At 41.7% G+C, this 57,671-nt stretch carries 46 protein-coding genes and 1 tRNA gene (2 of these 47 cut by a window edge); 21 read left to right on the forward strand and 26 right to left on the reverse strand.

The genetic code is table 11. The features are described 5' to 3' along the window. From FSC11_RS10565 to sdhC, 5 genes are all read right to left on the reverse strand, one after another. A protein-coding gene (locus tag FSC11_RS10565) for a 2-oxoglutarate dehydrogenase E1 component (protein WP_205681839.1) crosses the window boundary here: on the reverse strand, positions 1-502 show its 5' portion. The gene continues 2,321 nt to the left of window position 1, outside the view; the window shows 502 of its 2,823 coding nt (coding positions 1-502); its start codon is at positions 500-502; the stop codon falls past the left edge of the window. 838 nt (positions 503-1,340) lie between these two features. Continuing rightward, on the reverse strand, positions 1,341-2,051 hold the full coding sequence (locus FSC11_RS10570; protein ID WP_004810837.1) for a succinate dehydrogenase iron-sulfur subunit: 711 nt from the start codon (positions 2,049-2,051) through the stop codon (positions 1,341-1,343). A 14-nt stretch (positions 2,052-2,065) separates the two neighbouring features. Continuing rightward, on the reverse strand, positions 2,066-3,964 hold the full coding sequence (locus FSC11_RS10575) for an FAD-binding protein (RefSeq protein WP_004810838.1): 1,899 nt from the start codon (positions 3,962-3,964) through the stop codon (positions 2,066-2,068). A 12-nt stretch (positions 3,965-3,976) separates the two neighbouring features. Next, entirely contained in the window at positions 3,977-4,339 is a 363-nt protein-coding gene (gene sdhD, locus FSC11_RS10580; RefSeq protein WP_163166787.1) for a succinate dehydrogenase, hydrophobic membrane anchor protein, read from the reverse strand. Next, complete coding sequence (gene sdhC / locus FSC11_RS10585; protein WP_008301879.1) at positions 4,339-4,737, reverse strand: succinate dehydrogenase, cytochrome b556 subunit; 399 nt, start codon at positions 4,735-4,737, stop codon at positions 4,339-4,341. Before sdhC ends, sdhD begins: the two co-directional genes overlap by 1 nt. Before the next feature lie 1,002 nt (positions 4,738-5,739). On the opposite strand from sdhC, the gene gltA reads away from it, so the two are divergent. The 3 genes from gltA (at position 5,740) to FSC11_RS10600 (ending at position 9,662) form a co-directional block, all read left to right on the forward strand. Then, positions 5,740-7,014, forward strand: a complete 1,275-nt coding sequence (gltA, locus tag FSC11_RS10590) for a citrate synthase (RefSeq protein WP_008301877.1) — start codon at positions 5,740-5,742, stop codon at positions 7,012-7,014. Positions 7,015-7,200: 186 nt separating this feature from the next. After that, on the forward strand, positions 7,201-7,695 hold the full coding sequence (locus FSC11_RS10595) for a hypothetical protein (protein ID WP_171521717.1): 495 nt from the start codon (positions 7,201-7,203) through the stop codon (positions 7,693-7,695). Positions 7,696-8,036: 341 nt separating this feature from the next. Continuing rightward, positions 8,037-9,662, forward strand: coding sequence for an NAD+ synthase (locus FSC11_RS10600; RefSeq protein ID WP_048882296.1), 1,626 nt, complete (start codon positions 8,037-8,039; stop codon positions 9,660-9,662). A 208-nt stretch (positions 9,663-9,870) separates the two neighbouring features. Here FSC11_RS10600 and FSC11_RS10605 read toward each other — a convergent pair. Next, positions 9,871-9,947: transfer RNA gene (locus FSC11_RS10605), tRNA-Met, on the reverse strand. Positions 9,948-10,122: 175 nt separating this feature from the next. Between FSC11_RS10605 and FSC11_RS10610 the strand changes: the two genes are divergently transcribed. Both FSC11_RS10610 and FSC11_RS10615 read left to right on the forward strand, forming a co-directional pair. Further along, on the forward strand, positions 10,123-10,527 hold the full coding sequence (locus tag FSC11_RS10610; RefSeq protein WP_420867673.1) for a hypothetical protein: 405 nt from the start codon (positions 10,123-10,125) through the stop codon (positions 10,525-10,527). 259 nt (positions 10,528-10,786) lie between these two features. After that, complete coding sequence (locus tag FSC11_RS10615) at positions 10,787-11,233, forward strand: universal stress protein (RefSeq protein WP_004810852.1); 447 nt, start codon at positions 10,787-10,789, stop codon at positions 11,231-11,233. A 49-nt stretch (positions 11,234-11,282) separates the two neighbouring features. Here FSC11_RS10615 and FSC11_RS10620 read toward each other — a convergent pair whose 3' ends face one another. After that, positions 11,283-11,615 (reverse strand): MGMT family protein, encoded by a 333-nt coding sequence (locus FSC11_RS10620; protein ID WP_163167778.1) that lies wholly within the window; start codon positions 11,613-11,615, stop codon positions 11,283-11,285. A gap of 118 nt (positions 11,616-11,733) precedes the next feature. Beyond that, positions 11,734-13,233, reverse strand: a complete 1,500-nt coding sequence (locus tag FSC11_RS10625; RefSeq protein ID WP_004810855.1) for a cation:proton antiporter — start codon at positions 13,231-13,233, stop codon at positions 11,734-11,736. A gap of 222 nt (positions 13,234-13,455) precedes the next feature. Here FSC11_RS10625 and FSC11_RS10630 point away from each other — a divergent pair, with 222 nt between their 5' ends. Further along, on the forward strand, positions 13,456-14,010 hold the full coding sequence (locus FSC11_RS10630) for a hypothetical protein (RefSeq protein ID WP_163166791.1): 555 nt from the start codon (positions 13,456-13,458) through the stop codon (positions 14,008-14,010). Positions 14,011-14,095: 85 nt separating this feature from the next. On the opposite strand, the gene ypfJ is transcribed toward FSC11_RS10630, so the two are convergent. Together ypfJ and FSC11_RS10640 are read right to left on the reverse strand one after the other, a co-directional pair. Then, a complete protein-coding gene (ypfJ, locus tag FSC11_RS10635; RefSeq protein ID WP_163166793.1) occupies positions 14,096-14,998 on the reverse strand; it encodes a KPN_02809 family neutral zinc metallopeptidase in 903 nt (300 codons plus the stop codon). Positions 14,999-15,047: 49 nt separating this feature from the next. Then, positions 15,048-15,974 carry a DUF808 domain-containing protein gene (locus tag FSC11_RS10640; RefSeq protein ID WP_004893479.1) on the reverse strand — a complete coding sequence of 309 codons (927 nt, stop codon included), beginning with the start codon at positions 15,972-15,974 and terminating at the stop codon, positions 15,048-15,050. Positions 15,975-16,163: 189 nt separating this feature from the next. Here FSC11_RS10640 and trpS point away from each other — a divergent pair, with 189 nt between their 5' ends. Continuing rightward, positions 16,164-17,177 (forward strand): tryptophan--tRNA ligase, encoded by a 1,014-nt coding sequence (gene trpS / locus FSC11_RS10645; protein WP_071319960.1) that lies wholly within the window; start codon positions 16,164-16,166, stop codon positions 17,175-17,177. 395 nt (positions 17,178-17,572) lie between these two features. Here the strand turns inward: trpS and lysS are convergent, their stop codons facing one another. Further along, positions 17,573-19,102 (reverse strand): lysine--tRNA ligase, encoded by a 1,530-nt coding sequence (gene lysS / locus FSC11_RS10650; protein WP_163166795.1) that lies wholly within the window; start codon positions 19,100-19,102, stop codon positions 17,573-17,575. A 376-nt stretch (positions 19,103-19,478) separates the two neighbouring features. Between lysS and FSC11_RS10655 the strand changes: the two genes are divergently transcribed. Continuing rightward, positions 19,479-19,985, forward strand: a complete 507-nt coding sequence (locus FSC11_RS10655) for a YqiA/YcfP family alpha/beta fold hydrolase (RefSeq protein ID WP_004810867.1) — start codon at positions 19,479-19,481, stop codon at positions 19,983-19,985. Between the two features lie 68 nt (positions 19,986-20,053). Here the strand turns inward: FSC11_RS10655 and FSC11_RS10660 are convergent, their stop codons facing one another. Beyond that, positions 20,054-20,596 (reverse strand): adenine phosphoribosyltransferase, encoded by a 543-nt coding sequence (locus tag FSC11_RS10660; RefSeq protein ID WP_004810869.1) that lies wholly within the window; start codon positions 20,594-20,596, stop codon positions 20,054-20,056. Between the two features lie 496 nt (positions 20,597-21,092). Between FSC11_RS10660 and rubA the strand changes: the two genes are divergently transcribed. From rubA to oxyR, 4 genes are all read left to right on the forward strand, one after another. Further along, the gene (rubA, locus tag FSC11_RS10665; protein ID WP_163166797.1) at positions 21,093-21,257 is read left to right on the forward strand and encodes a rubredoxin RubA; all 165 of its coding nucleotides are present in this window, start codon (positions 21,093-21,095) and stop codon (positions 21,255-21,257) included. Between the two features lie 78 nt (positions 21,258-21,335). Further along, positions 21,336-22,514 (forward strand): NAD(P)/FAD-dependent oxidoreductase, encoded by a 1,179-nt coding sequence (locus tag FSC11_RS10670; protein ID WP_004810871.1) that lies wholly within the window; start codon positions 21,336-21,338, stop codon positions 22,512-22,514. Positions 22,515-22,570: 56 nt separating this feature from the next. Then, positions 22,571-23,515, forward strand: a complete 945-nt coding sequence (gene estB / locus FSC11_RS10675) for an esterase EstB (protein WP_004810873.1) — start codon at positions 22,571-22,573, stop codon at positions 23,513-23,515. 12 nt (positions 23,516-23,527) lie between these two features. Next, positions 23,528-24,427, forward strand: coding sequence for a LysR family transcriptional regulator OxyR (gene oxyR, locus FSC11_RS10680; RefSeq protein ID WP_004893466.1), 900 nt, complete (start codon positions 23,528-23,530; stop codon positions 24,425-24,427). Between the two features lie 114 nt (positions 24,428-24,541). Here the strand turns inward: oxyR and ppk1 are convergent, their stop codons facing one another. Beyond that, entirely contained in the window at positions 24,542-26,623 is a 2,082-nt protein-coding gene (ppk1, locus tag FSC11_RS10685; RefSeq protein ID WP_005221220.1) for a polyphosphate kinase 1, read from the reverse strand. 127 nt (positions 26,624-26,750) lie between these two features. Continuing rightward, on the reverse strand, positions 26,751-27,425 hold the full coding sequence (mtgA, locus tag FSC11_RS10690) for a monofunctional biosynthetic peptidoglycan transglycosylase (RefSeq protein ID WP_004810883.1): 675 nt from the start codon (positions 27,423-27,425) through the stop codon (positions 26,751-26,753). Between the two features lie 77 nt (positions 27,426-27,502). On the opposite strand from mtgA, the gene FSC11_RS10695 reads away from it, so the two are divergent. Beyond that, a complete protein-coding gene (locus tag FSC11_RS10695) occupies positions 27,503-28,321 on the forward strand; it encodes a rhomboid family intramembrane serine protease (protein WP_163166799.1) in 819 nt (272 codons plus the stop codon). Positions 28,322-28,339: 18 nt separating this feature from the next. Here the strand turns inward: FSC11_RS10695 and FSC11_RS10700 are convergent, their stop codons facing one another. After that, the gene (locus FSC11_RS10700) at positions 28,340-30,814 is read right to left on the reverse strand and encodes an ABC transporter permease (RefSeq protein WP_163166801.1); all 2,475 of its coding nucleotides are present in this window, start codon (positions 30,812-30,814) and stop codon (positions 28,340-28,342) included. 1 nt (position 30,815) lies between these two features. Continuing rightward, the gene (locus FSC11_RS10705; RefSeq protein WP_034592562.1) at positions 30,816-31,541 is read right to left on the reverse strand and encodes an ABC transporter ATP-binding protein; all 726 of its coding nucleotides are present in this window, start codon (positions 31,539-31,541) and stop codon (positions 30,816-30,818) included. Positions 31,542-31,619: 78 nt separating this feature from the next. Here FSC11_RS10705 and FSC11_RS10710 point away from each other — a divergent pair, with 78 nt between their 5' ends. Then, positions 31,620-32,186 carry an arylesterase gene (locus tag FSC11_RS10710; RefSeq protein ID WP_420867679.1) on the forward strand — a complete coding sequence of 189 codons (567 nt, stop codon included), beginning with the start codon at positions 31,620-31,622 and terminating at the stop codon, positions 32,184-32,186. Positions 32,187-32,221: 35 nt separating this feature from the next. Here FSC11_RS10710 and FSC11_RS10715 read toward each other — a convergent pair whose 3' ends face one another. Then, a complete protein-coding gene (locus FSC11_RS10715; protein WP_004810892.1) occupies positions 32,222-32,836 on the reverse strand; it encodes a carbonic anhydrase in 615 nt (204 codons plus the stop codon). 307 nt (positions 32,837-33,143) lie between these two features. Here FSC11_RS10715 and FSC11_RS10720 point away from each other — a divergent pair, with 307 nt between their 5' ends. Both FSC11_RS10720 and FSC11_RS10725 read left to right on the forward strand, forming a co-directional pair. Beyond that, entirely contained in the window at positions 33,144-34,181 is a 1,038-nt protein-coding gene (locus FSC11_RS10720) for an alpha/beta fold hydrolase (RefSeq protein ID WP_163166803.1), read from the forward strand. A gap of 14 nt (positions 34,182-34,195) precedes the next feature. Then, complete coding sequence (locus tag FSC11_RS10725; RefSeq protein WP_163166805.1) at positions 34,196-35,200, forward strand: hypothetical protein; 1,005 nt, start codon at positions 34,196-34,198, stop codon at positions 35,198-35,200. Between the two features lie 30 nt (positions 35,201-35,230). Here FSC11_RS10725 and FSC11_RS10730 read toward each other — a convergent pair whose 3' ends face one another. The 3 genes from FSC11_RS10730 to nfuA form a co-directional block, all read right to left on the reverse strand. After that, complete coding sequence (locus tag FSC11_RS10730; protein ID WP_163166807.1) at positions 35,231-36,523, reverse strand: class I SAM-dependent methyltransferase; 1,293 nt, start codon at positions 36,521-36,523, stop codon at positions 35,231-35,233. Between the two features lie 75 nt (positions 36,524-36,598). Continuing rightward, positions 36,599-38,668, reverse strand: coding sequence for a TonB-dependent receptor domain-containing protein (locus FSC11_RS10735; RefSeq protein WP_004810900.1), 2,070 nt, complete (start codon positions 38,666-38,668; stop codon positions 36,599-36,601). A gap of 177 nt (positions 38,669-38,845) precedes the next feature. Continuing rightward, positions 38,846-39,484 carry a Fe-S biogenesis protein NfuA gene (nfuA, locus tag FSC11_RS10740; protein WP_004810902.1) on the reverse strand — a complete coding sequence of 213 codons (639 nt, stop codon included), beginning with the start codon at positions 39,482-39,484 and terminating at the stop codon, positions 38,846-38,848. Positions 39,485-39,644: 160 nt separating this feature from the next. Between nfuA and FSC11_RS10745 the strand changes: the two genes are divergently transcribed. Further along, positions 39,645-40,262 carry a rhomboid family intramembrane serine protease gene (locus tag FSC11_RS10745; RefSeq protein ID WP_008304768.1) on the forward strand — a complete coding sequence of 206 codons (618 nt, stop codon included), beginning with the start codon at positions 39,645-39,647 and terminating at the stop codon, positions 40,260-40,262. A gap of 200 nt (positions 40,263-40,462) precedes the next feature. Further along, positions 40,463-42,004 carry a hypothetical protein gene (locus FSC11_RS10750; RefSeq protein WP_163166809.1) on the forward strand — a complete coding sequence of 514 codons (1,542 nt, stop codon included), beginning with the start codon at positions 40,463-40,465 and terminating at the stop codon, positions 42,002-42,004. 373 nt (positions 42,005-42,377) lie between these two features. Here FSC11_RS10750 and FSC11_RS10755 read toward each other — a convergent pair whose 3' ends face one another. After that, a complete protein-coding gene (locus tag FSC11_RS10755) occupies positions 42,378-43,997 on the reverse strand; it encodes an inorganic phosphate transporter (protein ID WP_008304765.1) in 1,620 nt (539 codons plus the stop codon). A gap of 516 nt (positions 43,998-44,513) precedes the next feature. On the opposite strand from FSC11_RS10755, the gene metH reads away from it, so the two are divergent. Next, entirely contained in the window at positions 44,514-48,200 is a 3,687-nt protein-coding gene (gene metH, locus FSC11_RS10760; RefSeq protein WP_163166811.1) for a methionine synthase, read from the forward strand. An 84-nt stretch (positions 48,201-48,284) separates the two neighbouring features. Here metH and FSC11_RS16285 read toward each other — a convergent pair whose 3' ends face one another. Together FSC11_RS16285 and FSC11_RS10770 are read right to left on the reverse strand one after the other, a co-directional pair. Next, a complete protein-coding gene (locus FSC11_RS16285) occupies positions 48,285-49,421 on the reverse strand; it encodes a carbon-nitrogen hydrolase family protein (RefSeq protein ID WP_227590979.1) in 1,137 nt (378 codons plus the stop codon). A gap of 1,037 nt (positions 49,422-50,458) precedes the next feature. After that, the gene (locus FSC11_RS10770) at positions 50,459-51,355 is read right to left on the reverse strand and encodes a hypothetical protein (RefSeq protein WP_163166813.1); all 897 of its coding nucleotides are present in this window, start codon (positions 51,353-51,355) and stop codon (positions 50,459-50,461) included. 300 nt (positions 51,356-51,655) lie between these two features. On the opposite strand from FSC11_RS10770, the gene dhaK reads away from it, so the two are divergent. After that, entirely contained in the window at positions 51,656-53,386 is a 1,731-nt protein-coding gene (dhaK, locus tag FSC11_RS10775; RefSeq protein WP_163166815.1) for a dihydroxyacetone kinase subunit DhaK, read from the forward strand. Between the two features lie 92 nt (positions 53,387-53,478). Here dhaK and FSC11_RS10780 read toward each other — a convergent pair whose 3' ends face one another. From FSC11_RS10780 to FSC11_RS10790, 3 genes are all read right to left on the reverse strand, one after another. Continuing rightward, a complete protein-coding gene (locus FSC11_RS10780) occupies positions 53,479-54,753 on the reverse strand; it encodes a glutaminase (protein WP_163166817.1) in 1,275 nt (424 codons plus the stop codon). Between the two features lie 223 nt (positions 54,754-54,976). Continuing rightward, positions 54,977-55,783: an SDR family oxidoreductase gene (locus FSC11_RS10785; RefSeq protein ID WP_163166819.1), complete on the reverse strand. Its 807-nt coding sequence runs from the start codon at positions 55,781-55,783 to the stop codon at positions 54,977-54,979. A 17-nt stretch (positions 55,784-55,800) separates the two neighbouring features. Then, positions 55,801-56,475, reverse strand: coding sequence for a hypothetical protein (locus FSC11_RS10790; RefSeq protein WP_163166821.1), 675 nt, complete (start codon positions 56,473-56,475; stop codon positions 55,801-55,803). A gap of 188 nt (positions 56,476-56,663) precedes the next feature. Here FSC11_RS10790 and FSC11_RS10795 point away from each other — a divergent pair, with 188 nt between their 5' ends. After that, positions 56,664-57,671 carry the 5' end (the start) of a valine--tRNA ligase gene (locus tag FSC11_RS10795; protein WP_163166823.1) on the forward strand. The gene runs 1,887 nt beyond the window's last position, so only the first 1,008 of its 2,895 coding nucleotides appear in the window; the start codon lies at positions 56,664-56,666; its stop codon lies beyond the right edge, outside the window.

Consider the following 57,671-nt stretch of genomic DNA (forward strand, 5'->3'; position numbering starts at 1 on the left):
AACCAACAGTACCGCAGTATGTAGACTCTAATGCAGCAAGAATTTCAGCAAGCGTTGCTTCTTCTTTACCGATCGCAAGATTACCAGTATTGAATACTGTGTCTAAATCAGACTTGGTTAAACCATGTGCATCCAGTTCTAAGTCAAATGCTTGTTCGCGTTTTGCAAGACCTAATGGATCTAATTTAGCTTTCTGGTGACCACGGTTACGATAAGCCGCAATGAGTTGTAATACGCCAATTTGACGACGCTCGTGATCAGAACTTACTGTCGCTTGAATGACAGGCTGAACACGGCTTGAATTACGACCTAACAGTAGGAATTGCTCACGTACATTGCTGTGTGGTTGGTCACCTTTAGGGAACTTACCGAAGTATTCCTGCCAGTCAGCACCCACTGAGTCTGGAGCGGTCAGATACTGCTCATAAAGTTCTTCAATATACGCTGCACTATCAGCGCTAAGTTCAGTGTCAAGACGCAGTGCGTCAGCAACTTCTTGCATTTGTGGACCCATTTCCTATTGCAAAAACATTTTCAGGATGCTTTTTAAGCAAAACCCAGGATTAGTAATGTCAAATTGGTAAGATGACATTAGTCCCCCATAAGGCATAAGCCATGAGGCGCTATCACCACACCAAGAGCAACTCTTGATATGTTTAATGAACAATAACGCCCCTCAGCGGCATCATCACTCATCGAATACCCGATCGAAACCGGGCAATTTTTTTGCAAATCGACTTAGAAAAAACAAAGGCTTAAGCTGTATTTTTTCTAAAGCGACTCTGACTTACCTTTATATATCACTCTTAGGTTTTTCCGTGTTTAAAAAGTGTACATTAATCCTTACATTTTTTGGATATAGTCTTATGCTAAATGCTATCACGATCTCGACTAATCAATTGATTTTTTTGACGAGAAATGTGTGTTTTTTAGTCAAATACATCAACTAGAAATTACTCTAACATAGGGAGCTTTAAATGAAAAACACAATCTCCGTAGACTAAAGTCCTACATCCATCCACCATACCACTGATAAACAAAAAGAGAGTAAATCTTCCAATCCACTCCCTTTGCAATCTTGCGTTATATAATAACATTATCGGGAATCTTTTTCAGGTCAGTTTTACATCTAAAAATCATAAATAAATCGAACTACATCATATTAGTGCACAAACCTAAGTAAAATGCTCTGAAATAATTCATCACCTTTTATGATTGCACCAGAGCTCCTGCTGATAACTTCTGCTTGTCAACTAGTTTTACCCTTTTCAGCGCCCCTATAAAGCAAAAAGCACACCAAGTGGTGTGCTTTTTTGACAAACTGTTATTCGCAGTCTGAATTAGCCAGCCATATCTAGAAGCATGTTACGGATGTGACCGATTGCTTTCGTAGGATTCAAGCCTTTAGGACATACAGATACACAGTTCATGATGCCTTTACAACGGAACAGCGAGAATGGGTCGTCAAGACGAGCCAAACGCTCTTGAGTTGCTGTATCACGTGAGTCAATGATGAAGCGGTAAGCATTCAACAATGCTGAAGGACCCAGGAACTTGTCAGGGTTCCACCAGAATGACGGACATGAAGTTGAACAGCATGCACAAAGAATACATTCATACAGACCATCAAGATGTTCACGTTCTTCAGGAGACTGCAGACGCTCTTTAGGCGGTGCAGGCTGATTGTTGATCAAGAACGGATGAATCTTGTTGTACTGATCGTAGAACTGATTCATGTCTACAACAAGGTCTTTAACTACTGGAAGACCTGGCAGTGGACGGATTGTGATTGTTTCTGGTAAATCATTCAGGTTCCACAGACATGCAAGACCGTTTTTACCATTGATGTTTACACCATCAGAACCACAAATACCTTCACGACATGAGCGACGGAACGTTAAAGATTCGTCTTGTACTTTTAATGCCAGAAGTGCGTCAAGCAACATACGGTGCTTGTCAGTCAATTCCAGTTTAAAAGTTTGCATGTACGGTGCTGCATCCTTATCAGGATCGTAGCGGTAGATATTAAATGTACGAGTACCTCTACTCATCTTACTTCTCCGAATTAGAATGTACGTGGTTTAGGTGGAATTGCATCAACCGACAATGGACGGTAACGCACTGGTTTGTACTCAAGACGGTTGTCCGCAGAGAACCATAATGTGTGCTTCATCCACTCATCATCACGACGACCGTATGGGTATGCAGGATGGTCAGGAGACTCTTCAAAGTCTACCACCGTATGCGCACCACGGCATTCTTTACGCGCTGCAGCTGAAATTAGAGTCGCTTTAGCAACTTCATACAAGTTTTCAACTTCAAGTGCTTCAATACGTGCTGTGTTGAATACTTTTGATTTGTCTTTCAAGTGAATGTTGCGCACGCGCGGTTCAATTGCAAGAATCTGTTTCACACCTTCTTCAAGAAGGGCAGATGTACGGAATACACCAGCGTGGTCTTGAACGATATCACGAATCGCATCAGCAACTTCCTGAGCATTTTCACCTGTCGTTGATTCGTCAAGTTTACGAATACGCGCAACAGTTTGCTCAAGTACAGTGGTAGGAAGCGGCTCATATTCATCACCGTGGTGTTTAGTCACATAATCGATGATGTGCTGACCAGCAGCCTTACCAAACACAACCAAATCAAGCAGTGAGTTTGTACCTAGACGGTTTGCACCATGTACAGATACACAAGAACATTCACCAATCGCATAGAAACCTTTCACTGGTTTAGTGAAGTTACGGCCTTCTTGGTTAGTAGAGTATGTATCAGTATTCTTGTCGTAGTGAGTAACCAGTGCTTCAGTTTCTGGAGACTCTGGAACAACAACTTGACCATGAATATTCGTAGGAATACCACCCATTTGATAATGGATTGTTGGCACTACTGGAATTGGCTCTTTGGTGATATCAACGTTCGCGAATTTCTTACCAATCTCAAATACAGATGGAAGACGTTTCATGATCGTATCCGCACCCAGGTGCGTCATATCAAGAAGGATATAATCACCTTTAGGACCACAGCCACGACCTTCTTTGATCTCTTGGTCCATAGAACGTGATACGAAGTCACGTGGTGCCAAGTCTTTTAAAGTTGGAGCATAACGTTCCATGAACGGTTCGCCATCTTTGTTACGAAGGATTGCACCTTCACCACGACAACCTTCAGTTAGCAATACGCCTGCGCCCGCAACACCTGTAGGGTGGAACTGCCAGAATTCCATATCTTGTAATGGAATACCTGCACGAGCTGCCATACCAAGACCGTCACCAGTATTGATATACGCGTTAGTAGATGCACGGTAAACACGACCCGCACCACCAGTAGCAAATAGAGTAGCTTTCGCCTGGAATACTGCAATTTTACCAGTTTCCTGATCGATAGCAGTTACACCAAGTACATCGCCAGCTTCGTTACGGATCAAATCAAGTGCGATCCATTCTACGAAGAATTGTGTACCCATTTTCACGTTGCTTTGATAAAGCGTATGAAGAAGTGCGTGACCTGTACGGTCAGCTGCAGCACATGCACGAGGAACCGCTTTTTCACCGTAGTTCGCAGAGTGACCACCGAATGGACGTTGGTAAATTGTACCGTCTGCGTTACGGTCAAATGGCATACCTAAATGTTCTAATTCATATACCACTTGAGGTGCTTCACGCGTCATAAACTCGATCGCGTCCTGGTCACCTAACCAGTCAGAACCTTTAACTGTGTCATAGAAGTGATAGTGCCAGTTATCTTCTTGCATATTACCAAGAGATGCACCAATACCACCCTGTGCCGCAACAGTGTGTGAACGTGTCGGGAATACTTTAGTCAGTACAGCAACTTTTAAACCAGCTTGAGCAAGTTGGTAAGATGCACGCATACCTGAACCACCACCACCCACGATGACAGCATCGAAAGTTTCATGTGGAATATTTGTGTAATCTTCTTTAGGGTTAATTGCGCCCATGATCTCTTCCTATCAAGCCCAGAAAATCTGGATTGCCCAGATTGCGTATGCTAATACAGCGATAATCACTGCTGAAGTCAATACAATGCGTAAACCTGATGCTGATGGACCCATTTGACGAGTAGTCACATAGTCAGTGAAAACCTGCCACATGCCAATCCATGCGTGTGCAACAAGAGAGAATACTGCCAATAAAGACAAAATCTTCATTGGTGTAGTCATCATAAAGCCGTACCACTGTTCAAAGTTGAAGCCACCATTCAGTAGAATCCAACCCAAAACGATAACAGTATACACAGCTAGAATCACTGCACTCACACGTTGAAGAAACCAATCGCGAGAACCTGAACCCGTTAAACCAGTAGCACTTTTCATTAGAGTACGATCCATACAAATGCTGCAACAATACCGATCGCAGACAAGATTAATGAAATAGTAGCTGCAGTACGGCCGCTTTGCAGTTCTTCTGCAACGCCAACATCTGCAAGTAAGTGCTTAATACCAGTAAACGTATGATAGATTAAGCCGGCTACAAATACCCATACAACAAAACGCACGATGAAACCGTTAAAGATTTCTTGCACTTGAGCAAAACCTTCAGGCGAAGACAATGACTTGTCTAAAATCCATAAAAGGACCGGTACGAGTAAGAATACGATCACACCAGAAAGACGGTGTAGAATTGATGCAATAGCCACAGGTGATTTTAAGTTTACTTCTAAAACTTGACCCATGGACAAATTGACAGGTCTGTTGCTTTTCACAGCGGGCATCCTGTAGTTAAAAACTCCATCCGGAGTTTGTTGGAATTAATTCGAAGGAAAGCTGGCATTGATTAGACAAATACATGCCTAAACGTAAAACGACACTGAATTATAAAACGCTCACTATCAAAATACAAACAACTCTCATAAGCTTTTTGGCTAAAAATCCTTTAAATAAGAATCATTAACAATAAGATTAATCTGCAATAATTTTATAATTGCCTTCTAATCAATACTTATATATATGTTTTTAAATAATAAAGCCGATTAATTTAGTCCGATATGGAGATATAATAGAAACATCTGTTCTTTAGACTAAAGGTGAAGATTCAAGCACTTAGCGCTCGATTGAAAATATCACTCAAACTATACAGAACCCTCTATTTTTTAAAGATTTATGATAAGCCAAATAGTGAATACAAAACTATCTTTATAATAGTTGAATGAATACGTCACTTAGGCAGATAAAACGCATTTCAGTACCGATCTATACTATTCAACTTAAAAATGTGAAACAGGTCTCCAAATAAATCAAATTAGCATGATTTAATCGAACAAAAATAAGTCATTTTTTAATCAAACAGACATTTTCAAATATTCTATTAAGTGCTTTTATTTATAAGACCTGACAAAAACTACCAACCCTTGAAAAAGCTGTAAGTAGTGAAATTTATATAGTTTTAGCCACTTTATCATTATAAACCTAATCATTTTAAACATTTTTTTACGATTAAAAGATGATGATTATTGCTGCAAACAATGCATTTTTTTCTGCACCTCCTGCATGTTTTATCTTATTATAGCGCGTTGATGCTGTGATTTTAATAAAGCTTTTTATACAGAGATTATGTGACTAAGCCGCTGTGTAACGTCATTTTTTATCCATAAGTATAATTGACAAAATTTCAGTACTCACTAATCTTATAGCAAATTTTTGATCCATCCGTTTTGTACATTAAAAGATTGATAGACAACTCGGATAAACATTCACCAGGACAGGAGATCTATTGAATGTCTGAAGCAACTGGCAAGAAAGCCGTTTTACAGCTTGATGGCAAAGAAATTGAATTACCAATTTACAGCGGCACATTGGGCCCAGATGTAATCGACGTTAAAGATGTGTTGGCTGCAGGTCACTTTACTTTTGATCCTGGTTTTATGGCAACAGCTGCATGCGAGTCTAAAATCACTTTCATCGATGGTAATAAAGGTGTTCTTTTACACCGTGGCTACCCAATTGACCAGTTAGCAACTAAAGCTGATTACCTAGAAACTTGCTACTTACTTCTTAATGGCGAGCTTCCAACAGCTGAGCAAAAAGAAGAATTCGACGCTAAAGTTCGTAACCACACGATGGTTCACGATCAAGTAAGCCGCTTCTATAACGGTTTCCGTCGTGATGCTCACCCTATGGCAATCATGGTTGGTGTTGTTGGTGCGTTGTCTGCGTTCTATCACAATAATCTGGACATCGAAGATGTTAACCATCGTGAAATCACTGCGATTCGTTTAATCGCTAAGATTCCTACTTTGGCAGCTTGGAGCTACAAATACACTGTTGGTCAACCATTCGTTTACCCACGTAACGATTTGACTTACGCTGAAAACTTCCTGTACATGATGTTTGCTACTCCAGCAGACCGTGACTACAAAGTAGATCCAATCCTTGCGAAAGCAATGGACCGTATCTTCACACTTCACGCTGACCACGAACAAAATGCTTCTACTTCTACAGTACGTTTAGCTGGTTCTACTGGCGCTAACCCATATGCATGTATCGCTGCTGGTATCTCTGCACTTTGGGGTCCTGCTCACGGTGGTGCGAACGAAGCTGTTCTTAAGATGCTGGATGAAATCGGCACTGTAGAAAACGTTGCTGGCTTCATGGAAAAAGTGAAAACTAAAGAAGTTAAACTCATGGGCTTCGGTCACCGTGTGTACAAAAACTTCGATCCACGTGCGAAAGTAATGAAAGAAACTTGTGACGAAGTTCTTGGTGCTCTTGGCATCAACGATCCACAGCTTGCTCTTGCTATGGAACTTGAACGTATCGCGCTTTCTGACGAATACTTCATCAAACGTAACCTTTACCCTAACGTAGACTTCTACTCAGGTATCATCCTTAAAGCGATTGGTATCCCAACAGAAATGTTTACTGTGATCTTTGCGCTTGCACGTACAGTTGGTTGGATCAGCCACTGGTTAGAAATGCACAGCGGTCCTTACAAGATCGGTCGTCCTCGTCAGCTTTATACTGGCGAAACTCAACGCGATATCGCTCGTTAATTCGAATCGCGTCGAAAGACCCAAAAAACCGCCCTTTCGGGCGGTTTTTTATGGGCAATGAAAATATTAAGCACAGCAGCAAATAAAAAGTTGAGATTATTGTCTTAAATAGAATGATAAAGATGCTTACAAATCCAAGCCTATAATCCCGTTATAATCAGGTCATCCTGACTATTCATAAATACTATGCCCTATCGTTTTTTAGTCCTGCTGTTAAGACTGATCGGATTTCCACAATTTAAATGCCGTCAGCTGACTGTGGGCGAAATCCAGATGTGCCGTTCAGTGTTTGGAGACCGGATTGATTACGGCAAGGTGCATGTTATGAACCATCCTTTCCTGCCGTGGCAACCCAAGCATATTCTGATGGCACCTAGTGGATATATTCATGTACGCAATGCACTTTTTAAAGATGATTATTCCAAAGAGACTGCAAGTTATCGTGCAGTGTTTATTCATGAGATGACGCATATTTTCCAACATCAGCATGGCATTAATGTGGTATTGCGTGGCGCGATATTACAAACCGCTTATTTTTTGAGTTTTGGCCGCTATAATCCTTATCAATACTCCTATATTCCCGGCAAGTCTTTCTGGACCTACAATATTGAGCAGCAAGGTGATATTGCACGTGATATTTATCTTCAAAAGCTGCCAAATATCATTCAGGAAACGGATTAGAGAGTAATATATTAAAATTTTTATATATAAATCTTTTCGCCCTGGCCAGGCAGATTCGATACAAAACAATATGTGATCCCTTTATTTTTAATCATCCAGTTGCATTTCAACAATAAATCTATGCAAACAACGCTAGCATCTGCTTCAAATTTCGATAGAATAACTCTTGTATGATATTTTATTTCCAAAAATGAGATTAGGTATCAAGCTTTTATTATTGTGTTTATGTTTCTCGCCATTTGGCATTATGTAAGTACCAGATTGCATTCGGCTAAATAACTATAATTTTAAACAATAGCCGATTAGTGCAAAAAATCTATCAGGATTAGGATTTAGTTGGAATGAAAAGTTTTAAAATTGCCCTTGCTCAATTCTCTCCACATGTTGGCAATATCGATGCAAATACGCAAAAAATGATCGAACAGGCCAATCTGGCTAAAAAAGGCAATGCTGACCTGATTATCTTTCCAGAACTTTCGACTCTGGGCTACCCTGCAGATGACTTGATTCTGCGTCCAAGCTTGACTAAACGTACCCAACAGGCATTTGATCAACTGGCACAAGTCAAAGATATCGTAATGGTCTTTGGCTTTGTCAACCAGACTGAAGATGGTCAGCGTTTTAACTCTGCTGCAGTGATGAAAGACGGTCAGGTATTGGGAATTTATAACAAGCAGACTTTACCAAACTATGCTGTATTTGATGAGAAGCGTTATTTTAATGAAGGTCATCAACACCTGGTATTTGAATACCTCGGTCATAAATTTGGAGTACTGATCTGCGAAGATGTATGGTCTCTGAATGTTGTTCAACAGCTGGCTCAGCTGAATGTTGATACTGTGGTGGTACTGAACTCTTCTCCATATGAAGTCGGTAAGCCACAGCACCGTATTGAAACCATGGCAGCTTTGGTTAAACAGCTCAATATCAACCTGGTATATTGCAACCAGGTCGGCGGTCATGATGATCTTGTTTTTGACGGTACGAGTTTCGTACTGAATAAATCTGGTGAAGTTGCGCTGCAAGCAGCAAGTTTCCAGGAAAATCTATCTATTGCTGAATATGATGCAACTAACCTTGCGTTTAGCAAAACCAGCATTACCCCTACTCTTGACACCATGGCAGAGATCTATCAAAGCCTGGTCATGGCAACACGCGATTATGTACAACGTTCTGGCTTCCCGGGTGTAATTCTAGGTCTGTCTGGTGGCATTGATTCTGCCTTGACACTTGCGATTGCTGTAGATGCCATCGGTGCAGATAAAGTACAAGCGGTAATGATGCCTTACACCTATACGGCTCAGATCAGTGTGGAAGATGCAGCTGAACAGGCGAAAACACTGGGCGTGACTTTTGGTATTGCCGAGATCAACCCGATCGTAAATGGTTTCCTGCAAACCCTGTATCCGTTCTTCGGTGATGCTCCAGTGGATGCAACTGAAGAAAATCTGCAGGCTCGTTCACGTGGCACACTATTGATGGCTTTGTCGAATAAATTTGGCAACCTGGTACTATCGACGGGCAATAAATCAGAAGTAGCTGTGGGTTATTGCACTCTGTACGGTGACATGGTTGGTGGCTTCTCAGTACTGAAAGATGTGTATAAGACTATTGTGTTTGAACTGGCGAAATATCGTAACAGTATTGCAGACAAACCAGTGATTCCTGAGCGTGTGATTACCCGTCCACCTTCGGCAGAATTACGCCCAGATCAGGTTGATCAGGATTCATTACCTCCATATGAAGTATTGGATGCAATCCTTTACTCTTATATCGAAGAAGACATGAGTCAGGATGACATCATTGAGAAAGGCTTTGAGGAAGAAGTGGTAAAACGTGTGATTCGTCTGGTTGACGTGAATGAATATAAACGTCGTCAAGGTGCGATAGGTCCTCGTATCAGCTCACGCGCTTTCAGCCGCGAACGTCGTTACCCAATCGTAAATGGATGGAAAGCGGGTATCTGATTTAGCCCTGTTTATTCAGAAAAACGCCCAAGTCCGCTTAGGCGTTTTTTTATTGGTAGTGATTTAAGATAAATGTATAACTCAAATATATTAATAAGTTGGCGCTGGAAAATTTCAATTAACAAGAATAGTGCAACAATTTTATAGGCTTAAATATATTTATTTGACACAAAAAAAGAGACCAAGCTGAGAGCTTGGTCTATAAAAATGGTGGCTATGACGAGACTTGAACTTGTGACCCCCGCATTATGAGTGCGGTGCTCTAACCAACTGAGCTACATAGCCGTAAACTGTGTGCGCATTATCGTAACTTCCGCATTCCCCGTCAAGCATTTTAACTCACAAATGTTCAGTCTTTAGGCAAATGCGTGTATTTGCATCAAACTTTAACCAAAATCAGTTTTTATTATTTATTTCACGTATTAATATGAATTTTAAAGCCGTTTTAAGTTACTCAGATATGATTAAAACTAAAATTCTCTTGACCATTTCTACGGCATTCAGCCTGAGTGCTTGCCAATTGATTTCACCACTGATGGTGGATTATAACGGTGTACGCCGTGATGTTGCACATTGGATTAATAATCATCAACTTATGAGCATGCAACAAAAACGAAGTTTGGTTCAACTGAGTAAAGCACAGCAAAAACTGAAGCATTTTGCTGAATATGATGCAACTGAACAAATGAAAGTTACTCAAGAAAACCAAATCGCCCTGCATTGTGCACGCATACACATTACAGAATCCAAAATCTCCCAACTCCAACAACAAATTTATGGATCAGCCAATGCCTCTATTCAACTACAGTATCAACGGCTCGCACCAAAACTTAAAATAGACACGACACAAATTCAATGTGAATAATGCAGATGATCTATTAGGTGCGACCTTAGTCTGACAGCTTGAAGCATTTAAAATTCAAATAAATTTATATTTTATTATTTTTAATATAAAACAATAATTTATAAAAAATATTTTTACTAAAATCTTATTTAACCATATGGATTTACTTGGTTTTATTTTAACCTAATTAGCGTTATTATTTAAAAAACACCATGCCCGACGGATCATAAGCATTGTTTAAAATTTTTATAATACCCATAAATACATGTGGAGAATGATCATGGCTTTTCAACATATTTTAGTTCCAATTGATGGTTCAGAAACGGCTTATGCTGCAGTAGATCAGGCAGTACAACTGGCGAAAACTTTTAACGGTAAAATCACTGTAGTTCAGGTGATGACCTTAGACCCTTATATTGCGGCTGAATACATTACCGCAGCACAAACCAATGATTTAATTGAACGTGCACGTACTGCAATCCAGCAAAACCTAGATGAAGCGAAAAAACGTTTTGAAACAGCTGGTGTACAGGTCGATACCCAGTTGCTTGAAGGTCAGGTGGTAAATACCGAGATTGCCAAAGCAGCAAAAACTTTAGGTGCAGACCTGATTGTGATTGGCTCACATGGCCGTACCGGGTTCAAGAAATTCTTCCTCGGAAGTGTAGCTCAAAGCATTCTAGGACAGTCCGATGTTCCAGTGCTTGTGGTTCGTGGTCAGGCATAAATTATTATTTTATCCTCTTCAAAATACCTCATGTACACATGGGGTATTTTTATTGGATGCTGCCATCCCATTGGTAGAGTTTCAGATTAATTTTACCCTTAATAACTGCAACTCCTTCTTCCAGTAATTTACCTGCCTGAATATTCATCCCCTGCTCATCCAGTTTTTGCACACTGATTTTGCCTTGCGAACTAACGACGCGATGCCAAGGTAAATCAGATGCTTCATCCATCTCTCTCAGTACTCGTCCAACCAGACGTGCATGTCGTGGCAATCCTGCAAGCTGGGCCAGCTGACCATAGCTGGCAACTTTCCCTCGAGGGATTAATGCAATCACACCAAGAATCATTCGAGCAAGTTCATCACTGGGTTTGGCTGGCATTTTCAATATATCCATTTAAGCTGCTTTGATCATAATATTTGGATTCAAACTCACCAAGTTAATATCTAGGAAATAAAAAAGAGAATCCAAAAATTCTCTTTTTTAAATCAAAAGTATTTTAGAAGTTATCCGGACTTTCCAGACGTTTCACTTCATGCACTTTTTCAGGATTATGCACTGCTGCTACGCCATCTTCATCTTTTTCATCAATCAGGCTTTCAGGCTTATACACCGTAATAATTTCATTGCCATTTGCATCTTCACCGATAATGTATTGGAAACCTTTACGGTTCATTTTATGGCACATCCGCTGATACCAGCCTTTCCAGCCTTCTTTCTCTTCATTCGGATTATAATAAAAGGCATTCATCACAGCTGGTAAACCCAGACCACAGACCACACCGGATAACAGCACCACAATAAAGGTATAACCGACCAGAATACTGCTGTACTCTTTTAGTTGCGGAACATTGGCAACAGCCAGAATCAAAGCTAAAGAAATCCCGCCACGGACACCACCCCAAGAGAGAATCGCAAGACTGCCGTTATAACGTTTTTTACGCAAATGTGGAAACATGGAAAAAGACAGGAAGTTTGCTGCGAAACGTACCCCATGCAGAATAATAAAAGCCACGATCCCGCCTAGAATCAGGCTAGTGCTTAAATCCAGAATAAACAGTTCAAGACCAATCAGGGTAAACAGGAAAGAATTAATAATTCCTTCAACCGTATGCCAGAAATGGTTCACATCACCAATATCGGCATCTGCCAGAATTTCTTTCCATTTATTACCAACGATCAGGCCCCCAATCACACAGGCAATTGGTGCAGAAGCATGCGCTAGCAAGGCCACTAGATAAGAACCACAAGCCAGTAATGCCGTGGTTAGAATCAGGGATTCCATTTCATGTTTGCCGCGAAGAATGCGTAGGATTGCCCAACCAAATACCACGCCAATGAATACAGCCACCACAATTTCGTAGAGCAGTGTTTGCAGGACGCCCAATAAGGTAAAGTTCTCACCCTGTAATACATTCAAAAGCGTCATAAACAAGGCAATACACATCGCATCGTTAAACAGTGACTCACCTTCCAGTTTTACCATTAAGTGATGCGGTGCACGAACTGAACTGAGAACCCCTTTAATTCCGATCGGGTCCGTTGCACCTAATGCTGCGCCCAGTAATAGTAATACCAACAGATCAACATGCTTACCGATCAGGAACTGGTAACCATACAGGACTAGGCCAAACAAGACTGCACAGATCACCAGCGCCAGACTGGCTAGAATTCCGATCGGACGCCAGTGATTGCGCAAATCGGAAACCTTAAATTTGAGCGCAGATGAGGTCAAAATAAAACAGATGACGCCGTTAATCAGAAAATCATAAAAATCGATATGCCGGACTGCATTTTCAATATTGGCAATATTGATACTGAAAAAAGGATTGCCCTGCAGCAGGCTCGCGCCCCATTGCAGGATAAATACAAAAATTGCAGAAACAATCGGAACACCAATCGCTTGAGGAAAACCTAGCACTCTTTTATTAAATAATGTCGTGGCAATAGATAATGCAAAAACAACGGTCAAAAGTTGCAAGAAAAAGAAATTGCCCATGGGTTCCCTTAAAGCGCGCCTCATTCCTGAAAATGAGTGATTTGGCTTATTTAAAAATAAAATATCAAATGAAAAAGCATTTCTGGATGAAATAATTTTAATCCTGTTTATTTTGCTATTTAGTTAAGTTTCTTTTCAATAGTTCCAAATGGTGGTTTATCATACAATTCTATCTTAGTACTTTGCTGTATTCTTTTACCAGTTCTTCTGAATCCTTCTCCCATGCATCAAACCGTTAAACTTGTTTTCCGTCTTTTTCTTGCTACTGTGATTTTTTTAGTCACGCTTGCATTGTGTTTTACCTGTTTTGCCAAAATTCAGGAGATCATGCAGGCCGAGCAGTATTATCAACAAGGCAAGTCATTTAACTTAACCAGCTCACCAGATCAGCAGTATGTTTTGCTGTCCAATAACCAGAAACCAGATCATGCCATTTTTGTTCTGATTGCAGGGAATGGTTATATTTCCAAAAGTAGTTGTACCCATTATACGGCGTTGTGTAGCGATGACTTTAATCAGTCTCATACCCGTCAGATTGATCAGGTAAAACTGTTTAAGGCAGGTGAGTTTTCTTATATTCAACAGGTTAAATATAAAGATAGCCGCACTGGTCAGGTTTCAGAATTTTCCTATTCTGCTAATGAGATCCAGCAATTTTATCAGCAGGACATTGCTGGGCTGAAATATGTAGTCTTTGGTATTAGCTTATTTGCTTTAGCTGCTTTATTTGTCAGCTTCAAGCTGATCAGGAATTTTCAGCGATTTCTGAATAAATAAGTTTTTCTATGCTCAAGAAAAAGGAGCAACTGCTCCTTTTCGATTTCATCTGACACTTTAAATAGATTTAAATACCTTTAGGATATTAAATACCTTTATTAAAAGTATCGCAGTCTGCCATCTGACCAGATTTCAGGCCGGTATTAAACCATTGTACGCGTTGCGCACTGGTCCCATGAGTAAAGCTATCTGGCACCACATGTCCTTGGGATTTTTTCTGTAAATAGTCATCACCAATTTTATGCGCTGCATCCATGGCTTCCTGTACATCACCCTGTTCCAGGAATTGGGTACGCTCATGATTATGATAAGCCCATACTCCCGCCAGACAATCGGCTTGCAGCTCCTGATAGACTGATAGCTGATTCGCTTGCACCTTTGTGGCTTGCTGGCGTGCCTGCTGCACCTGAGAAGAAATACCCAGGATGGTCTGAATGTGATGTCCAACCTCATGTGCCACGACATACGCTTGAGCAAAGTCACCAGCCTGATCATTACGCGATAGCTCAGTTGAATTCTGCTCACCACTAATACCCATCTGGCTACGCATATCCCTAAAGAAGGTCGTGTCGATATACACTTTCTGATCTGCCGGACAATAAAACGGTCCCATGGCGGATTGCGCCGCACCACAACCAGAATTCACCACACCGCTGAAGAGTACCAGTTTAGGGGGAGTATACTGCTGATTCAGCTGCTGCTGGAACACCTGTGACCAGGTATCTTCTGTATCGGCAAGTACAGTTCCGACAAAGTCAATTGCTTCTTGCTGCTCTGGCGTTGGATTTTCCAGACCACGCGTTTCAGCACTGGAAACGCCTTGTGTCACCTGCTTGGTGGCTTGATAAGCTTGTTGCGGATCTACACCAAAAAATTTCCAGGCAACAAAAGCCACAATCAGCCCCAGAATACTGATACCACCCGCTTTGGCACCCCCACCACGGCGGTCTTCAACATTGCTACTAACTCGACGACCTTTCCAGCGCATAATAAGATTCCTTATAGTTTATTTTTGACTTACTTCTAGCCAACCAAAATTATGCCTGCTTTGATTTTGATCTGATCTTTTGAATGAAGCCAATAACAATGAATACCAAGAGCCCTGCGATAAAACCAATGACTAAATTAATGAGTGTTGGTGTAACTGCACCTATAATACTGCCCATTGTAGGAATGTGCTCTACATACTCGACTGAATCTTCAGTGAAATGATGAAACCATGGAATGGCGTGAGCAATAATCCCGCCACCGACCAGGAACATGGCAATTGTTCCTACAATAGTTAAAGTTTTCATCAGTTTGGGTGCAAAAGCTAACAAGCCTCGTCCCACACTTTGCTTGAAACTCGATGCCTGCTTGCTCAAGTGCAAACCTACATCATCAATTTTCACAATCATGGCCACAAAGCCATACACTCCGATGGTCATGGCCACAGCAATCGTCGAAAGCACCATCACTTTGGTGGAAAAAGCAGCCGCTGCAACAGTACCCAAGGAAATCACGACAATTTCAGCTGACAAAATAAAGTCAGTACGAATGGCACCTTTAATTTTATCTTTTTCAAATTTAACCAGATCCGTTTCGATTGCGTTTAATTCTGCTTGCGCAGCTTCTTCAGTTTTGGCTTTTCTATGTTTGAGACTATGCAGTACTTTTTCTACGCCTTCATAACACAGGAACAAGCCGCCAATCATCAATAAAGGATTAATTAACCATGGTGCAACCACACTGATCAGCAAGGCCAAAGGAACAAGAATGAGTTTATTGACAAAAGAACCTTTGGCAACGCTCCATACCACCGGAAGTTCACGTTCGGCACGTACACCGCTTACCTGTTGAGCATTGAGCGCCAGATCATCTCCCAAAACCCCGGCCGTTTTTTTTGCCGCCATTTTACTCATGACTGCAACATCATCTAGAACTGTGGCTATATCATCCAATAATATTAATAAGCTACTCGCCATTCTTGTTATTCCTTATAAATGTAAAAATATTCTAATCAAAAAGCAGCAGAAAGATTGTATTTACTTCTTTAATTTCAGAGATTTTTTATTACTATGATTCATTGTGACTGACATTCAAAAACAGAATGCCGTACAATGTTGCGATCCTAAAAATTTGAATGTAGTACGACTACTGGTTTGGAATAAATAATGAGTAATCAAGATAATCGTCCAGTGATCTTGACTGGCGACCGTCCTACCGGACAACTTCACCTCGGTCACTTTGTTGGTTCATTACGCTCTCGCGTGGGTTTACAGGATTCTCACCATCAGCATCTTCTGCTGGCAGATGCACAGGCCTTGACAGACAATGCAGATAACTTCGAAAAAGTACGTCGTAACATCATTGAAGTTGCAACAGATTATCTTGCGGTAGGCATTGATCCGACCAAAACCACAATCTGCGTTCAGTCTTGCCTTCCTGCCCTCAATGAATTGACCATGCTTTACCTCAACTTCGTGACTGTTTCACGTCTTGAGCGTAACCCAACGATTAAGTCTGAAATTCAGATGCGTGGTTTTGAGCGTGATATTCCGGCAGGCTTCTTGTGCTATCCAGTGGCGCAGGCCGCGGACATTACTGCATTCAAAGCGACTGTGGTTCCAGTGGGTGAAGACCAGATCCCAATGATTGAACAGACTAACGAAATCGTGCGTCGTCTGAACCGTCAGGTAGGTCGTGAGCTACTTCCAGAATGTAAAGCCCTGCTATCTAACGTTGGCCGTTTACCAGGCTTTGATGGTAAGGCGAAAATGTCTAAATCTTTAGGCAATACCATTGTGCTAGATGCATCAGACAAAGATATCAAGAAAGCCGTTAACGCAATGTATACGGATCCGAACCACCTGCGTATTGAAGATCCAGGTCAGGTTGAAGGCAACGTGGTATTTACTTACCTAGATGCGTTCGATACCAACAAAGAAGAGCTGGAAGAACTAAAAGCCCATTACCGCCGTGGTGGTTTGGGTGATGGTACAGTGAAAAAACGTCTTGAAGGTATTCTAAAAGAATTAATTGGACCAATTCGTGAACGTCGTATGGAACTTTCTAAAGATCCTGACTACATTATGGATGTACTCAAGACTGGTACAGACAAATGCCGTGATATTACTCAAGCGACTTTGGATGAAGTTAAAACTGCCCTTGGCGTGTTCCACTTCTAATGCTTGGATAAATTTTGAAAAGCCCTTCACATGAAGGGCTTTTTTATTGAATTCCTACACATTTGATTCATATTTTCTTTTTCCTGTCACACAAAGGTAGAAAAACTTACTTTAGTTAACAGCTCTTTACACGTTTACCAATGTAAAAATAACAAGCCAGTTTTAATATGAAAACATATTCAGGAAATAGCAAGAAACATTCTCCACAGTTTCATTTGCAACAAGTTTTTCCTTTTTCTACGCAATGACAACCCCAATCATTGCGTTTTTTTTGTCTGAAACTTTTATAAAAACTATTTTAGCTCACGCTGCTCTTTTACAATGTCTAGCTTATGTAGCGAAAAAACTAATAAAAAAACCCGCAACATGTGCGAGTTTTTTATTAGTTTTTTTACTTAAGCGTGTTTATGACGCATGTGCGGGAACAGGATCACGTCACGGATACTTGGCGCATTGGCAAAGATCATCACCAGACGGTCAATACCGATACCTTCACCCGCTGTTGGAGGTAAGCCATATTCTAATGCTTCAATAAAGTCTGCATCGAAGTGCATTGCTTCATCATCCCCTGCATCTTTCTCGACAACCTGCGCCTGGAAACGCTCAGCCTGGTCAATCGGATCATTCAACTCCGAGAAACCATTTGCCAGCTCACGACCACCAATAAAGAATTCGAAACGGTCAGTGATGTGTGGATTATCATCATTACGACGAGCCAGTGGAGAAGTTTCTGCTGGATATTCAGTAATGAATGTTGGCTGACGCAGTTTGGTTTCTACCGTTTCTTCAAATACGATAGTTTGCAGTTTGCCCAAACCAAAACCTGGTTTCACCTGTTCTTTCAGCTCTTCCTGAACGTATTTTGCCAGAAAGTCACGGTCGCCTACATTTTCAGGCGTGAACTGTGGGTTGTGCTCAAGAATTGCATTAAACATTGAGATTTTCTTGAATGGACCTTTGAAACTAAATACTTCTTCGCCATAAGGCACGTCAGTTGTACCCAAGATATCTAATGCCAGTTTCTCCAGCATTTGTTCAGTCAGTTCCATCAGGTCTTTATAGTCTGCATAAGCCTGATAGAACTCGATCATGGTGAATTCCGGGTTATGACGAGTTGAAACACCTTCATTACGGAAGTTACGGTTAATTTCGAACACTCGCTCAAAACCACCGACAACCAGACGTTTCAAATAAAGCTCAGGTGCAATACGCAAAAACAGTGGCATGTCTAACGCATTGTGATGCGTTTCAAATGGACGCGCAGAAGCACCACCTGGAATCACGTGCATCATTGGGGTTTCTACTTCCATGTAACGTTTTTCAGTTAGGAAGTTACGGATACCAGCGACAACTTTAGCGCGGATTTCAAAAGTCTTACGTGTTTCTTCGTTCACGATCAGATCCAGATAACGCTTACGATACTTCACTTCTGTATCTGTCAAGCCGTGGAATTTGTCTGGAAGTGGACGAAGTGATTTTGTTAATAATTCGAATTGTTCGATGTGTACATACAGATCGCCTTTACCCGAACGACCAATATAACCTTCAACGGCAATGATATCACCAAGATCTAGACCTTTAATTGTAGCAAGTACTTCAGCATCTAATTCTTTACGAGGAACATAAAGCTGAATACGGCCAGTCATGTCCTGAATCACGATGAATGAACCACGATTCAACATCACACGACCCGCAACTTTTACATACACCTTTTCGCCTGCTTCAATTTCTTCTTTTGATTGGTCAGCGAACTGGTCTTGAAGATCTTGCGCGTAGTGCTCACGCTTGAAAGTATTTGGCCATGGGCTCTTGCCGGTTTCCTTGGCTTGATCTTCGATTTGCTTTAACTTGGCATGACGCTGTGCAATTAAATCGTTTTCGGAAATGATTTGTTCAGAAGTCGATTGAGCGTTAGTTTGCGTCATCTCTGCCTCGAATAAGATTAGTTAAAAAATAGAAGGTGCATACAATAGCAGATTTTGCAGTTAAATCGTAGCGTCCAGCAGCATCTCAATTGGCTTTTCTTTTCAAATATCTGGGGAAGGCTCAAATTCCTCTTTTGGGCAGGGCCTTTCACCCTAACCAAGCCGAGGAATATACAGTTTTAATTGACCAATTAATCAAAAAATAACGTTTTAATATCAAATTCTTTACAGAACCTTTCAGTCTTTTTGACTAAGGTCGGCTTGGACTAAAGTCTTTAGACCAAATGCTAACTTCATTCCCTGTATAGAAGTTCTACAATGCTCCCTGACGCAAATCATTGCCGGACCATAAAACGAATTGATACGAACCACCATAATGAGCCAATGCACCTCTAAAATCCTGTTTTTTCATGGACTTGATTCTTCACGAGAATCTACGAAATTCCATGCCATCGATGCCGATCATAAATATTGCATTGATGTGGATTACCGCAACCTCAATTATGCGACTGTGGCAGAGTTTTATAACGAGATGATTGAAAAAATTCATCCAGATATTCTGGTTGGGCATAGTCTGGGGGGTTACTGGGCACTGAAAATGTCACAGCAACACCAGATTCCTTGTGTAATTGCCAATCCAAGCCTAGCCCCCTATTTCCGCGATGATTATCCTGCAATTTGTGATAATGACCTACAGCATGACATTCCTCAGCTTGCCTATATTGAGTTAGGCGATGAAATACTGGATATGCATGCAGTACAGTCCCAACTAGAAGATTATATGCAGGTAGAAGCGGTTCCCGGTGGACATCATCGCCTTGAAACACCGGAACGGATCAATCCCCTGATCCTGCAAATTCAACAGAATCTGCAAAAAAGTTAAGTATTACATTTGAAGAAGCCATAAAAAAAGCCCTGCATATTGCAGGGCTTTTTATTCATCTGTTGCGCTTAAGCGGCATTAGCTTCAGGCTTCGATTTGTCATCCAATACAGACCAGATATTCAGCCCAAGATCACTATGTAAATCAGGTAGATCAAGAAAAATGCTCGCGCCGAGTACTTTATGATTACATTTTTCAGCCAGTTCATTGACAGCTTTCAATGTACCGCCAGTAGCCAATACGTCATCTACAATAATCACTTTTTGTGATTGAACCTCAGCAGACATTTCCAGACGGTCCAGACCGTATTCCAGGCTATAACCCACACCAACCACTGGAGGTGGTAATTTACCTGCCTTGCGAACCAACAACAGGCCCTTGCCGGTACGTTGTGCCAACAAGCTTGCCAATACAAAGCCACGTGCTTCAACAGCAATAAAGCTATCTACTTCTGCCAGTTTTTCAGCAGGAATGCTTGCAATCAAAGCATCAGTTAATGGACCGATGTTATTCATGAAAAGCGGTGTTAAGTCAAAGAAACTAATACCCGGCTTTGGAAAATCCTGGACAGTACGAATGTGAGACCACAATGAAGTAGACATATTGCTCATGGGAGATCGTTAGATAAGAAAAAGGAACCGGCAAATTTTAAACTGAATTACGACTAAAGGATAGGGAAAACCGAGTATTATTGCAGCAACACCCCTATTGACATGCAATTATTTACTTATATTTCATTAATTTATAAGAGCACTTTTTTCATAAAAACTTTAATGATTGTTTTAAATCTATGAATCATTACCCGACGGTAAAATATTTTTTATTTCTCTCAGTGTGAGAAACAATAAGCTTTTATTTATTTGCATAAATAAAATTATATTCCGGCATTTCTAAGAGAATAAAAAGCTTGAGTAAAGGACTTTTACTGACCCGGATCACTATTCTGCTTTTAATTTTGCTGTTTAAACTGTTATCTACTTTACTTTCTGAACAGAACTGCGTAAAAATTTAGCCAAATATGTCCGCTATTAAATGCCATATTATTAGAGTCTTGCCTGTTTAGGATTTTTGAGCCAGCTTCCATATTCGCTGGTTTTGGAGAGTTACATGAAAAAATATCAATGCATCGTTTGTGGATGGATTTACGACGAAGCGGAAGGTTGGCCTCAGGACGGTATCGCCCCTGGTACTAAATGGGAAGATATTCCAGATGACTGGACCTGCCCAGACTGTGGCGTTTCTAAAGTCGATTTTGAAATGATCGAAATCTGATTTCGCCCAAACAAAGGCCATATTGAGTGGTCTTTTTTTATGCCTTTCTACTATCTATAAAAAAGCATGGAGTTAAATATGCATCCTATCGTCATCATTGGTTCAGGTATGGCAGGCTATGCTGTCGCACGCGAATTCCGCAAGCTGAATCCAGACCATGAACTCGTCATGATTTGTGCCGATGATGCAACCAATTACGCCAAACCGACACTTTCCAATGCTTTAGTGGGCAAAAAAGCACCCGAAAATATTGCCTTGGGCGATGCTGCCAAAATGGCAGCTCAGTTAAATATGCGTATTGAAACGCATACCTGGGTTAAAGCCATTGATGCTACTGCACATGAACTGACTGTTGTAAAAGATCAGTCTGAGCAAAAACAGGCATATTCAAAACTGGTTCTTGCCGTGGGTGCACAGCCAATTCGTCTGGCAATTGCTGGTGATGGCAGTGACGATATTCACGTGGTCAACAACCTGACTGATTATAAAGCTTTCCGTACCAGCCTGGAAAAACGTGAAGATAAGCGGGTAGTGATTTTGGGTGCCGGTTTGATTGGCTGTGAATTTGCCAATGACCTTCAGCACACGGACCATCAAGTGACTGTAATTGACTTGGCACCTCAGCCTCTAGCCCGTTTATTGCCTTCACATGTTGCAGATGTTTTCCAGCAAAACCTGGAAGAAACTGGTATTAACTTTGTATTAGGCACGACTGTAGAGAAAGTCTCTAAAGTTGAAAATGGTGACTACCTGGTGACATTAGCCAATGGTCAGTCAGTCGTTGCAGATGTGGTTCTGTCTGCAGTGGGCTTACAACCAAATGCCTCGGTAGCCAAAGAGTCTGGTGTACAAATCGGTCGTGGTATCTTGACCAATAGCCAGCTCGAAACGAATTTAGCTGATATTTTCGCTGTCGGTGACTGTGCTGAAGTGAATGGTACTTTATTGCCTTATGTGATGCCGATCATGCAGCAGGCGCGTGCGCTGGCTAAAACCTTGAATGGTGAAACGACAGCAGTGCATTATCCAGCAATGCCTGTTGCGGTAAAAACACCTGCTGCTCCCCTGACTGTACTGCCTGCACCCGCCAATATTGATGTAACCTGGGACACTGAAGAGTTTGAGGATGGCATGATTGCCAAAGCCACAGATACTGAAGGAACCCTGCGCGGCTTTGTACTATTAGGCGCTACCGCAGCGAAACAGCGTCTTATATTGACTAAGCAGGTTCCTGACTTGATTCCTGTATCAGTTTAAGGTTTAAATACAAAGGACATTCTTTGTACAGAATGTCCTTTTATAGGGAACTTAACATGAATAGTCATGTGCAATCGAGTCTATTACCATCACCATATACTGCTTTCATGCATGAAACCAAGGTTGACCTTGGCAATGGTATTGAATTGCATGTAGAGGTAGGTGGTCAGGAGAATCACCCGACCTTGTTGCTGATTATGGGCCTGGGTGCACAGATGCTGTATTGGCCGGACTTTTTCTGTAAATCTTTTATCGACCAAGGTTTCCGGGTCATCCGTTTTGATAACCGCGATATTGGCCTATCCTCTAAAGTCCATCATAAAGGTCCACGATTAAATACCATTAAACTGATGAGTCGCTTCATGCTAGGCCTGGGTAACCAGGGAGCACCTTATACCCTGTATGACATGGCAGATGACGTCAGTCTGCTGATTGATAAAATGGAACTGGACGAGGTGTATGTGCTCGGTGCTTCGATGGGTGGTATGATTGCCCAGATTCTGGCAGCACGTTATCCTGAAAAGGTTAAAAAGCTGGCCCTGTTATTTACCAGTAACAATCAGCGTCTGTTACCTCCACCATTTCCAAAACAGCTCTTTAGTCTGATTGGCAAACCCGCTTCGCAGGATGAAAATGGTATAATTGACCATAGTTTAAAACTGTTTAACATCATTGGCTCGCCTGGTTATATCAATCAGCTTGAGGCAATGCAGACCGCCCGTAAATTATATAATCGAAGTTATTACCCAGCGGGTGTACTTCAACAGTTTTTAGCAATATTATGTACGGGCTCGTTGCTGCAACTGGATAAGCAAATCCGACAAGAGACGCTTGTAGTTCATGGTTCTCAAGATCGCTTGCTACCACCCAGCCATGGTAAGGCTGTTGCGAAAGCAATATCTGGTGCTAAATTTGAATTAATTGATGGAATGGGGCATGATATCCCACCGCATTTTATTCCATATCTTAGCGAATTATTTGCTGATCATTTTAAATCATAAAATTAGGACACTATGGCTGCATTACCATCCCTAAGACAGCTGTCATATCTCGTAACACTGTCTGAGACGCTGCATTTTACAGAAGCTGCTCGCCGTTCATTTGTGACCCAGTCCACCCTATCGGGCGGGATCATGGAGTTGGAGCGTTTACTCGGTGGCGTTCTTGTTGAACGTGATCGCCAGAATGTACGCTTGACTCCACTCGGAGAGCAAGTGGTTGCACGCGCTCGTGTTCTACTGGCTGATGCTCAGGACTTAATGCGTTTAAGTCGTGAGATGAGTGAACCTTTAACAGGTGATCTGCATTTAGGTGTGATTCCGACCATTGCGCCGTTCATTCTGTCGCAACTTCTTGATGAAGTGCATAAACAGTTGCCGAAAATTCAGCTGCATCTGCACGAAGCACAAAGTGAAAAAATTGTTGAAAAGCTGGAACATGGCAACCTGGATATGGTTGTACTGGCCCTGCCTTTTGATACACGCAGCCTGAAAGTTGCTGAAATTGTGAAAGAAGATCTGTATGTGGTTCATCACAAGTCAGATCAGAATGCAGCTCAGGCAACTTCCTTAGAAGATCTGGATCTTTCTCGTTTGATGTTACTTGAAGAAGGCCACTGTCTACGTGATCATGCTTTAAGTGCTTGTCCAATTGGTGAGCGTAAGAATGATCATCGCCTGAAAGCAAGCTCATTGCCAACGCTGATCGAGATGGTGTCTTCCAATCTTGGTTTTACCCTGTTGCCTGAAATTGCACTTCATACCAACATGATTAAAGCCAATCCTGAACTTCAGGTGAAAAAGATTGCTGCTGCACCAAGCCGCACCTTGGCTTTGGTGACACGCAAGAGTACACCGCTACAAAGCGAATTTGATGTACTGCTACCCATTCTGCAAAAGATCGCGCAGCAATAATGATACTGCTGACGTAAAAAAGGAGCCCACACTGGCTCCTTTTTTTGTTTTTAGAGACAGCATATTTATATAAAAAGAGACTGAAAATTCAGTCTCTTTTTAAAAGATTATGTCTTATTTAAAGGTTTCCAGTAACACGCGCTGTGCATTATGCGGCTGTTCACCTTGCGCAGGTTGTGCACGGATCCAAGTACCGTCACTTTGCAGCAACCAGGATTGCTGGTTATCTTTGAGATAGTTTAATAAGCCTTGCTGATAGATGCGTTTCTTCAATGTTTCATCTTCAATCGGGAAACAGGCTTCAACACGATTAAACAGGTTACGGTCCATCCAGTCTGCGCTTGAGCAATAAATGCGGGAATTGCCATTATTGCTAAAGTAATACACGCGAGTATGTTCCAGGAAACGTCCGACGATGGAACGAACGCGGATATTTTCCGACAAGCCCGGTAAACCAGGACGCAAACAGCAGATCGAACGGATAATCAGGTCAATCTGCACGCCTGCTTGCGATGCTTCATACAATTTATTAATGAGCTGTAGTTCTGTCAGTGCATTCACTTTGACAATGATCTGAGCCTTTTTGCCTTCTTTGGCATTGGCAATTTCATTGTCGATGTAATTCACCAGCTGGGTATGTAGTGTAAATGGAGCATGTAACAGCTTTTTCAGCTTGGCCATTTTTCCCATACCGGTGAGTTCCTGGAAGATACGGTGTACATCTTCACACAGTTCTTTGTCTGTGGTTAACAGTCCATAATCGGTATAGATGCGCGCATTACCCGCGTGATAGTTCCCGGTACCCAAGTGTACATAGCGCACCAGCTTGTTATTTTCACGGCGTACCACCAGAATCATCTTGGCATGAGTCTTATAGCCAACAATACCATAGACAACTACAGCCCCTGCTTCTTGGAGGACATTGGCTACGGCGATATTGGACTCTTCATCAAAACGCGCACGCAATTCGATGACAGCAGTCACTTCCTTGCCATTTCTTGCTGCTTCAGCCAGTACCTGAACAATTTCAGAATCCGCTCCACTACGGTATAAGGTCTGCTTGATCGCCAGGACTTGTGGATCACGCGCAGCCTCACGCAGTAATGAAATTACGGGCGAGAATGATTCAAAGGGATGATGTAGCAGGATGTCCTGCTTTTGCATCGCGCTAAAGATATTTTCTGATTTCTTTAGTACTTTCGGTACGATCGGTGTATGTGAATCATAACGTAAATGTGGACGTTTAAAATTCGATAACAGACGTGCCAGATTGACCGGTCCAGCAACTTTGTACAGATGCTCTTCTTCTAAATCAAATTCATCCAGCAGGTATTCATAAATATGTTTTGGACAGTTTTCTGTAACTTCCAGACGTACTGCACGCCCAAAACGACGCGAGTTCAATTCACCTTTTAAGGCAATCGCCAGATCTTCGACATCTTCGTTTAAAGCCAGATCAGCATTACGGGTTACACGGAACTGATAGCAACCTGTTGCAGTCATACCCGGGAACAGGTCAGAAACATGTTCATGTATAATTGCGGAAAGCATCACATGATGTTCCTTGCCACCTGTTAATTCATCCGGTAAACGCACCACACGTGGTAGTGAACGTGGTGCAGGAACAACAGCCAGATCGATCTGACGGCCAAAAGCATCCTTCCCTTCCAGCGTCACAATAAAGTTTAGCGACTTGTTCACCAAACGCGGGAATGGATGGGCTGGATCCAGGCTGATCGGGGTTAAGACTGGTGCCACCTGTTCCTGAAAATATTTTTTTATCCATTGTGACTGTGCTGGTGTCAGTTCACCGCGGCGCAGGAAACAGATATCTTCTTCACGCAGTTTAGGCAGAATTTCTTCATTCAGAATGCGGTACTGGCGTTCAATGGCAGCATGCGCAGTTTTGGAAATTTGATCCAGCACCTGCTTCGGCGTTAGGCCATCCGGACTACGACTTTCATTGCCCAGATCCAGCTGTTCCATCACCCCAGCCACACGAATTTCAAAGAACTCATCCAGATTACGCGAGAAAATCAGCAGAAAGTTCATGCGTTCAAGCAGTGGATGTAAAGGATCGACAGCCTGTTCCAAGACACGCAAATGGAAATCCAGAATAGACAATTCCCGGTTAATGTACCGGTCATTATAGGTATATTCAGTTTGTACCGAAGGGCTGTTGGCTGCCGTATTCATATCGAACCTTTAATCGTTTTAAAGCCTGAGTCAATAGTATCAGTATGCTTCAAATTTATGACAATTTCATAAAAAAAGCCCGAATTCTCGGGCTTTATGGCAATTTTTTTATAACGATTTTTTACTGTCAGGGTAATTCTGCATAGCGCATATAACGTTGAATCATGCGTTTACGTGCTTTTAAGGCAGAAGCATTGCGATTTTCTTCAAAATATTTTGGATTGGTCAAAATTGCCGCCAGGAAAATTGCCTCTTCTCTGGTCAGACTTTCTGAAGTTTTACCAAAATAATGTTTGGCTGCCGCTTCCACCCCGTAAATATGATGACCAAACTCAATCGAGTTTAAATACACTTCAAGAATACGCTCTTTCGACCACATGCGTTCCATCATCCAGGTGGCAACCGCTTCCTGACCTTTACGCAGGAAAGAACGTTTGTTGAACAGGAACAGATTTTTTGCCAGCTGCTGGGAAATGGTAGATCCCCCCGCAACAACTTTACCCTGTTCTTTATTACGGCTTAAAGCTGTTTGAATCCCATCCCAGTCAAAACCATGATGATGCACAAATTTTCCATCTTCCGCAGTCACCACTGCTTTTTTCAGATTGGTACTGATCTCATCATAAGGACGCCATTGATGTTGAATAGGCTTGGAGGGTTCAGTCCAATAATCAATCCGCATCATCATCGTGGTATTGACCGGATTAAAACGCCACCAGGCCAGACTGGCAAAGATCCAGAGTTGAATACATAAAACCACACTGAACAGCAGCAAGAATATTCGGATTAGAAAAGCTTTCATGTCAGTGGGTTACTCCTGAAGATGTTATTTTTTCGTGTTAAGCTTATTTGAAATATCTCATACAGCGCAAGAATAGCATGTCTGAATACGCACCTCCTTCCATTCACCGTAAACTGGACGTCCACACCTGGTGGTTTACTGCGGTATTGATTGCAGTGAATGTCGGATTGTTTGCCTGGCAGATTTTTACTGGCACAGATGCCAGCCATCCAAGTACGCAAGATGCCATCCGCTGGGGTGCTGATTATGCACCTTTGACTTATCTGGCGGAACCCATTCGTGTGTTCAGCAGCATGTTTTTTCATTTTGGCCTGATTCACTTAATGTTAAACATGTGGGCGCTGTATATTTTTGGCAGCGTGGCAGAACAGCTATTTGGGCGCTGGTATTTTGTTGGCCTCTATCTTTGTGCTGGGCTGATGGGCAGTCTGTTCAGCGGTTATATGAATATTCAGGATAGTTATACCTTAATTAAAGGTGGGGTCGCCAATCCGGGACTTTTACCAAGCGTAAGTGCTGGTGCATCGGGTGCTGTCATGGGCCTGGGCGGTGCACTGACAATCTTGTCGATTCTGCCAGTCCTTCCACGTCAGCGCTTTATTTTAGATAAAAAAACCCTGCTGATGGTGATGGGGATCAACCTGTTCATGGGCTTTATGATTGCTGGAATTAACAATGCTGCACATATGGGTGGCATGATTATGGGCGCTGTGCTGGCTACACTCTGGTATGCCGGGCAAAAGCTGCAACGCGCAGGTTTTATTCAATTCATCGCACTCATAGCTGCTTTAGCAGCCTGCTATGGGCTTTATCAATATAACTTGATCCTGATTGATCCTATTAAGCCACTCTGGCAAGAAATTCTGGAGATGATGCGTCAGCAGTTAAAACTGTAACTGACGCATCTTCAATTTTTATTGATTCAGTTCGCGCAGACTTTGCAGCGGTGGAATATCACTCAGATAACTCAGTCGATAACGACCAATCAGCGTACAGAGTAAAGTCATAAAGATCGGTAGAATCAGCCAGATTTCCCAGTGTGGCTGAATCGGTAATTCCATTCGGTAACTGGCAACGGCGCTAATCACTTCGGCAAACAGGCAAGATACAATTCCGGCACATAGACCAATAAAACCGATTTCCAGACTAAGCATGGTTTTCAGTTTCTGTTTGGAACTTCCGAATGAGCGAAGTAAAGCCACCTCCCGCTTGCGTTCATCCATGAGCAGATTCAGACAGGCAATCAGAACCAGTATCCCTGCTACACTCACCAGTAAGGCCAAGATGGTCACGATCTGCACCAGTACATTCACAATACGCTTGATCTCGTTCAGAATCAGGCTGACATCGATAAAGACCGTATTAGAAAACTGCTGGATCAGCTGAACCAGTTTTGGTCGTTCCTGTTCCGGCACATAAAAACTGCCCAGATAACTACCGGCATTGGCATCCATGGTATTCGGAGTAAAGATAAAGAAGAAATTTGGACTAAAGCTTTCCCACTCCACACTACGCAGATTCACCACTTTGGCTTCCAGTGGTCCCTCAGGTAAGCTAAACGTCAGCTTATCTCCAATCTTGATTCCCAGTTCTTCCGCAGTCGTGGCTTCAACTGAAACTTCTCCCGGCTGTTTCAATTGCGCTTCGCCAGTTAAAATCACATTATCTTGTGGATACTGATCGGTCTGGGTCAGGTTCAGTTCACGGCGTAGTGTATTACTCTTCTTGACTAACTCTGCAGCAAATGGCTGATCATTCTTGGCAATCAGACGGCCACGAATATTCGGATATAGCGGCGTACTGTTCCAGCCATTTTGCTCTAACTCGGCCCTCAACTGCGGCATCTCAAAAGGCGGCAAACCATAGACAAACTGGTTCGGTGTACCTTCTGGTAACTGCTGTTGCCAGCGTTCCAGCAGATCGGTACGCAATACGGCTAATACAGTAATCAGACTCAGGCCCAGTGCCAAAGCGGTGATCTGTAACGCAGTCTGATACGGTGTCCGTACATAAGCGGAAATCCGGGATTTTGTATTACGCAGGACTTTCAGCAATCCCCATACGGTGAGATACAGCACAGCACAAAGCAGAATAATGGCGCCAATCACCCAAGCCGTTAATACAATATTCTCGGTGAGCACCACACTGAAAATAATCAGGCTCAGTGTCCCACTCACCAGCATCCACAACATGGAATGTACGGATTTTTCTTCCTGACGGATAACCCGGATTGGTGCAGTATTGAGTAATTGCCACAAACTTGGCAGCACAAAACCAAGCAATACCACAGCACTGGTCAGCATCGCAATCGGTAATGGACCTGATAGCATTGCCATCACCGAGAATTGCAGCTGCAGATGTGGAATCAGCTGTAACATGAGTTGCAGCAAAGCATAACCTAAACTGATGCCGACAATGGTGCCTATGAGCATTGCGATTGCCAGTACCAGTCCAAGTAATGCCAGATAAGCCGCCAGAATTTGCTGTTTCGTCGCGCCGATACAACGCATTAACGCAATATGATCCTGATTCTGCTGTACATAGCGCTGTGCGGTTAAGGCAATCGCGATACCACAAAGCAAGATGGTCAAAATATTTGCCAACTGCAAAAAGGTATCCAGATTAGCAATCGGCTTCATCAAACGGGTATTGCTTTCACTGGCATTTCTTAGACGCAGACTATTCTGCTCCTCAAACTGTTGTTCCTCAGCTTCTGTATCCATACCCGGTTTAACAATCTTCTTAAAGTCTTTTTGATAGGTTTGAACACTGTCCGGATCACCTGCCATGAGCAGGCGATAATCAATCCGGCTACCAACCTGAATCGCATTGGTTCGTGCCACATCTGCCTGAGAGATAATTACGGTCGGTGAGAAACCCGAGAAGCCTAATTCCTGATTAGAGTCATAGTCAATCACGGCAGTAATCTTGAATGAGGCGTCGGCAATATTAACCTGATCCCCCACTTTAACTTTGAGCAGATCCATGGCACGCTGACTGAGCCAGATTTCACCCGGTTTTAATTGTTTAGCTTCAGGTTTGACTCTTAGCTCACCGCGTAAAGGAAAAGCAGTATCAATGGCTTTGACATTGACCATGACAAATTCGTCATTGGTATGTGCCATACTGCCAAATACAGTAACCTCTGATTGCTGCAAACCCAGCTGATCAGCCTTTTCTCGCCAGGCATCTTCGATTGGCTCATTATTACTAAGCAGCAGATCTCCAGCCAGCATTTCCGCTGCTTGCAATGCCACGGCATTCTGAATCTGCTCATTACTGAACTTAAGCGCTGTGGTCGCGCTAATTGCCAGGGTCAATGCAATAATCAGCAGATAAATGCCCGTAGTCTTAAAACTTTGAGTCAGTAAAGGACGGAAGAGGTTCATATCATCCTCCATTCACATGTTCAGTCAACTGACCATTGCTTAACTCAAAATGACGCTGGCATAGTTGTGCCAGTTTCTGGTCATGGGTCACCAGAATTAAAGTGGTACCCAATTCATGGTTTAACTGAAATAACAGCTGTTCAATTTCCTTGGCGGTCTCCCCATCCAGATTTCCAGTCGGTTCATCAGCAAAAATGATTTTTGGCTCACTCACCAAAGCACGGGCAATCGCAACACGTTGCTGTTCCCCGCCAGAAAGCACTTTAGGGGTTTGCTGGGCCTGACGGTCCAGCCCTACTCTTTGCAACAGATTCAACGCTTTTTGTTCAGCTGCGGCATAATTGAAGTTTGGCTGTAAACGTAAGGGCAACATCACATTTTCTAATGCAGTCAGATGTGGCAACAGCTGAAAAGACTGAAACACAAAACCGATATTTTCCAGTCTGACCTTGGCTCGCTGTTCTTCATTCATTTCAGTAATGGATTCACCACAGACCTGTAAATGACCTGAACTGGCCTGATCCAGGGTTGCCAGTATGCCCAGTAAGGTGGATTTTCCAGAGCCGGATCGTCCGGTAATCGCTACCTGTTCTCCAGCCAGAATCTCCAGATTGAGGTCCTCAAAAATCGTCAACTGTTTTTGTGATAGTTGTATCTTTTGTGTCAATTGTTGAGCAGAAATTATTGGCTGTGGCATGATGGTAGCTTTCTGGCGATCTTGAATCATACTTTTCCTATGCATCTGAATATTCAAATTCTAAAGTCTTATTTATTCCGCAGCTTAGCACTGTTTGGCCTGTGCCTGATGCCGGTGCTGGTTTCAGCAAAGACCCTTATGATTCTGGGTGACAGCTTAAGTGCGGGTTATGGTATTCAACCTGAACAGGGTTGGGTCAATCTGTTGCAAAAACGTTTAAACCAACAGTATCCGAAACAGCATAAAGTGGTCAATGCAAGTGTAAGCGGCGAAACCACCAGCGGTGCACTGGCACGTCTGCCTAAACTGCTCCAGACTCATAAGCCACATATTGTCGTTATTGAACTGGGTGGTAATGATGGCCTACGTGGTCAGCCGCCACAGATGATTCAGAAAAATCTGGCAAATCTGGTTCAGCAAAGTCAGAAAGCCAAAGCAAAAGTCATTCTTTTTGGCATGAAAATGCCGCCAAATTATGGTCAAAGTTATACAAAAGCTTTTGAAAATAATTACAAGGTGGTGAGCCAGCAATATAAAGTGAAATTGTTACCATTCTTTTTGAATGGGGTAGCAGGAAATAAAAACTTGATGCAACAGGATCTGGTACATCCAAATGCCAAGGCACAAAGTATCCTGTTAAATAATGCTTATCCATATATTAAAGGCGCCCTCTAAGGCGCCTTTAATATCATTCATTCTTAAAATTCAAATTAGAAATCAAAAAAGGTGACTTCACCAGTTTCCAGTGAGTATTCAGCACCCACCACCAGTAATTTGCCTTGTGCAATGAGATTTTCCAGTACTGCTGAACCATGACGTAACTGGTTCACAGAAGCAAATACATTCGAACGTACTGCATGCTTAGACAGTTTGTTCAGGTCATCCTTCAGTTCAGTCTGCATCAGAATTTCAACTGATGGACGTACACGGTTAACAATTGACATCAGATTTGCAGATGGCGGAGTTGCCGGATTGGTCAGTGCTTCAATCGTAGAATGAATTGCGCCACAATGTGTATGACCCAAAACAATGACTACAGGACAACCAAAGCTTTCTGCAGCAAACTCAACACTACCAACCTGAGACGGCGCGACAATATTCCCTGCTACGCGAATGACAAACAGATCACCCAAACCTTGGTCAAATACCATTTCTGCTGGCACACGTGAATCTGAACATCCTAAAACAATAGCAAATGGTTCCTGACTTTCTGCCATTTCAGCACGTTGCTGATGCGATAATAATTTTAAATGCTGCGTTTCACCGTTGACAAAGCGTTGGTTACCCTTTTTAAGACGTTCTATAGCTTCCTGAGCTGTGAGCATTCGTGTTTACCACCGTTGTTTTAAGTTGCAATATCTTAATCCTCTGATTTATGAATGTCACTTGCAAAAAATCAGCTTGTCTAAATTTCTATCAGTGGACCTGCATCACACTAATATTTCAATTTATGATCAGAGTTCACATGAAAACTGATTTTTTTTCACTTATGCGAATAACTTATTGGTGACATTACTTCACAATTATTTACAATAGAAATAACTCTATAATTTTATCCGAACAAGGTGGATTTGCTTCAGGATAAAACTGTTTTGAACAGTACACTGGATGCAAGACAAGGAATGTGACGCCATGATAAGAAAATTAATAAAGCGCTCAAAATTACTCTGCGCCATGACTCTAATATTAGCCCCAAGCTTCAGCACACTAAGTCAAGCCCAAGTCAGTTTTCCTACGCGTGCTCAGCCAAGTAATAATATTCTTAGCCAGTATCTGGTTCAGGAACGGCTACAAGCGGGTCTGAAAAGCAAAACGCTGAAAGTCGGTCATATTTCCTGGAGCTATAACGAGGGCGGGAATGTCAATAAACCCTCTATTTTACTGATTCATGGTCTGGCGGGCACCAAAGACGACTGGAATCGTGTCGCACGGTTTCTTACCCCTTATTATCATGTCATCGTTCCCGATTTACCCAATAATGGTGACACCCGTACACCTGCAGATTTTGATTTCTCAGTACCGAATGTAACTTCTCAACTGCGTATCTTTCTGGAAGCTTTGGATGTCGATGAGAATCTGCATGTTGCTGGACATTCTCTAGGGGGGTCGATTGCCACAGTTTATGCTTCTCAATATCCTTTCGATACGCAAAGCCTGTTCTTACTGAATAGTGCCGGAATCTATAAAAACGCCAATACGCGCTATACCCGTGATCCATATGCTTTAAAGAACCTGATTGTAAGCAAACCGGGAGATCTGGAAGATGTCAGTCATAAACTGATGCAGCATCCGCCTGCTCTCTCAGATCAGTTAAAACATGCCCAAGAAAAACTGCTGATTTCCCGTTCCGAGCAGACCAGCAAAGCTATTGATCAAATTGTCATGCTGAGCCGGATCTACACGCCAGAAACATTTGCTCGTTTGACCCGTACTGTAGAAGCACCAACGTTGATTTTATGGGGTAAGCAGGATCGTATTATTAATGTTGAAGTGGCTAAAGAGCTGCACTCCCTATTTAAACGTGCCGAAACACCAGTGATCCTGAACAATGTCGGTCATATACCGATTCTTGAAGCAGAAAGACAGGTTGCACAGTATTATTTACCTTTTCTTGCAAAGACACAGACCCTAAAAAATCCACTTGCTGATAAACTCATCCCTTTAAATTAACTTTTAGAATCAATATGCAGAAACACCCGATGATTGAGCAATTGATCGAAGCTCAGCTTGACTTTTTAGATCAATCATTTGCTCAATCTGAAACGATTCAAAATGAGTTTCAGACTTTTTATCTCTGGTTCCGCAAACAGACCCTGAAAGATCTGTGGAGTCCGATGCAAATTAACCTGCTATTGCAAAAACAAATATTAGGCACAGCGGCCAGCTCTTTTCTGATTGAACAGATTGCAGAACATATCCGTTTTGCTCTAGTCCACCCTGCAAATGACAATACCAAGATTGCCGATGTGATTCCTGTACTGACCATTGATAAGATTGCTCAGTATGTCGCAAGTAAAAGTGGTCATCGTCAGCGCCTGATCAAGAAAGTAGTAAACAACCCTGCCTTCTCTGCCATGATCAGCCAATTAATCCAACATTCAATTCAGGATTATCTGGATAATTCGGTGATTGCCAAAAGCGTACCCGGTGTTTCCCGCTTTATGAAAATGGGCAAGTCTGTACTGGAAAATGTCACTGATACCAGTCTGGACAATACCATTGCCAAATACTTGCAAAAGAATATTCTCAAGCTTGGCCAGTTGAGTGAAAATATCCTGAACCAGCATTTTGATGATGAAAAACTCTATCATTTTCAAGCGAATCTCTGGCATAAAATCAAAGACATGCCTCTGTCCGTATTAAAGAATTATATTGAAGTACAAGACCTGACCCAGACTGTGAATTTGGGCCATGAGATCTGGGATCACATGCGCCAGACCGATTATCTGCAACAGCAGATACAGGATGGCGTACATGCCTGGTATGTCCGTAATCAGGAGCACACTTTTGATCTGCTTTTACATGATCTGAATATTGATGAATCGCTGATTCAGCATGAATTAAATGGGTTACTGGTTCCTGTGATTCAGCAGATGATTTCCCAGGGCCATTTACGTGAACGTGCACGGATCTATCTGGAGAAATTTTATTATTCCGATACAGCACAGAAAATTTTAAATCCTGAATAATCTGTGCTGTTGCGGCTTGCTCAAAATCTTTCAACTTGACAGTGAAATTGCCGTGGCACATTCAGGGATTACACGCCACGGCAAAGCTTGTTCGTGCATCCACATATTCATTTTTGCTGCCATCTGTGGATGTTGATGCGCCGCACATGGATGTATATAACCAGCCCAAACCATCACCATCAAAATTTCACTAAATTGTTGTGCAGAAATTTTTAACTTGCTGCGCTTCAAAAGCTGCTGTGTGCTCATGGCATGTTGCGATAAACTGGACAGCACTTGTTCAAATAACGGCACCAGGTCATGAAGCTGCCCCAACTTTTCATCCTGAGCTAATGACTGCCCTACAGGTGCTTGCGGTGTCAGGCAAAACAATTGCTGATCATAATAGGCACTACGCTGTGCTTGATTGAGTTTTTGCGCCTTTTTCACATACACATCTTGACGCTGCAAAGTATTACGTAAAATATCCTTACTGGTTTCTCGTAATGTGAGCACTGGCAACTGGTCTAACATACGTCTAACTTCAGGTGAAAATTCTAAAACGTCAATATTTTCAATAACACCTGCCCCAGCAATAAAGGCCAAACCTTGTTGTGCCATCAGGCGAATCATGTCTGCAGAATGTTGTGGCTGCCAATGCTGTGACAAAAAGTCATGGGCAATATAACTGGGTTTATCTTGTGCCAATGCAGTTAAATCATCTGCCAAGCTTGGTACTTTTTCAAATAATCCACGTTGAGTTTGTGCCAAACGACGAGCAAAATGTACAGTCTGCGTTGCTTTGCTGGCAGAGTCTCCTGTCAAATGCTGTGACATCTCTAGCATTAACTTCTGTACTGAAGTGAAATGAGTCGCCCCAGGATGGCTCATATAACTACAATAAAAAATGCCATTGGGTTTGAGCAATTGGCTGACCAATTGAACAATTGCCTGCTGATGCTCCTGAGCGATCCATGACCATACACCATGCGTGACAATAAAATCAAAAGGTTCAAGTTGCTGAGTCAGTAGCTCAGAAAAGCTGGCATGAATCAACTCAATATTCGAGATATGTGTACGTTCAATACCTTCTTGGGCAACCAAGAGCTGTTGTGCATTAAAATCAACACCCACAAAATGACCTTGCGGATGTGCGGCGGCTGTTAAGTGCAAATGAATACCCATAGCACAGCCCAACTCTAAATAGCGAAAAGGTCGTTTTAGATCTGGCGCTTGTATACCCTGCTGCTGTACTACCATATTTAACCATGTCGGCATGGCTTGACGGTGTACAAAAGTTGGATATGGCACATCTACCACATATCCATCATGTAAGTTCATCATAGTCACTTATCTATTTAAATTGTATTCAAAACAACAAAAGCCCTATTTTATGGGCTTTTGCAGTCTAGCTAGCAATTAGAATTTTGTGGTGAAGCCTGCATAGTATACCGCAGGGTTACTGGTTCCATAATCAGCACCTGTATCCACTTTGACACCCGCAACGTTTTGTACGCCAGCACGGAATGTCAAATGATCATTAAACGTATAATTGGCACCTATATCTGCAGTGGTATATGCTTTGGCAAAAGTAGGCGTAGTGTCGCCAATTTGTAAGGATTGTTTCCCCAAATATTGTACTTTAGCGTGCAAGCTAAGCGAATCTGTTACGTCCCATAACAATGAACCATTTAACGTTAACTCAGGAGTTTCAAGTAGTGACTCACCTGTAGTTTTGTTCTCAGACTCAAGCATATAGGTCGCATTACCGTTAAAGCGTAAATAATCTGTTAATGGTAATTTAAAGGTTAACTCTAGACCACTTGTGCGTGCTTCACCTACGTTACGTTGCGTCGTATACCATACGCCACTTGGTGTTGAGCCTAAATAGCTATTTTGAATTAGATCTTCGATGTCACTTAAGAAGTAAGTTAATTCAACACCATAACCATCTTCTTCATAGCCCACTGCAAGTTCATAGTTCACACTGGTTTCTGGATCTAGATCTGGGTTGCCCAACATTTGGCAACCACCACCTGGATAGCCCAAAGGAATTAAAGAAGTACAACCCATTCCCATAGAACCCGTACTTGAGGTACCAGAACGTTCACGTAAATTTGGTGCACGGAAGCTACTTGATACACCACCTTTTACTGTCCATGCTTCTGACGGGTGATAAACAACATAGCCACGAGGAGAGAAATTACTACCATATTCTTCATCGTTATCTAAACGACCACCAAGGGTTAAAATAAAGTTGTCTTGCAAATGAATTTGATCTTCAGCAAATACCGACCATGAATAGTTATCTGGCTCTAAATCATTATTTGTTAATGGATTACCATTAACGTCTTCGCCTAAGTTACCCATATTGCTTGCGTTAGATACTTGCTCGTATTTGTACTGTGCGCCAACGGTTAAATCATTACGTTTACCAAAGATTTGACGTTCTTGGGTAGCTTTTAAATCCAGAACTGTTTCAAGTGCTTTAGTTTCAACTTTGTCATCATTTACAAATGATTGGTCATTGTTTTGGATTTCGTTATGGTACAAATCAATATTTGTAGTTAAGCCATTGGAAAATTGACCTTCATGACCAATTCCTAAGCCAAAACGCTCCATTTCATAACCGAATTGTTCGCCGGCAGTCTCTTCAGTTTCTGACTTATCATTACCCCAAGAGGCATCGAAATTTAGGGTTTGGCTATCTGATAATGCCCAAGTTAAACGGCCATTGACTGTATCAGCAGTAGAACCAGAGCCACCATCAGCCTCTTTGTCCGCAGCACGGTCAGTACGGTTCGCACCCAAACGGAAACCTAAGCTTTCTGTTAATGGACCCGCTAAAGTTGCGCCATAAGTTTTAGTATCACCACGTTGGCTTGTATCTGGCTTGCTGTAATTTACTGATACGCTGCCTGAGAGTTCATTCGGTACTTTTTTAGTAATGATGTTAATGACACCACCAACAGCTTCAGAACCGTAAAGCGTAGACATCGAACCACGCACAACTTCAATGCGTTCGATCATTTCTGGTGTAATCCAGTTTAAATCTTGATCGACTTTGTCTGGACGATGGCCCAACAAGGACTGGTTACCAATACGCTTACCATCTACCAAAATTAATGTATATTTGTCTGGCATACCACGGAAAGTGATTTTAGAGCCAGCACCTACGTTTGAATAACCACCTGTCACACCAGGTAAGTCACTTAAAACTTCGGCAATGCTATTAAATGGCTGGCGTTGAATATCTTCACTGGTTACCACACTAATAGATGCCGGTGCATCTTTCACGTTAACCTCTGTTCCACTGGCAGTGACCACAATCGTATTGAGTTTGACAGCATCAGATGTAGGAGCTTCAAGCGATGAAGTAGATTCTTGTTGTTCTTTAGCACTTGCAACTGATTGTACTTCAGCATGTGTTGAAACCATTGCTGAAAGTACTGCAAAAGCTAACGTCGATTTCAAAAACGGTGTGTTCATACTCTATTTACGCCCCAGAAGTAGATTTATGAAGAAATATTGATGGAATTGTGACGCATTGTATCAAATGTTACTCTAAATACAATTACTATTGATAATTATTATCATTATTAAATACAAATAAAAAAAGACCTCAATATTTGAGGCCTTTTTTATAAGCTAAATTTTATTCGCTACTTACTTGAAGTATGCACCTTCAGCCTGACTATGGTCAGTCTGGTCAACCACACGTGCAAGTTCAGGAACGTGCTGTTTCAAAGTCGTTTCAACGCCTTGTTTCAAAGTCACGTCAATTGCTGAACAGCCCTGACAGCCGCCGCCAAATTTAAGTACAGCGGTCAAACCGTGTTCAGGATCTTCAACCACTTCAACCAGTGCACAGTTACCACCATGACCTGCTAGACCTGGATTAATTTCTGACTGAAGCACGTAAGTGATACGCTCTTCTACAGAGGCATCAGGACCTACACGTGGCACTTTAGAGTTTGGTGCACGGAAAGTCAGCTGACCACCAAAACGGTCTTTGTTGTAATCAATTACTGCATCAAGCAAATAAGGAATAGATGGAGTATCGATGTACGCAGGGAATTCTGGATAATCCTGTTTGTAATCTGTCGGTACAACTTCATCTGGTGCACTATAAGCCATGCAACATTCAGCGCGCGGTGTACCCGGATTTTCCACGAAAACGCGTACACCAATACCTGGTGTATTTTGTTTTTCCAGTAGATCCTTTAAATACTCTTGTGCAGTCGGTGTAATCAATAGATTTGGAATTTCTTCTGTAACTGCAGTGCTGCTGTTCTCAGTCGACATAACAATAATTTCCTCAAGCTGAAGCTGCCATTTTAACTGAAGATGCGGGGTAAATTTAAAATTTCAACTAAAATTGTCGGATTTATTATAAAAGTACTACCTAAATGTCAGAATAATGGCAAGATTAGGGATCACTACTTCAGAATTAGAACTGCCGTCTATGCTGCATTTACCCTTTAATCATACCGTTACCCTTATTCTGATTACCTGCATCATCTCTTTTATTGCCTTTTCCAAAGAGCAGGTCATGAACCGTCTGATTTTCTGGCCACCAGCAATTCAACGTGGTCAGTATGACCGTTTTATTTCGCATGGCTTTATTCATGCAGATGGCACACATCTACTGTTCAATATGATTACGCTGTTCTTCTTTGGCAGTATTATCGAGAGCTTTTATCGCCAGTATCTTTATGATCTGGGCTTTGTCCTGTTCTATCTGGGTGGTCTGATTGCAGCCATTATTCCGAGTTATCTGCAAAATAAAAATAATCCACGCTGGGCAAGTCTGGGTGCCTCGGGTGCAGTATCAGCAGTATTATTTGCCTATATTCTGTTTGAGCCATGGAAACTGATTTTCGTGTTTTTTATTCCTGTGCCGGCCATTATTTTTGCAGTACTTTATGTCGCTTATAGTGTCTGGTCTGGCAAACGCGGGAACAGCAATATCAATCACAGCGCCCATCTTTGGGGGGCGGCTTATGGTGTGATTATGACCATTATCCTGGAACCTCGACTTATTCCACACTTCCTGAATAAACTGGCTCAACTCCCCTTCTAGATTCTTTCATTCATCAAGGGTACTGAGAATTAGTTTTTTAAACGAGTGATGGTAAGGAAGCAATATACTTCCTTTATTTCGAAACATCTCGTAATAATTTTAAAAGTCAGGATGTCATATATTGCCAACCTTGGAGTGGATTTTGCAGTGATAATGTATACATCTGTATATTAATTGCTGTAAATCGCGAGATATTTTGCATGTCCAATTCCCCAGACGGTCTTCAATTCCCTATTTCTGCTTCACAACAAAAACCTAGCACTTCAAAAATTGGCCGCACTATCATTTCTGAAGCCTTAAACGCTGTTGATCCTGTACATGCCAGCGCAGCTCAACAGGAAAAAAACTGGCGCAAGCAATATCCGGTTCACTTTAAACATCTGGTTGAAGATGGCCTGCGCTCTCCAGGTGCAGCACTGAATATTGCCCAACAAGGTCTGGAAACAGCGCATGCCAGTTTTGAATATTACCGTGATGGCCAGAAGCATCTACTTAAAGATGTAATGTCTTTACCTGCGCAAAACCTGAGTACCTTTCAGCTGAAAGGTCAGTCTGAAAAAGCTCCTGAATGGTATGTGCCTTATCATGGTAAAAAATTGCAGGGACAAGCCCTACTGGACCAGATCCAACTATGGGAAGAACGTGGTATCGTCGAGCCAAGTCATGCCCATGCCCTGCGTGAATGTATTGCCCATCCGGAATGGTTTGACCTGTCAGATCGTACCACGGTGCTGTTCGGTGCTGCTTCTGAAGCGGGTCCATTGACCTGGTTATCTAAATGGAAAGCCAATATCGTGGCAATTGACCTGCCAAATACCCGTGTCTGGAGCAAGATTCTGGATACGGTAAGTGAAGGTAATGCTACTTTATATGCGCCTTCAGCTGAAACTCTGCCAGCGGATACTTCAATTGAAGTTCTAAAAGAGAAGCTCGGTGCCAACCTGTTGACGCAAATTCCAGAAATTGCCCAATGGCTGATTCAGTTCGAGCAAAATCTGGACCTGGCAGCAATCGCCTATCTGGATGGTGAAAAACATGTGCGTGTTTCCATGGCAATGGATGCAATCATGAAACATGTCAGCGAGCAGAAAGCCAATACCAGTCTGATGTATATGTGTACACCAACTGACGTCTATGCGGTGCCAGAAGAAGTTGTTCAAGCATCGCAAAGCAAATACCAGCATCTGTCTAAACTGGAAAGTACTTTGACCAAAGGTATTTCGCTAATCTCACGCAAACATTTCTTTAAGAAAAATGCACAAGATTTATTCAAAGTTGCTGATCAATCCTATGGCATATGTGACTGCCTGGTGGTTGAACAAGGCCCGAACTATGCGCTGGCAAAACGCATCCAGCAATGGCGTGCCACACTGGCGCGTGCCAATGGCCAACGTGTCAGTATTAATATCGCACCTTCTACAACCACTTATTCTGTAACCAAGAATCCGCTGCTTAAGGCTGCGTTTAATGGTGCCAGCCTGTTTGATGTTGAAGCTTTTGCACCAGAAACTACCAATGCGATTATGGCAGCCTTATGGATTCATGATCTACGTAATCCGGAGTCTGTGGCTAATCCAGATGTAAAACTGAATCATCCACTTGAGCTGATGATGTCTGGTGCAAATCATGGTGGTTTATGGCGAGTGGCTTATCTGGCACGTACTGCACTGCCATTTGCTGCGCTGTATGGTTTTGCGACGGATAAACTGCCGAAAGGATTGTTAGGTAAGTTGAAGAAGTAAATTGAAAGTTCCTTCTCCTCCTAGGAGATGAGCAGCACTGCTGCGCAAGGAAGAGGTCAATATAGGCTTTGAATCTTTCAAACTTTTATGAATGGACTTTAAGCAAATTGAAGTTGATCCATTCTATACATTCTTTTTTTCTTTACTTTTGAAATATGAGAAGCATGTCTTCACAAGGTAACAAAAATCTTTTGTTAGGCTGATGATATATCCTGAGTAATTTTTTAAGCATTGCTTTAAAAAATTACGCAAGACAACCTAACGGCGACATCCCTGTCGCCTTCATCATAATTTAAAACCTTTCGATTTTTAAACTTTTCAAAACGTCATAAAAAACGCTGCCTCGGCAGCGTTTTTTTTACATCAAATTTTCTTAGAAAACTTTTAACAGTACCCAGTACAAACCACCTGACAGACAGATCGTTGCTGGCAGTGTGAACACCCAGGCAGACAGAATCGTTTTCACCATCTGGAAGTTCAGGCCAGACTTGTTCGCTACCATCGTACCTGCAACCGCAGAGTTCAGGACATGAGTCGTTGATACCGGCATACCGAAACCGTCTGCAGCAGCAATTGTAGTCATGGCTACCAGCTCGGCAGACATCCCCTGACCATAAGTCATATGTTGTTTACCAATACGCTCACCTACAGTCACTACAATACGTTTCCAGCCCACCATGGTACCTAGACCAAGTGCCAAAGCAACCGCCACTTTTACCCAAGTCGGGATGTATTGCAGGAATGAATCCAGGTTATCACGATATTCGTCAACTGTTTTTTCCTGTGCAGCAGTCATCGCAGGCAAAGCTTCTGCTTTATCCAAGCGTTTAAATGCTGTGGTGCTCAAGTACATGTCATTACGGAATTCTGAAACTTGCGCCTCAGGCACATCTTTAATGTTCGTGTATGAACCGACTTTTTCACCCAAATGATCCGTTAAGCTTGCCAATGCAGGTACAACTTCAGCATTTAACTCTTTAGTCTGAATATATTTGGTAATTACGGCACGTGCCTGTTCATCCGGAATATCATCATGCTGTGGATAAATCACATCAGCAGTTTGAGCAGATAACTGACCGAAAGACTGGATATGCTGTGCATCAAGATTCTTGTTTAACGAGTATGCCAAAGGTACACAACCGATCAAGATCAGCATGATCAGGCCCATACCTTTTTGACCATCATTTGAACCATGGGCAAAGCTTACGCCAGTACAGGTAAAAATCAGAATGGCACGAATCAGTGGTGGTGGTGGCTTGTTACCTTCAGGTGGCTTAAACAGTTCTAGCTGCTTTCTGAAGATTTTTTTCACCAGCAAGAACAGGATTGCAGCAAAAGCAAAACCGATCAAAGGCGAAAATAACAGCGCCTTACCGACTTTCATCACCTGTTCCATGTCCACACCGGAAGCACCGCCACCTGCATTAAGCAAATAGTTCATGATGCCCACACCTAGAATCGAACCAATCAGGGTATGTGAACTAGAAGCAGGAATACCCAGGAACCAGGTGCCCAGATTCCAGAGAATCGCGGCGATCAACATGGCAAAGACCATGGCAAAACCGGCTCCTGTACCCACGTTCATAATCAGTTCAACAGGAAGTAATGCAATGATCCCGTAAGCAACGGCACCACTGGCCACCATTACCCCAAGGAAATTACAGAAACCTGCCCACATGACTGCAACCGGTGCAGACAATGCGTTGGTATAGATTACGGTGGCAACCGCGTTGGCTGTATCGTGGAAACCATTGACGAATTCAAAGCCCAGCGCAATAAATAGCGCTGTGGCTAAAAGAATCATCGAATACAGACCGATTGCTGGAACATGCGCCAGATCTGAAGTCAACTGAAAGCCGATATAAATCAGCGTAGAAATAATTACAGTCAGAAACACCGGCATAAAAAATTTCGGTGTTGGCACATGAACATTAGTCGACTTATGTGAAGGCGACTGATGGGCTGAACCTGAGGGAGTTTGATTAGAATTCATGCAAGCAGGAATAGAGGATTCAAGAATCCCCATATTGTTCAGTTTAATTGTGACAATTATATGACAAAGCGCCGTCATATAGACCAATTTTTTAGACTTTCTTGCTGCCGTTCATCCTAAAGCTACATACTATCAATATTAAAATTAAAAAATAAAAATCAATAATTTACTTAAATAAAAACCGTTTATCCACTCAACTTCATTCATGTTTTGCAATAAAATTAATCATTTTCTCAGGACTGTCATTTTCCTGAGCCGGTCACAGTTGACTCTATATTGCCCCAGTCATATGACACTTTCATGAAACTCATTTATATTTTATTTTCGGTCAAATTCCTCCATAACTGACTTCGAGCTTTCTGTTTTCTATCTGTTTTCAGCTTTCTATGCACACTTCAATTTGCTTATCAGATTTTCATATCAGCCATATCCAGCATTCTGAATAATGGCTACAGAAAACTGCGCACTAATCTGTTAAGATTATTGCCGTTTTTGATGCTTACTGAGAAAGTCTGAATGTCCACACTTGCCACCCTGAAAGAACTTCTTGCCAAAAGAATTTTAATTATCGATGGTGCGATGGGTACCATGATCCAACGCCATAAATTGGAAGAAGCCGATTATCGGGGTGAGCGTTTTGCTGATTGGGCATATGACCTTAAAGGCAACAACGACCTTCTGGTTTTAACACAACCACACATTATTCAAGGTATCCACGAAGCGTATCTTGAAGCGGGCGCTGACATTATTGAAACCAATACCTTTAACGGTACGCGTGTTTCAATGTCGGATTACCACATGGAAGATCTGGTTCCGGAAATTAACCGTGAAGCAGCGCGTATTGCCAAAGAGGCCTGCGCGAAATACTCAACGCCGGAAAAACCACGTTTTGTGGCAGGTGTAATTGGTCCAACCTCACGTACCACCTCTATTTCACCAAACGTAAATGATCCTGCGTTTCGTAACATCACCTTTGATGCTTTAAAAGTCGACTATATCGAATCGACCAAAGCATTGATTGAAGGTGGTGCGGACATTATCCTCATTGAAACAGTATTTGATACCTTGAATGCCAAAGCTGCGATCTTTGCGGTGAAAGAAGTCTTTAAAGAAATTGGTTATGAATTGCCAATCATGATTTCGGGCACAATTACTGATGCATCAGGCCGTACATTGACCGGTCAAACCGCTGAAGCATTCTGGAACTCAATGCGTCATGCAGAACCGATTTCAATCGGCTTTAACTGTGCGCTGGGTGCAGATGCAATGCGTCCACACGTAAAAACCGTATCTGACGTTGCTGATACTTTCGTTTCTGCACATCCAAACGCAGGCTTGCCAAATGCTTTCGGTGGTTATGATGAAACCCCTGAAGAAACGGCTGCTTTCATTAAAGAATTTGCAGAAAGTGGCTTGATCAATATCACGGGTGGTTGTTGTGGTACCACTCCTGATCATATCCGTGCCATTGCGCAAGCGGTCGCAGGCATTGCGCCACGTGAAATTCCAGACATTGAACCTGCGTGCCGTTTAAGTGGTTTAGAGCCATTTAACATCACCAAAGATTCACTCTTTGTAAACGTCGGTGAACGTACCAACGTGACTGGTTCTAAAAAGTTCCTGCGTTTAATTAAAGAAGAAAACTTCACAGAAGCTTTAGACGTTGCCCGTCAACAGGTGGAAGCTGGTGCGCAGATCATCGACATCAATATGGATGAAGGCATGCTGGATTCACAAGGTGCGATGGTGCACTTCCTGAATCTGATCGCATCTGAGCCAGATATTTCACGTGTGCCCATCATGCTCGATTCTTCTAAATGGGAGATCATTGAAGCAGGTTTGAAATGCGTGCAAGGTAAAGCCGTGGTGAACTCGATTTCCTTAAAAGAAGGTTATGACGAGTTTGTAGAACGTGCCCGCCTGTGCCGTCAGTACGGTGCAGCGGTCATCGTCATGGCATTTGATGAAAATGGTCAGGCGGATACTGCAGAGCGTAAAAAAGAAATCTGTAAACGTTCTTACGACGTGCTGGTGAATGAAGTTGGCTTCCCATCTGAAGACATCATTTTTGACCCGAACGTGTTTGCAGTGGCAACCGGTATTGAAGAACACAACAACTATGGCGTCGATTTCATTGAAGCGACTGGTTGGATCAAACAAAACCTGCCAAACGCGATGATTTCAGGCGGTATCTCCAACGTATCATTCTCATTCCGTGGTAACGAGCCTGTACGTGAGGCGATCCATGCGGTGTTCCTGTATCACGCGATCCAGAAAGGCTTGACCATGGGGATCGTGAATGCCGGCCAGCTTGCGATTTACGATGATATCGATGCAGAACTGAAAGAAGCTGTTGAAGATGTGGTATTGAACCGTAATCAAGGTGAAAGCGGTCAAGAAGCGACTGAAAAATTACTGACTATTGCTGAAAAATACCGTGGTCAAGCAGGCGCACAAAAAGCCGAAGAAAACCTGGAATGGCGTAATGAATCGGTTGAAAAACGTCTTGAATATGCATTGGTGAAAGGCATCACCACGTACATTGACCAAGATACTGAAGAAGCACGTTTAAAATCTGTGCGTCCTTTAGATGTCATTGAAGGTCCATTGATGGCAGGTATGAACGTGGTCGGTGACCTGTTCGGTGCTGGTAAAATGTTCCTGCCACAAGTGGTGAAATCTGCACGTGTCATGAAACAAGCCGTGGCTTGGTTAAACCCATTTATTGAAGCGGAAAAAACCCAAGGCGAAGCCAAAGGTAAAATCTTGCTTGCAACAGTAAAAGGCGATGTCCATGACATTGGTAAAAACATTGTGGGCGTGGTACTTGGCTGTAACGGTTATGACATTGTTGACCTTGGCGTAATGGTGCCATGTGAGAAGATTCTACAAACGGCCATTGATGAGAAAGTTGACATCATTGGCCTATCTGGTTTGATCACACCTAGCTTAGATGAAATGGTCTTTGTTGCCAAAGAAATGCAACGTAAAGGCTTTAACATTCCACTGATGATTGGTGGTGCGACTACATCGAAAGCACATACTGCGGTGAAGATTGCTCCGCAATATCAAAATGATGGTGTGTTCTATACTGCCGATGCATCTCGTGCTGTAGGTGTGACCACACAATTACTTTCTGCTGAAATGAAACCACAATTAATGGCGGACTATGCAGCGGATTATGAAAAAATCCGTACCCGTCTTGCCAACAAGCAGCCAAAAGCAGCAAAACTGTCTTATGTTGAATCAGTTAAAAATGGTTTCAAAATCGACTTCGACAAGAATGCACCAGTTAAACCAAATTTCATTGGCTCACAAACATTCACCAACTATCCTTTAGAAACCTTGGTGGAATACTTTGACTGGACACCGTTCTTTATTTCATGGAGCCTGGCGGGTAAATTCCCGAAAATCCTTGAAGATGAAGTAGTAGGTGAAGCAGCGCGTGATTTGTATGAACAAGCGCAAGCAATGCTGAAAGACATCATCGAGAATAAACGTTTCGATGCGCGTGCAACCTTTAGTATCTACCCTGCCAACCGTGTGGCGGCAGATACCGTTGCGGTGACTGATGAAAATGGCAATGTAACACACAGCTTCGAGCACCTTCGTCAGCAGTCTGACAAAGTCACCGGTAAAGCAAACTACTCTCTGGCTGACTTTATTGCGCCAAAAGATGTGGCGCAGGATTACTTGGGTGGTTTCACCGTGTCGATTTTTGGTGCAGAAGAACTTTCGCAAGAATACAAAGCCAAAGGCGATGACTATAATGCAATTATGGTTCAGGCCTTGGGTGACCGTTTTGCTGAAGCTTTTGCTGAGCATTTGCATCAACGTATTCGTAAAGAATTCTGGGGCTACCAGGCAGATGAACAGCTTTCAAATGATGAGTTAATCAAAGAGAAGTATGTGGGGATCCGTCCTGCACCGGGCTACCCTGCGTGTCCTGAACATTCTGAAAAAGCGCCATTGTTCGACTGGTTAGGTACGACAGAGAAGATGGGTACTTACCTGACTTCGAGCTTTGCAATGTGGCCACCTTCATCTGTCAGCGGTTTCTATTATGCAAACCCTGAAACGGAATACTTTAACGTGGGTAAAATCTCTGGCGATCAGCTGGAAGATTATGCGAAGCGTAAAGGATGGACGCTAGATGAAGCGAAACGTTGGTTAGCGCCGAATTTGGATGATTCAGTGGTTTAATCCCCCTCGATCCCCCTTTGATAAAGGGGGAAGAATCCATTCTTATCGAATATAAAAAATCCCCTCGAGTGAGGGGATTTTTTCTTATTGGATTGGAGTAATACGCCGTAAAGGTGATATTTCAAATCCTTCAGGGGTGGGTTTAAACTTATCAGAATCAGATGCCCATCTTTTAGCTCTACTTTGAAAGTCTCTTAATTCATTGTATTTTAGGTTTACTGACACAACATAATCATTATCTCCTCCACGTAATCTTGCAAGATCACGCATCCAAGAGTTTTTACTTGGAACTCGCACACGACTGTCACCATATTTTCTATTATTAACAAGAATTACATAGCTATGTACATCTAATGCTGCAGACTTAATTAAATCCCCAAAAGTTTCAAGATCTCTGTTCCAACTAAGAATAAAAAGCCCATCAATATTACCTTGAAAGGCAACTCGTGCACGTGAATTTTGTAATTCTGAACAAATCATTAAACCAAAGCAAAAACCATTATGAATATATATCGGTTTATTTAATTCATTGAATTTTCTCCATATTTTACCGTGCTTTACTTGAAGAACCTCATCTTCCCCAACTGCAGGTAGAAGTTTAGGTTGTTTTATAAGTTGCCAACTACCACATCCAAAGCTTGTATCATGTAAAAGCATATAAGCACTACTATAAATTTCGTTTCCATTGTGCTCATATTCGGTTCCAGCTATAAAACTAATTTTGGATTTTGACATACGATGAATTAAAGTATTCAACCATTCGAGGGGAATAGATAGTTCCGGAAAAATTACATAATCTGGTTTATCTTTTAATGTTAACACTTGATCAATTAATTCTTTAAATCTTTCATATCTTTCCAATGTTAATTTACTATTATTATCAGCCGTATAACTCCATTCTTCTTCTGTGGTAAGAAAATTTGTAATAGCCACTGTAATAGATTTCTTACTTTCATTACCTATAGCTATATATTTATTACCATTATTATTTTGAATATTATCAACTAATGCAAAATAATTCTCATCTAAATCCTTTGAAATATTAGTTTCTTCATTTTCAGATATATAAAATTCACCACTAACTACTTGAACATAATTTTTCCATAGCTCAAATCTATCAATATTACTTAGTACTCCATTATATAGTTCATTACCGAATAGATCTGATATATCTAAAGAATTAAGTGGACGAGTTGGAAATAAGAAAGGACAGAGAGTCAAAAATTCCGATTCAACAATTAAGTCTTTTCTAGCATAAGTTAAAGCTTGGTTTAAATATTTATTCCTATATTTTTAGAAAATTAAGGTCATTCTCCTTAATAGTGATATTAAAAACTAGAAACATTCAAAAATCTATTTTTCTATTATAGTTTTTAGTGGATTATTAGCTAAATCTGATAAAACTGCTAATTTAGCCTTAACTTTAAACTCCTCAAAATTAAAATCTTCACCAAATATAAGATTACATGACTTTATAAACTTTTTACTAAAATTTTCCTCATTAAAGCTTTTATAAGCGAATCAATACCACTCTTTTAATTGAGAATAAAATTTCGTCAATATATTTAACCATATCTATTTTGACATCAATATTTTGACCATTTAAATTAACCAAAGAGTCTTCACTACTTATTAATTTTATAAGATAATTTTTACTTTTATATATAAACAGTAAATAAACTCAAAATCACCTAATGAGTTTGCAATATTTAAAATTCTTTCCAGATATTTAAAATAATCAAACAAAATACTAGGTACTGTAATTTCATCAAGTATTAGATCATAGAATTTTTCCTTTTCCTTAACCCATTCCTGTTTAGGTAAATCTCTTATAAGGTCTTCTATATAACTCAACTGCAAAGATAATTCAGTCCTTTTTTACTTATAAATTCTAAACTATAAGTACTTTTAATATTAAAATTTGATTTTTTATACCCTCATCTTCATTTAAAACTAAATCTTGAGCAGTAGGCATCAATCTATGCTCGCTTGACATTTCTTTTAACTCTTCCTTTATATTTTTTATAAAATTTCTTGCATTTCTCCCATTCAAAAAATAGTTTTATTTTCTTATCTTGTACATTTAACTCAGTTTCACTTTCATAATTTTCTAAAATTTTGTTCAAATTACTTATATCATCAATATTTATTTTATTTGAAAAAGCTTAAAAATTCATCTTTATTCAAAAATCCTTGTTATCTATAACTATAAAAATATCATCAACATATCTACCATATGAAATTGGCTTTAAGTTTTTCTATTTTATCATCAAGTATTTTAAAATAATATTAGATATTACTTTTGAACATGTTAAGCCAATAGGAAGACCTGCTTTCAAATTGATTCCAAATTTTGATTTATATAAACTTGAAACCTCCTTACCCCACAAGCCAATAATCTTACAAATAATTAAATTAAACTCTTTTTCATTATCATCCAACTCAACCCCAACATCAGAATTAAATTGATCAATATTTATTATATTAACATCAATATTATGATAATAACTCTTTAAATCCAAAGTAAAAACCATTACATTTTTCTTAGCTTCTAGTGCTTTCTCAACACTATTAATACCAGTGTTTTGCCACTCCTTATAAGGTATAAAATAAGGTTGAAATGATGTATTTTTTTCTAAATTATATTCTGATTTAACAGAACAAAAATCTTCATCTGAATTCAATCTATTTAATCTAGAACCATAAGAATTTTTTGATAACTTTTCATCATATTTATGTCCAATATAATTTATCCATAGTGCTGATAAAATATGACCTTCAACTGTAAAATTTCCGACTATTCTAGAGCTAATAGTCATCTTACAATTTTTTAATTTTCTTTCAAATTCTTTAGCAGGTGAAGATATTGAATAAAAATCACCCAATTCTTCGCTATCACATTTGAAATCAATAGACTTTGGATAATTTATACAAAAATCACTATCAATACAGCAATTAACTATTTCATTCATATCAGATCTTTGAATCAACTCAAATAAATTAGAAATATTTGATTCAAAATCATTTTCAAAGTTTATAAATCGTTCAACTGCTGAAATATTTTTTTCCCAAAAAATATCTGCCTTAGCCTTTCGATATGCTAAAAGTAAATCTGTCATCTCAAGATTACTAAACCCAGTAAACTTTTTAGTCATTGTTACCCCAATATAATTTTAAAATTTCATAACTTTATTCAAATGATAAGCTAAATTAAAGAATATTTAATAAAAATATATGTATTACAAAATTTTGCTTCCATCTTTAGAAATAAACAATCTTTTTTTAATACTATTTATGAGTAATTCTTTATTAGAAAAAAATTCTATATTGCTCCTTTTCTAACCCATCACTCCAAAATTTCTCGTTATAACATTTTTAAATCAGCAAAAATCATCACTTTCATGAATAATAGACCAATAAATTTATCTCCCAAATCAATGACTATTGGTGTTCCAATGAAGAAACTCATGAACGGTGCTGAAAACATCGTTGTTGAAATGTGCAAAGGCTTTGTCCTAGCACATCCAGAACTAGCATTTAATGAATCTTATAAAATCATTTCTCGTAAAGAAAAACACCAAAATGTCGCCCTGATCAGCGGCGGTGGCAGTGGTCACGAACCTGCACACGCAGGCTTTGTCGGTACAGGCATGTTAGACGCGGCCGTATGCGGTGACGTATTCGCATCGCCTTCTCAAATTCAAGTGTATAAAGCCTTACAGCATGTCGCAACAGACAAAGGCGTGCTCATGATCATCAAGAACTATTCTGGCGATATGATGAATTTCCAGAATGGTGCAGCTTTAGCTATCGAAGATGGCATTAAAGTCGATTATGTAAAAGTAGCAGATGATATTGCAGTCAAGGACAGCCTCTACACGGTCGGCCGTCGGGGCGTGGCGGGTACTGTATTTGTACATAAAATTGCAGGTGCAGCAGCATCAAAAGGTTTAGAGCTTACGGAAGTCAAAGCTGTGGCTCAAAAAGCAGCGGATAACGTGATTAGTCTTGGTTTCGCCTACACTTCATGTACTGTTCCTGCCAAAGGCACGCCCACCTTCACCTTAGCGAATGATGAAATGGAATACGGCGTCGGCATCCACGGCGAACCGGGTATCCGCCGTGAAAAAATCCTGCCATCCAAAGAACTGGCACAACGTATTATCGATGACTTGTTCCTCGATCACCCTGATCTGACTGAAGTTGCTGTTCTAGTGAACGGCTTTGGTTCAACACCAATGCAAGAGCTGTATGTCTTTAATAACGATGTGTGCGAACATTTGGCGCGCAAAGGCATCAAGATTTACCGTACTTTTGTCGGCAACTACATGACCAGTATCGACATGAACGGTGCTTCGGTGTCATTGCTAGCTGTGGATGATGAACTAAAAGGTTATTTAGATGCTGAGGCGAACACGCCCGCTCTTAAAATGGATGGTTCAGCAGCACAGCCTTTAATCTTCTCAACAAAAAATGCCGTAGCAGAAGATGTAATAAATACGGAAGTCGAAACTCAGCCTGAACATGCTGAAATTCAAAATGAACAGTTCACGATTGAAAATATGCGTTATGTAGTCGATGTGATAGCTGCCTGTATTATCAAAAACGAAGTGCCATTCTGCGAGCTGGATGCCCATGCAGGTGATGGTGACTTTGGCATGAGTGTAGCTAAAGGTTTTAAACAGCTGAAACGCGAATGGCAAAGCCTGATTCAAGCCCAGCACATGGATGAATTCTTGCTAAATAGTTCAATGATTATTATGGAACACTGTGGCGGTGCGTCGGGTCCAATCTGGGGTTCAGCGTTTCGTGCAGCGAGTAAAGCCATTCAAGGCAAAACCACTTTAACTGTGGCAGATTTTGCCGAGATGCTACAAGCGGCAGTGAAAGGCATTCAAGTTACCGGTGAGCGTTCATTTGGCCGTGGCGCTGTGTTGGGTGACAAAACCCTGATTGATGCTTTAGTGCCATGTGCAGATTCCTGGTCTGCTAATACCGATAAAACATTTAAAGAAAACTTTGTGTTGGGTGCAGCCGCTGCGGTAAAAGGTGCGGAATCGACCAAAGATATCGTGGCGCGTATGGGTCGTGCCGGTACGGTCGGTGACCGTAGCTTGGGCTATCCTGATGCAGGTGCACATGGGTTAGGCGTAATCTTTACCGATATTGCTGAACATATTAAATAAGAATTTCAAGATTTGAAAAAAGCCTCGCATTATCGGGGCTTTTTTATTTACTGGTGTATACCCTGTTCTGAAGCAAGCTGGCAGAAAAACGTCTATTGAAATTTTTCCAGATACTTGGTCAGTTTTTCTTTGACCACGACCCTTTTATTACCCTTCATTTGGGCTTCACTCAAAATTCCTTCCGAATCAACCACCACGACTGGATGACCATCCTTCTTCAAACGGGCCACACCTTCAAATAACATTCGGGCACCGACATTATGAATTAAGGTCAAATTGGTCAGATCCAACACAATTCGTTTTTTGCCTTCTGGTTCATCTTCCAAAATACGCAGCAGCATTTCCGATTCAGTAAACTGCAATACGCCACGTAGTTCATACACCACCACATGATCACGTTTACCGGTGAGATAACGACTTTGCAAAATAGTTTGTGCCGATGGTGTCCCTTCCATTAAGTGCAGACCCATTTCCCGGGACATACGTTCAAAAATATCGACGCCACGTACACTATGTCCATGCTCATCAATTCTCGGAGAAAACACGGCGATACCCACCTGTCCAGGTAACACGCCGATAATACCGCCTGCAACCCCACTTTTGGCCGGAATACCCACGGTGGTCAGCCAGTCACCGGCAGCATCATACATGCCGCAAGTGAGCATCACACTCAGGACTTGCCGCACTACAGAACGGTCCAGCAATTTTTTACCAGTCTGTGGCTGAATTCCCCCGTTGGCGAGTACCCCGGCGATCATCGCCAGGTCTTTGACCGTCACCTTGATTGAACACTGCTTGATATAGCCATTAACAATCGCTTCTGGATCTTCTTCCAGCACCCCGACGGTACGCAGCATATAGCCCAAGGATCTGTTACGAAACGCTGTTTTCAGTTCGGAGGTATACACATCTGTATCAAAACTCAGTTCACGCCCAGCCAAACCACTTAAAAAACGGCGCAATTGCTCTGCACGGGACACCGTCCGTTTATAGGGAATCAGAGAATGGGTGGTAATTGCACCCGAATTGATCATCGGATTTTTTGGAATATTGGAATCCTTCTCCAGTGAAATCTGGTTAAAGGCCTCACCCGAAGGCTCCACGCCTACTTTTTCCATGACCTTGGTCAAGCCGACTTTCTGCAAAGCCAAGGCATAGGCAAAAGGCTTGGACATAGACTGCATGGTGAACTCAACTTCGTCATCACCGGTTGAATAGATCGTGCCATCTACGGTAGAGAGTGCCAAAGCGAACTTATCCGGGTCTACTGCTGCCAGCTCAGGAATATAATCTGCCAGTGCACCTTTTTCATTGTCACGGCAGGAAGTTAAAACATGCTTGAGGTAGTCTGGCACCGGTGTTTTCATCGAATGAGCTTATTCCAGTTAGCTGTTATTTTTAATTAACATACCGGCTTTTGGCTTAAGTACCAGAGTGAAAAGGTAATTTTCTGCATATCCATGTTATCGGCTGCATTCCCTGTAAAGGCAATCCTCCAGAAATGAATTGCATTTTTAAGTATGGTTATTTTTATTGATGTTTTAAGAGACATAAAAAAAGGCACTCCTGCCCTTTTTTAATCTGGATGATTTATTTTACTTTGGTTTTACGGATCATCTTGTACAGAACTTTGGGTGAAATACGGGAAACCAGTACGCCCAGTTTTTCTTTCTTGCCACCAACCACAATGTATTCCTCGCCCTGCTGTAACGCCCTCACCGTCTGTTTAGCAAAATCATCAGCCTCTAAACCATTTTCAATCGCTTCATCCTGCTTGGCTTGCGGTTTGCCTTCACCATTTAAGGCATTAAAAGAGACATTGGTTTTGACAAAGCCCGGGAAAATCACCGAGACCTGAATACCCTGATCCGCCACTTCAGCACGCAGGCTATTCGCCCACATATGTATTGCACCTTTGGCAGCGGAATAAGATGCGCGATACTGTGTCCCCAGCAAACCTGCTACACTGGAAATAAATGCAATACGTCCAGACTGCTGTTTCAAGAAAGTTGGCAAGACCGTTTTAGTCAAAAATACCTGCGAGAAATAATCCACTTCCATAATGGCGCGTTCAGTCTGCATGGTGGTGTCGGCAATCAGGGCACGCTGACTTAAACCAGCATTATTGATCAGCCAGTCAATCCGGCCTTTATTTTCCAAAACCTTGGCATAGGCTTTTTCCACCTGGGTTTCATCGGTAATGTCAGCAATGACAGACAGATGCTGATCAGGATTAGGCAAACTGAGACGCACATTTTCCAGTTCTTCAAAACGGCGTGCCGTTAAAACTACCTGCGCTCCCTGTGACGCACATTCCTGCGCGACTGCCTTGCCAATCCCTGAAGATGCACCCGTGATCCATACCACTTTTCCATTTAAACTTTCCAGCTTTGCCATTGATCCCTCTATCTCTTTTAAATATCCGATGTCTGTTTTACTTCATCTTCTAAAAACGCTAAAAAATGCTCAAAGTAATGACTGATGGTCGGTGCATCATACAGGCTTCCCAACTTGTCAAAACGCTTATAACCGAGCTGTGTAGTTAAATTAATCACACCATTCAGGGTTTTATCAACCACCATATTGAACTTCAGCATGTTCTTGGGTTGACGTACCAGATGGGTAACCCCCTGATCCACCACTTCAATAAAGGTCTTTAAGGCAGGTGAAACACAGTGATGATTGCCACTTTCCATTTCTTTTACATAGCGGAGTAGTTGGATCGCCAGCGTCTTCTGAATGGGATAACGCACGTAATAATCGCCTTCAATTTCATGGGTCATTTCATAAAGATAATTCACCATTGGAATCAGCCGTTCATTGCCAAAAAATGAGACTGACCATGGCATATATTTACGTGTAGTCTCGACAATTTGCTGGACCACTTTTTCAGACTCGCGATCCGCAGAATTTGAAAGACGCGCAAGGCGGCCAAAGACCTGATCGATAATTTCGCAGGCAATATCCGTCAGGTTTTCACCCAGGGCTTTGGACAGACTGGTTTGATCACCACTATTGAGACGGGAATGAATATCGCGGAAACGATAGTGAGTTTCTGGCTGTATTTTCAGGGAAATGTTATAGCTCATCTTCTTATCCTTAATATTCATCTTGTTATTTAAATTTTGTGATGAGTTGTCTGGCGCTGTTGCTATCATACGATGAGTTCAGCTTACTGCCAATTGCTTAAAGTTTGCTTTTGGTTAAGCTGCCGCAGCTGCCATTTTTTTTGCTACAATAGATGCAATTTTTTATCCACTTTTGATCTGTTCGAACTATGACTGATTCAGCGCAAAATATTGCTACAACTTACGATCCGACTGAGATCGAGAAAAAATGGTACCAAACCTGGGAAGAGCGCGGTTACTTCAAGCCGTCTGAAAAAGGCGAGTCTTTCTGTATCATGATTCCGCCACCAAACGTCACCGGTAGCTTGCACATGGGTCATGGTTTTAACAATGCCATCATGGACGCGTTAACCCGTTATAACCGTATGTCTGGTAAAAATACTTTATGGCAACCGGGTACTGACCATGCAGGTATTGCAACGCAAATGGTTGTAGAACGTCAGCTTGGTGCAGAAGGCATTAGCCGTCATGACCTGGGTCGTGAAAAGTTCATCGAAAAAGTATGGGAATGGAAAGAACAATCTGGCGGTAATATTACCCGTCAAATCCGTCGCTTAGGTTCTTCTGTAGACTGGTCACGTGAACGCTTCACCATGGATGAAGGTCTATCTAATGCAGTGAAAGAAGTGTTCGTTAAACTGCATGAAGAAGGCTTAATTTACCGTGGCAAACGTCTGGTGAACTGGGATCCAAAACTGCAAACTGCCCTTTCTGACCTGGAAGTTGAGTCTGATAAAGAAGAAGCAGGCTCACTCTGGCACTTCAAATACTTCTTTGAAGATAAATCACTACGTACACACGATGGTAAAGATCACATCGTTGTGGCAACCACTCGTCCTGAAACATTGCTCGGTGATACGGCGGTTGCGGTTGCATTGGATGATGAACGTTATGCGCACTTGGTCGGACAAAACATCATCCTGCCAATTACAGGTCGTGCTGTTCCAATCGTTAAAGATGAATATGTCGATAAAGAATTCGGTACAGGCTGTGTAAAAATCACCCCTGCGCATGACTTCAATGACTATGAGGTGGGTAAACGTTGTGAATTGCCTATCATCAACATCTTCAACAAAAATGCTGAAGTTCTTGCTGAGTTTGAATACATCGCGAAAGCAGGCGAGCAAATCTCTAAAACCATTCCTGCACCTGCGGAC

Source organism: Acinetobacter schindleri, assembly GCF_010918895.1.
GTDB lineage: Bacteria > Pseudomonadota > Gammaproteobacteria > Pseudomonadales > Moraxellaceae > Acinetobacter > Acinetobacter schindleri.

What these genes read in the sequence shown, in the direction of transcription:
- FSC11_RS10785 (WP_163166819.1), bottom strand. Translation starts at nt 55,783, where the DNA reads ATGGCAAAGCTGGAAAGTTTAAATGGAAAAGTGGTATGGATCACGGGT.
- estB (WP_004810873.1), top strand. Translation starts at nt 22,571, where the DNA reads ATGAATAGTCATGTGCAATCGAGTCTATTACCATCACCATATACTGCT.
- oxyR (WP_004893466.1), top strand. Translation starts at nt 23,528, where the DNA reads ATGGCTGCATTACCATCCCTAAGACAGCTGTCATATCTCGTAACACTG.
- FSC11_RS10655 (WP_004810867.1), top strand. Translation starts at nt 19,479, where the DNA reads ATGAGCCAATGCACCTCTAAAATCCTGTTTTTTCATGGACTTGATTCT.
- ppk1 (WP_005221220.1), bottom strand. Translation starts at nt 26,623, where the DNA reads ATGAATACGGCAGCCAACAGCCCTTCGGTACAAACTGAATATACCTAT.
- rubA (WP_163166797.1), top strand. Translation starts at nt 21,093, where the DNA reads ATGAAAAAATATCAATGCATCGTTTGTGGATGGATTTACGACGAAGCG.
- FSC11_RS10630 (WP_163166791.1), top strand. Translation starts at nt 13,456, where the DNA reads ATGCATCAAACCGTTAAACTTGTTTTCCGTCTTTTTCTTGCTACTGTG.
- trpS (WP_071319960.1), top strand. Translation starts at nt 16,164, where the DNA reads ATGAGTAATCAAGATAATCGTCCAGTGATCTTGACTGGCGACCGTCCT.
- FSC11_RS10625 (WP_004810855.1), bottom strand. Translation starts at nt 13,233, where the DNA reads ATGGGCAATTTCTTTTTCTTGCAACTTTTGACCGTTGTTTTTGCATTA.
- FSC11_RS10705 (WP_034592562.1), bottom strand. Translation starts at nt 31,541, where the DNA reads ATGATTCAAGATCGCCAGAAAGCTACCATCATGCCACAGCCAATAATT.
- FSC11_RS10620 (WP_163167778.1), bottom strand. Translation starts at nt 11,615, where the DNA reads ATGCCAGCCAAACCCAGTGATGAACTTGCTCGAATGATTCTTGGTGTG.
- FSC11_RS10640 (WP_004893479.1), bottom strand. Translation starts at nt 15,974, where the DNA reads ATGGCGAGTAGCTTATTAATATTATTGGATGATATAGCCACAGTTCTA.
- FSC11_RS10670 (WP_004810871.1), top strand. Translation starts at nt 21,336, where the DNA reads ATGCATCCTATCGTCATCATTGGTTCAGGTATGGCAGGCTATGCTGTC.
- nfuA (WP_004810902.1), bottom strand. Translation starts at nt 39,484, where the DNA reads ATGTCGACTGAGAACAGCAGCACTGCAGTTACAGAAGAAATTCCAAAT.
- lysS (WP_163166795.1), bottom strand. Translation starts at nt 19,102, where the DNA reads ATGACGCAAACTAACGCTCAATCGACTTCTGAACAAATCATTTCCGAA.
- FSC11_RS10610 (WP_420867673.1), top strand. Translation starts at nt 10,123, where the DNA reads ATGATTAAAACTAAAATTCTCTTGACCATTTCTACGGCATTCAGCCTG.
- FSC11_RS10600 (WP_048882296.1), top strand. Translation starts at nt 8,037, where the DNA reads ATGAAAAGTTTTAAAATTGCCCTTGCTCAATTCTCTCCACATGTTGGC.
- FSC11_RS10660 (WP_004810869.1), bottom strand. Translation starts at nt 20,596, where the DNA reads ATGAGCAATATGTCTACTTCATTGTGGTCTCACATTCGTACTGTCCAG.
- metH (WP_163166811.1), top strand. Translation starts at nt 44,514, where the DNA reads ATGTCCACACTTGCCACCCTGAAAGAACTTCTTGCCAAAAGAATTTTA.
- FSC11_RS10790 (WP_163166821.1), bottom strand. Translation starts at nt 56,475, where the DNA reads ATGAGCTATAACATTTCCCTGAAAATACAGCCAGAAACTCACTATCGT.
- FSC11_RS10695 (WP_163166799.1), top strand. Translation starts at nt 27,503, where the DNA reads ATGTCTGAATACGCACCTCCTTCCATTCACCGTAAACTGGACGTCCAC.
- gltA (WP_008301877.1), top strand. Translation starts at nt 5,740, where the DNA reads ATGTCTGAAGCAACTGGCAAGAAAGCCGTTTTACAGCTTGATGGCAAA.
- FSC11_RS10615 (WP_004810852.1), top strand. Translation starts at nt 10,787, where the DNA reads ATGGCTTTTCAACATATTTTAGTTCCAATTGATGGTTCAGAAACGGCT.
- sdhD (WP_163166787.1), bottom strand. Translation starts at nt 4,339, where the DNA reads ATGAAAAGTGCTACTGGTTTAACGGGTTCAGGTTCTCGCGATTGGTTT.
- FSC11_RS10750 (WP_163166809.1), top strand. Translation starts at nt 40,463, where the DNA reads ATGTCCAATTCCCCAGACGGTCTTCAATTCCCTATTTCTGCTTCACAA.
- FSC11_RS10575 (WP_004810838.1), bottom strand. Translation starts at nt 3,964, where the DNA reads ATGGGCGCAATTAACCCTAAAGAAGATTACACAAATATTCCACATGAA.
- FSC11_RS10745 (WP_008304768.1), top strand. Translation starts at nt 39,645, where the DNA reads ATGCTGCATTTACCCTTTAATCATACCGTTACCCTTATTCTGATTACC.
- mtgA (WP_004810883.1), bottom strand. Translation starts at nt 27,425, where the DNA reads ATGAAAGCTTTTCTAATCCGAATATTCTTGCTGCTGTTCAGTGTGGTT.
- sdhC (WP_008301879.1), bottom strand. Translation starts at nt 4,737, where the DNA reads ATGCCCGCTGTGAAAAGCAACAGACCTGTCAATTTGTCCATGGGTCAA.
- FSC11_RS10780 (WP_163166817.1), bottom strand. Translation starts at nt 54,753, where the DNA reads ATGAAAACACCGGTGCCAGACTACCTCAAGCATGTTTTAACTTCCTGC.
- FSC11_RS10735 (WP_004810900.1), bottom strand. Translation starts at nt 38,668, where the DNA reads ATGAACACACCGTTTTTGAAATCGACGTTAGCTTTTGCAGTACTTTCA.
- FSC11_RS10570 (WP_004810837.1), bottom strand. Translation starts at nt 2,051, where the DNA reads ATGAGTAGAGGTACTCGTACATTTAATATCTACCGCTACGATCCTGAT.
- FSC11_RS10755 (WP_008304765.1), bottom strand. Translation starts at nt 43,997, where the DNA reads ATGAATTCTAATCAAACTCCCTCAGGTTCAGCCCATCAGTCGCCTTCA.
- ypfJ (WP_163166793.1), bottom strand. Translation starts at nt 14,998, where the DNA reads ATGCGCTGGAAAGGTCGTCGAGTTAGTAGCAATGTTGAAGACCGCCGT.
- FSC11_RS10710 (WP_420867679.1), top strand. Translation starts at nt 31,620, where the DNA reads ATGCCGGTGCTGGTTTCAGCAAAGACCCTTATGATTCTGGGTGACAGC.
- dhaK (WP_163166815.1), top strand. Translation starts at nt 51,656, where the DNA reads ATGAAGAAACTCATGAACGGTGCTGAAAACATCGTTGTTGAAATGTGC.
- FSC11_RS10770 (WP_163166813.1), bottom strand. Translation starts at nt 51,355, where the DNA reads ATGACTAAAAAGTTTACTGGGTTTAGTAATCTTGAGATGACAGATTTA.
- FSC11_RS10720 (WP_163166803.1), top strand. Translation starts at nt 33,144, where the DNA reads ATGATAAGAAAATTAATAAAGCGCTCAAAATTACTCTGCGCCATGACT.
- FSC11_RS10730 (WP_163166807.1), bottom strand. Translation starts at nt 36,523, where the DNA reads ATGATGAACTTACATGATGGATATGTGGTAGATGTGCCATATCCAACT.
- FSC11_RS10700 (WP_163166801.1), bottom strand. Translation starts at nt 30,814, where the DNA reads ATGAACCTCTTCCGTCCTTTACTGACTCAAAGTTTTAAGACTACGGGC.
- FSC11_RS10595 (WP_171521717.1), top strand. Translation starts at nt 7,201, where the DNA reads ATGCCCTATCGTTTTTTAGTCCTGCTGTTAAGACTGATCGGATTTCCA.
- FSC11_RS10725 (WP_163166805.1), top strand. Translation starts at nt 34,196, where the DNA reads ATGCAGAAACACCCGATGATTGAGCAATTGATCGAAGCTCAGCTTGAC.
- FSC11_RS10715 (WP_004810892.1), bottom strand. Translation starts at nt 32,836, where the DNA reads ATGCTCACAGCTCAGGAAGCTATAGAACGTCTTAAAAAGGGTAACCAA.